This is a genomic window from Agrobacterium sp. 22-223-1 (assembly GCF_053522385.1).
This window is the reverse complement of sequence record NZ_JBNWCN010000004.1, coordinates 171,138-228,255: the sequence shown is the minus strand read 5'-3', so window position 1 is coordinate 228,255 and position 57,118 is coordinate 171,138. Positions and strand designations below refer to the sequence as shown.

The following is a 57,118-nucleotide window of genomic DNA, read 5'->3' as shown; positions in this document are numbered from 1 at the left end:
TGCTCGGGATGGTCCTTGGAAAAATTAGCCGCCGTGCGGGCATAGGAGGTGGTGACGATGTTCCACGCCGCGCGGCCGTGGCTCAGATGATCGATGGAAGCGAAGGCGCGGGCGGTGTGGTAGGGCTCGCCATAGGTGGTGGAGGCGGTGGCGGCCAGCCCGATCTTGTCGGTGACCATGGCAAGGGCTGCCAGCAGGGTCAGCGGCTCGAAACGCGCGATCATCGAGGGGTGGGCGTCGACGCCGCTGGTCAGGCCGTCGGCGAGGAATACCATGTCGAACTTCGCTGCTTCGGCCATTTTCGTCACACGGGTGAGCAGATCGAAATTTTCGCTGCCGGCTTCGGCATCGGGGTGACGCCAGCCGGAAACGTGGTGCCCGGCGCCCTGCAGGAAAAGGCCGAGATGCATCTGTCTTTTGCGTGTCGTGGTGGTCATGGGGATCATGCCTTCATGTCGGTCGAGTTATATTTGCGATACCAGAAGCGTTTCGAGCTTCCTGAGGTCGGCTGCGGTTTTCATGGACCGCACCAGTGCCGGAATGCCGGCGAATTTCTCATTGCCGCCGGTCGCATCGGCAAATTTTTCGGTCGGGTCATCGATGCCAGGAAGGCCGTCGACACGGCGCGACAGCACCGTGCCGTCCTTCTTCGTCACGTCGATGACCACGAACCGGGTGGTCGGATCGGGAGAGAGGCGGCGGGCGGTCTCGTCATGCCGGCGCGAGACTTTGGCGGAAAGGGCAAGCAGATCGGCGCGCGTCTGGCGCTCATCGAAATGGCCGATACCGAGCGCTCCATCCGTCAGCGCTGCGGCAAAGACATATTCGGCGCTGAAGCGCGCGTCGATGCCGGTCGTGGGCGTGGCCGGTCCGACGAGGGCGGCATCGCCGCCCGGCGGGAAGGTGATGGTGACCGTTTCGATCTCGTCCGGCGTCAGATTATTGCTGTTGCGCAGCGCCAGCGCGCCGACGGCAACGGGATGGCTGGCGGTGCAGCAGGGAAAGGCCTTGAGGGTGAGGCCGGGCGAGACGATCTGCCAGGGTGCGCCCCAGCCGGAGAGAACACGTTTCGGTTGCTCGGCGCCGAAGGCGTAGGCGGAATAAAAACCGATGGGGTTTTCCAGAAAATCCGGAGCGCCCTGAAAACCTGATCGCGCCAGCCGCGCGGCGGTGAGGCCGGCGCGCGTGGCGAGCCCGGCATGCAGCGGTTTGGCATCAAACCCGAATTGCAGGCGAAGCCCGGCCGATTGCGTGGCGGCAAGGCCGAGCGCAACGGCTGTTGTCTGCGGATCGAATTTCAGGAGATGGGCAATCGCCGCCGCAGCCCCGATGGGGCCGAGCGTGGCGGTGGCGTGGAAGCCGTTTTCGTAATGCTTCGTTCCGAGCGACAGGCCAAGCCGCGCCATCGTTTCCAGCCCGACGATATAGGCGGCGATGAAGGCATCGGCCGTGGAGCCTTCTTCGACCGCGATAGCCAGCAAAGCGGGAATGATGGCAACGGTCGGGTGGCCGCGCACGCTGCCATGGACATCGTCATAGTCAAGCACATGCCCGGCGTGACCGTTGATGAGGGCGGCGGTAAAGGCATCCGTGCGCAGATCGTGGCCGATAATGCCCGCCGTGCCTGTCGCGCCCGGTGTAAAGCTGTCGATCAGGATTTTCGTGCTTCTGTCGGCAGCGCCCCCCAGCACGCAGGCGAAAAAATCGATGAGCGCCGTGCGGGCGATGGCCACAGCATCCTCGTCACGCAGGGGATCGGAGGCGGCAATCGCTTCGGCGAGATGAAGGGTGAGTTTTTCGTCGGCGGTCATGGCATCAGATCCCTTCGCCGTCATTGACCCGCGCCACCTGCCCACCGAGACCCTTGACGAAGGCGTTGATGCGCGGATTGGTCGACTTGTAGAAGATGTGCTCCGGCGTGCCCTGATCGACGATCAGGCCGTTTTCGGTGAAGACGATATTGTCGCTGATTTCTTCGGCAAAACGCATTTCATGCGTGACGAGAATGCTGGTCATGCCGTCATTGACGAGATCGCGAATGACGGCGAGCACTTCGCCCACGGTTTCGGGGTCGAGCGCGGAGGTGACCTCATCGAACAGCACCAGTTCCGGCCGCATGGCAAGCGCGCGCGCAATCGCCACGCGCTGCTGCTGGCCGCCGGAAAGCTGGCCGGGATAGGCATCGACCTTCTGGGAAAGACGGACCTTTTCCAGCAATTCGCGGGCATGGCGCTCGGCTTCAGCCTTCGGCGTGCCGAGAATCTTGATCGGTGCGATGGTGATGTTTTCCATCACCGTCAGATGCGGGAAGAGGTTGAACTGCTGGAAAACGATGCCGATGCGCTTGCGCAGCGCAATGCGCTCAGCCTCGGTCTTCAGCTGGTCCACTCGCGTGCCACCAACGGTGATCTTGCCCGATTGCGGAATGAGCAGGCCGTTGATGCAGCGCAGGATGGTGGACTTGCCGGAGCCGGAAGGGCCGATGATGGAGACGGCGTCGCCCTTGTTCACCGTGAGGTCGATGCCCTTCAGGACCTGATTGTCACCGAAGGACAGGTGTATGCCTTCCAGTTCGACCAGAGCTTTTGCGGCGGTTTGTGGTGCGGGTGCGGACATGGCTTGTTCCAATCAGCGGGAAGCGAAGCGCCGCTCGAGGCGCTGCGTGAAACGGGAGACGGGATAGCAGAACAGGAAGAACGCCATCAGAACGGTGAGGTAGACCACGACGGTGAAATCGTTGCGCTGCACGGCGGTGCTGGCGTCCGTCGCGGCGTGCAGAAGTTCATGCACGCCGACCAGCGAGGCGAGCGCCGTACCCATGGTGATCGACGCATAAAGGTTCATCCATGGCGGCAGCGAACGCTTCACGCATTGCGGCAGGATGATCCAGCGCAGTGTCTGGTTGCGCGAAAAGCCCAGCCCCTGCGCCGCTTCCCATTGCGCCGTCGGAATCGACTGGATGGCGCCGCGGGTGATTTCGGCGATATGGGCACTGGCCGGAATGGCGAGACCGACGACGGCCTTGATCCAGTCCGGGAATGGAATGTAGTTGCCGAAGGCGACGATCTCGAAGGGGAAGATGTAGGTCGCGGCAAAGATCAGCACCAGATGCGGGGCGTTGCGGAATATCTGCACATAGGTCAGCGCCGGCGCCCGCACGAGGCGGTAGGGCGCAAGCTCCATGATGCCGAGCAGGACGCCGATGAAGGTGCCGATGGCAATCGCAAGGATGCTGATCAGCACGTTCATGGCAAAACCCTTGGCCAGATAGGGCAGCCATTGCAGCAGCACCTGGCCGAGCGAGGGATCGAGGATCAGCCACAGAATGACTGATATCAGCACGCCGAGCAGCAGAATGGTGCCGAAGGGCGGCTTCTTCACCGCCTGTGTTGGAGAGACCACCGCACTCATTGACCGAACCCCGGGACTGCAAGACGCCGTTCAAGCCACAGACCGGCCCTTGCGACGATGAAATTGATGACACTGAAGAAGATCAGGATGACGATCATCAGCTCGACCACATTGTCGCGCTGCGTCCAGATCAGGATCGAGGCATAGGTGATTTCACCCACCGCAATTGCAGAGCCGACCGTGGTGAGCTTCACCAGATTGACGAGGTTGTTGATGATGGAGGGCAGCGCCGTGCGGATGGCCAGCGGAAACTCCACATAGCGTAAAATCTCGAAGGAGCTGAAACCGATCGCGCGCGCCGCCTCGATGGTGGTGGCCGGCACCGCCTCGATACCGCCGCGCAACGCTTCCGCGTGGAAAGCGGCAATGTGCAGGCCGGTAATGGCGACGACCCAGAAGAAGGGTGTCAGCGGATTGTTCTGCGCGCCGCCCAGCGCATTGGAAATCAGCATGTTGAGCACGAGGAAACCGCACATCAGCTGCACCAGCGTCGGCGTGTTGCGCGTCAGTTCCACATAGGCGCGCACGGGGCCGGCAAGCCAGACCTTGCCCGATGTCAGCATGGCCGCGAAAATGAAGCCGAAGACGAGGCTGAGCGGCAAAGTGACGGCGACGAGGATCAACGTCATCTTCATGCCGTCGAGCCAGATCTGAACCTCGTAACCGCTGTTCAGAAAGTCATAGTTGAGGCCGAGATGCGCGGCCAGTTCTATGAAGCGCGCTATAAATCCATCCTGCATCGGAAATCCATGCTGTTGTCGCGGGTGCGCCGCCCTGCAGGCGGCGCCAGAATGACCTGTCTTGCTTTAAAGCAGAAAAGAACGGCGGGCGAAACCGGCCGTTCCTGATGGTCATAGGAAATCACTCCGCCTGTTCGGCATCATCCTCACCCTGCGGTGAGGACAGGCAAGGAACGGAGAGACCCTGCGCCTGTCTTATTGCGCCGAAAGCTTCTTCTGCTGCTCTTCCATATAGCCGATGCTCGGCAGACGGTTGGCCTTGGCGAATTCGAGCATCTTGCCGGAGGCGTGCAATTCCTTGACGATCTTGTCGAGAGCGGCCTGCGTGTCGCTTTCGCCCTTGCGCAGCCAGATCACGGAATCAGACGGGATCAAGTCGGTGGGGATGAGGATGCCGTAATCCTTCCACTCATCGGCGCGGTCCTGAAGCATCAGGCTGAGCGTACCGTTGACGTGAACGGAGACGTCGCAATTGCCGCCCTTGAGCGCCAGCAGCGATTCCGGCTGGCTCGGCAGCGCCTTTACCTGCGCGCCATATTGCTCGATCAGCGGCTGGGTGTAGTTCGAGCCTTGCGAAACGCAGGCGATCTTGCCCTTCAGGTCCGGCCAGTCCTTGATGCCACTGTCCTTGCGGCCGATGGCGGCGCCACCCTGGCGGTCATAGGGGGTCGGTACGTAATCGAGCGTTTTGGCGCGCTCTTCCGTGTACTGCATGTTGGCGATCAGAATATCGACCTTGCCCTGCTGCAGGAACTGCACGCGGTTCGGCGGGGTCACGGTTTCGGTGACCAGCTCGACACCGAGGCCGGCGGCCAGCGCCTTCGCGACATCGATGTTGAGACCCTTCTGCTCCTGCGTCTTCGGATCGATAAAGCCGAAAGGCGCGCCGGAGAGGATGACACCGACGGTGAGCTTGCCGCGACCCTTGATCCGGTCGAGCGTTGCATCCGCGTGAGCGGCGGTGGCCATCGAAGCGATGACAACGGTTCCGGCAATGAGTTTTGCGGCAAATTTGGAGAAAGAGAGGGCCATGGGTATTTCCTTTTGATTGTAGGTGGAAACTACATGAGGCACCCGCCAAGAGCGAGAATTGGCATTGCGTGAAAAATAGTATGAATAAAATCCGGTTCCAATAAATCTTTTGGAGGGAAAAATTATCCTAATAATTTGAGATCGTAGAATCTTGTTCTTTGCTTCCGCTATTTTATGTCTGGCCGTGAGGGCGGGAGGATAATCAAGACGCCGTGTGTGGGCCAAATGGCCACAGGGAGAGCGAGCGAATGCCGCTTGTTTCTTCTCCCCGCCGGGGAGAAGTCCGCGGCAGCGGGATGAGGGGGCAAGCTCTCGGTTTATCGCTAACGTCGCCCCCTCATCCGACCCTTCGGGCCACCTTCTCCCCGGCGGGGAGAAGAAACGTGCCGCAAACGTTCCGCCCCTGCCGTCACCGTCCGGCGTTATAGGCCGCGATTGCCGCCATATTGACGATGTCGCTGTCCTTCGCCCCCATCGAGGTGATCTGTACCGATTTGTCGAGGCCGACGAGAAGCGGGCCGATGACGGTTGCGCCGCCCAGTTCCTGCAGCATCTTGGTGGAGATGGAAGCGGAATGGATGGCGGGCATGACCAGCACATTGGCCGGGCCGGAAAGCCGGGCGAAAGGATACTGGCTCTGCATGCGGTGATGGTTCAGCGCCACATCGGCCGACATTTCGCCGTCGACCTCGAAATTGACGTTGCGCCTGTCGAGGATTTTCACCGCCTCGCGCACCTTGTCGGAGCGTTCGCCGGTCGGCTGGCCGAAGGTGGAATAGGCGAGCATGGCAACGCGCGGCTCGTAACCGAAACGGCGGGCGAGGTGGGCTGCTTCTTCGGCGATATCGGCCAGGTCTTCCGCATTCGGCATGTCATGCACGGCGGTATCGGCAACGAAGACGGTGCGGTTGCGTGAGACCACCAGCGATACGCCGATGACGCGATGGCCGGGCTTGGTGTTGATGCAGCGGCGGATATCCTCCAGCGCCGTGGAGTAGTTGCGGGTAACGCCGGTGACCACGGCATCCGCATCGCCCATCGCCACCATGCAGGCGGCGAAATGGTTGCGGTCGTTGTGGACCAGACGCTGCACGTCGCGCAGCAGGAAACCGCCGCGCTGCAGACGCGCATAGAGATAATCGACATAGGCATCGACGCGGCTGGAAAGGCGGGCGTTGGTGATCTCGATGTTGGCGCGGTCGAGATCGATGCCCGCGCGTTCCGCATTGGCCTTGATGATATCGTCACGGCCGAGCAGGATGGCGGTGCCGAGGCCCTGCGCGGTGAAGGAAATCGCCGCACGCATGACCTGTTCTTCTTCGGCTTCTGCAAAAACGACCCGCTTCGGCGAGCGGCGCACCCGCTCGTAAAGGCGCTGCGTGGTTGAGGCCATCGGGTCGCGGCGGGCGGAAAGCTCGCGGGCATAGGCGTCGAGGTCGGGCAGTTCGCGGCGGGCGACGCCGGTTTCGATGGCGGCTTTCGCCACGGCCACCGGAATGGCCGAGATCAGGCGCGGATCAAAGGGAACCGGAATGATATATTGCGATCCGAAGCGCGGGCGGTTGCCCTGATAGGCGGCGGCCACATCGTCAGGCACATCCTCGCGGGCAAGATCGGCGAGCGCCTGTGCCGCCGCGATCTTCATCGCATCGTTGATCTGGCTGGCACGGACATCGAGCGCGCCGCGGAAGATGTAGGGGAAGCCGAGGACATTGTTGACCTGGTTCGGGTAGTCCGAACGCCCGGTCGCCATGATGGCGTCGTCGCGAATGCGCGACACTTCTTCCGGCGTAATTTCCGGGTCCGGATTGGCCATGGCGAAGATAATCGGCTTCGGCGCCATGGAGCGGATCATCTCTTCGCTGAAGGCGCCCTTCTGGGAGAGGCCGAACACCACATCCGCGCCCTTCATGGCTTCCGCCAGCGTGCGGTTGTTGGTTTTCACCGCGTGCGCGGATTTCCACTGGTTCATGCCTTCGGTACGGCCCTGATAGATCACGCCCTTGGTATCGCAGAGCGTGATGTTTTCTGGGTTGAAACCCATGGCCTTGATGAGATCCATGCAGGCGATTGCCGCCGCACCCGCGCCATTGCAGACCAGCTTGGTGGTCTTGAAGTCGCGGCCCGTCAGTTCGATGGCGTTGATGAGGCCGGCGGCGGCGATGATGGCGGTGCCATGCTGATCGTCATGGAATACGGGAATGTCCATCAGCTCGCGCAGGCGGCTTTCGATGATGAAACATTCCGGCGCCTTGATGTCTTCCAGATTGATGCCGCCGAAGGAGGGGCCAAGGTAACGCACGCAATTGATGAACTCATCGGCGTCTTCGGTGTCGACCTCGAGATCGATGGAATCGACATCGGCGAACCGCTTGAAGAGAACGGATTTGCCTTCCATGACCGGCTTGGAGGCGAGCGCGCCGAGATTGCCGAGACCGAGGATGGCGGTGCCGTTGGAGATGACCGCAACCATGTTGCCGCGCGTGGTATAGTCGTAAGCGGTCGCCGGATTTTCGGCGATGGCTTTCACCGGCACGGCCACGCCCGGCGAATAGGCGAGCGACAGGTCCCGCTGCGTCGCCATCGGTTTGGTCGGGGTAATTTCCAGTTTCCCCGGTCGGCCTTCCGCGTGGAAATCCAGGGCTTCCTGATCCGTAACCGATGTTCTGGTGCTGGCGGGTTTCGTCGTGTCGGACATGGGCTGAGCGTGCTTTCGTGTCGATAACAGTGTAAAAATATCCGCCGTTGTTATTGTATTTTTCGCGCGCCTGCCAAGCCTTGAATGTTGTTCAGTGCAGCAAATTTAAGCGTGATGAAATTTGCGGCCGATTCAATCGATTAATTCCCCTGGTTCGCATCAGAGGCTTGGCCGATAGGCCTGTCGGGCCATGTTCACGAAGGCTTCGACATGCAGGGCGAGGGCGCCGCGCCTGACGACCAGCACACAATCGGACCATGCATCGGCGCTCTCCAGCGGCACGCCGACAATGCCTCTTGCGGAGCGCACCGTGGTTTCCGGCAGGATGGAAATGCCCGCGCCGGCCTCCACGAGCGCGAGGATCGTATTGACGTTGGCGATGCGCATGCCGATTTCCGGTGCGCAGCCGGCATCCTCGAAAAGCGAAAGCGCGCTGCTGCTGAGGCCAAGGCCGATCTCGTCAACCGGCAGCAGCAGTTTTTCCCGCACGATATCGTTGACCGAAATCCGGGAGCGACCGGCGAGTGCGTGACGTTCCGGCAGGGCGACGCAAAGCCTCGAGCGATCGAAGGGCATGGCCCGCAGGGTCTGCGGTAGCGAGGGGAGAGGAGCGCGGATGAAGGCGACGTCGGTCTTGCGCGTCGCCACCTGCTCGATCAGCTGTTCCATCGTCATGCCGGGCAACAGTTCCAGCGTCACATCCCTGTGCTCATCGCCGTAACGGGTGATCAGCGCCGGAAGTTTGCGCTCCGCCATGACACTGGTGCCGTAACCGATGCGCAGCGTGCCGAGCTGGCCGCGCCTGATCTGCTGCGCCTTTTCCAGCGCGCCTTTGGTGCGGGCGAGGATTTCTTCCGCCTCGATCAGCATGGACTGACCGGCCGGGGTGAGTTCGACACCGCGATTGATGCGGTGAAAGAGTTTGAAGCCCAGATTTTCCTCCAGCTGCCGGATACGCTGGGTCACGGCGGGCTGAGCGATGCCGAGCTGCAGGGCGGCGGCGCGAAAGTTCCTGGCCCTTGCGGCTTCCACGAATATTGTGAGCTGGCGAATATCCATCGGCGGACAGGTCTTTGTGTTGAGGGGCTTGATGTGGTATAAGTACAGCTTATCAAAATTGCCCATCTTGCGCATTGTCATCTTGTCGCAGGCGACGTTATACCGCAGCCAGTGTTCCGGTCGTCTTTGCCGCTTATGCGGGATTTGGCGATGCGAACCGGGGAGGATTTGTTCAAGCACCTTGTCCGCCGTCCATAGGGCCGGCGGTTACCTGCAGTGAATGGGTCAAAATGACAGTCACGACGGAAATCTTCCCCACCATTGTTCCCCGTTCAGCCGCGCCGCCACTGGCGCAACTTCGTCTGGCCGCAGTGGCGGCGGACTGTCCGGGTTTTGCCGGACACTGAACGATCATCGGGCGTCAGCCTTATGGGCGGCTCTTCCAAACGGACATTGTTTCATGGGTAATCCAGCAACTTCATTATCGCTCCCAGCCAGATTATGGCTGTTGGTGCTCGGCGCGGTCATCATCGCCGCAGGCCTGTTCTTTGCCATTGGCGGCGGCCAGCTCGTGGCCCTCGGCGGCAGCGTTTATTTCATCGCGGCGGGTATCGCGCTGATCGTCTCCGGCCTGCTCATCCTGTTGCGCAAGCCTGCCGGCGCGCTTCTCTTCGGCCTTGTCTTCGTTCTCACCGGCGTCTGGGCGGTGTGGGAAGCCGGGCTGCACTTCTGGCCGCTCATTTCCCGTCTTCTGGCGATGGGTGTCGGGGCCACGGTCGTTGCGCTCTCCTATCCGCTCTTGCGCCGCGCGGCAGGCAAGGCCCCGGCATATGGCTCTTCTTTCGCCATCGCCGCCATTCTCGCCATCGCTTCCGGTGCCGGTTTTGTCGGCATGTTCGTGCCGCATCCGACCGTCGCCTTCAATGGCGAGGCGGCCGCGCTGACACCTGTAACCCCGGAAACGGAGCAGAAGAACTGGGAGCATTACGGCAATACATCCGGCGGCAGCCGCTTTGTCGCGCTTGACGAGATCACGCGGGACAATGTCAGGAACCTTGAAGTCGCCTGGACCTATCATACCGGCGATACCCCGATCAGCCCCGGCGCGAATGGTGCGGAAGATCAGGAAACGCCGCTGCAGGTTGGCGACACCGTGTTCCTTTGCACGCCGCACAATAATGTCATCGCCCTCGATGCCGATACCGGCGCCGAGAAGTGGAAGACGGAAATCAACGCGAAATCCTCCGTCTGGATGCGTTGCCGCGGCCTTGCCTATTTCGATGCCAAGGCGCCGCTGAAGCAGCCGACTGCGCCGGGCACAACACCTGTCACGCCGGCGGTGGTGGCTGAAGGCGCGCTTTGCCAGCGCCGCATTCTGATGAACACCATCAATGCCGAATTGATCGCGCTCGATGCAGATACCGGCGCATTCTGCCCGGATTTTGGCACCAATGGCCGCGTCGATCTGAAGATCGGCCTCGGAAACGCGCCGGACCCGCAATATGTTCTGACCTCCGCACCAACGCTGGCGGGAACGACCGTCGTTGTCGGCGGCCGTATCGCCGACAACGTGCAGGTGGACATGCCCGGCGGCGTGATGCGCGGTTTCGATGTGGTGACCGGCGCGCTCCGTTGGGCCTTCGACCCCGGCAACCCGGAGATCACCGGACTGCCGCCCGAAGGGCAGACCTACACGCGCTCCACACCCAACGTTTGGGCATCCATGTCCTACGATCCGGAGCTGAACACCGTCTTCATGCCGGTCGGCAGCCCTTCGGTGGATTTGTACGGCGCGACGCGCACGCCGCTCGACCATAAATATGGTGCTTCGATGCTGGCGCTCGATGCCACCACCGGTCGGGAAAAGTGGGTCTACCAGACGGTTCATAACGACCTCTGGGATTTCGACGTGCCGATGCAGCCAAGCTTCATCGATTTCCCGAAAGCGGATGGAACGACTGTTCCGGCACTGGTTTTCGGCACCAAGGCGGCGCAGATCTATGTCCTCGACCGGGCGACCGGCCAGCCGCTGACCAAGGTGGAAGAGGTTCCCGTCAAGCCTGCCAATATTCCGAACGAGCCCTATGCGCCCACACAGCCGCGCTCGGTCGGCATGCCCGAGATCGGCGCGCAGACACTGACGGAAGCGGACATGTGGGGTGCTACCCCATTTGACCAGCTTCTTTGCCGTATCGCCTTCAAGGGCATGCGCTACGAAGGGCTTTATACGGCGCCGGGTACGGACCTCTCCCTGTCGTTTCCGGGCTCGCTCGGCGGCATGAACTGGGGCGGTCTTTCGACGGACCCGACGACGAACACCATTTTCGTCAATGACATGCGCCTCGGCCTCTGGATTCAGATGAAGGAAGCCGCGCCCAGCAAGGCGACGGCAAGCGGCGGCGAAAGCGTCAATACCGGCATGGGCCTCGTGCCGATGAAGGGCACGCCCTATGCCGTCGACAAGAACCGTTTCCTTTCGGCTCTCGGCATTCCCTGCCAGGCTCCGCCCTATGGCACGATGACGGCCATCGACATGAATACCCAGAAAATCAAGTGGCAGGTGCCTGTTGGCACCGTTGAAGATACGGGTCCGCTCGGCATCAAGATGGGTCTGCCCATCCCGATCGGTATGCCGACGCTCGGCGGCACGCTTGCCACACAGGGCGGTCTCGTCTTCATTGCCGGCACGCAGGATTATTATCTGCGCGCCTTCGATACGGCGACCGGCAAGGAAGTCTGGAAGGCCCGCCTTCCGGTCGGCAGCCAGGGCGGCCCGATGAGCTACAAGTCTCCGAAGACCGGCAAGCAATATGTGGTCATCTCGGCTGGCGGCGCACGCCAGTCGCCTGATCGCGGCGATTATGTGATCGCCTATGCGCTGCCGGATTGATCTGGACGGTTCATCGTTTTGAAAAGGAGCCCCGGGGCATGATCCCCCGGGGCTTTTTCTTTGCCCTTGACCGGCGGAGCGGCCATTCCGTGCGGAACCTCGCACTCCCCCTTGCGTTAGGAAAACGGGCCTGCCGGCAAATACTCCCCGCCGTTCACCAAGCTTTCACAAGGCGAATTTATGAGCTTGCGCTTATCCGCCCGTGAACCGATGATGGCGGTATTTCGAAATATGTATATTGTCCGGCGCGCCGGGAAATTTTTAGAGTTGGAAAGGTTTTGTTGTGAAGGAACACTCTCGAAAGATCACGCCGGTTCTTCTGGCCGGCGGTGCTGGTTCGCGGCTTTGGCCGGTATCGCGCGATCAGTTGCCCAAGCAGTTTCAGCCGCTGGTCGGCAATCTTTCGACCTATCAGCAGACGCTGCAGCGAGTGGGCGACAAGGGGCTTTATGCCGAGCCGCTCGTCATCACCAATGAGGATTTCCGTTTCTTCGCCCGCCGTCAGGCCGAAGAGATCGATCTGCCGGCAACCGTGGTGCTGGAGCCCGCCCGCCGCGACAGCGCCGCCGCCATGGCCGCCGCCGCCGTGCTGGCCGAGCGCCGCGAGCCCGGATGCCTGGTGCTGGCGCTTGCCGCCGACCATGTGGTGCTCGATGCCGACAAGTTCTCCGACGCCGTGAAACTCGGTGCAAAAGCCGCCGATCAGGGCAATATCGTCGTCTTCGGCCTGGTGCCGACCGAACCGCGCACCTCCTACGGTTATATCAAGCCGGGTGATGCGATCGATGGCGAAAAAGACCTCAGCATCGTCGACGCCTTCGTGGAAAAGCCGGATATGAAGACGGCGATCTCCTATCTGGAAAAAGGTTATCTCTGGAATTCCGGCAACTTCCTGTTCCGCTCCGATGTGATGATCGCCGAACTGAAGGCCTTCGCCCCGGAGATTCTTGCGGCGGTGACGCAGGCGGTCGAGCAATATGAAAGCGACCTCGGTTTCGTGCGCCTGCATCAGGCAAGCTTCGAGGCTTCCCCGAAAAACTCCATCGACTATGCGGTGATCGAGAAGACCAAACGCATGGCGGTGGTGCACGGCCATTTCCGCTGGTCGGATATCGGCAGCTGGGATGCGATCTGGGAAATTGCCGACAAGCGCGGCAACGACAATGCGCTGGAAGGCAACGGCGTCTTCATCGATTCCGAAGGCTGCCTCATCCATTCGACGCAATTGCTGACGACGGTGGTGGGTGCCAAAGACATGGTGGTGGTCGCCACCAAGGATGCTGTTCTGGTGGTGCCGAAAAACCGGGTGCAGGATGTGAAGGGTCTGGTGGAGACGCTGAAGGACGGCGAACACGCACCGCAGACGCAAAGCCACAAGCGCGTCTATCGCCCCTGGGGTTATATCGAGCACATGTATGTGGACGAGCGTTACCGGGTGGGCCATATCACGGTCGATCCCGGCCACCGCATCTCGTTCCAGAAACATTATCACCGCTCGGAACACTGGATCGTCGTCAAGGGCACGGCGACGGTGACGATCGGCGAGGAGACGAAGTTGCTGACGGAGAACCAGTCGGTCTATATCCCGATCGGCCAGCCGCACCGTCTGGCCAATGAGGGGCAGATTCCGCTCGAACTGGTCGAAATCCAGACCGGAGCCTATATCGGCGAGGACGATGTCATCCGCATCGAGGACGATTATAAAAGGCAATAGAATTGCCGCCAGCGCTTAAGGTTTGGAGAAGGTGAGGCGGATAGTTGTTCGGCTCGCCTTTTCGGCTCAGGCGATCAGCGCGTTCACGCAATGGGCAAGGGCATGGGAAAGCATCGCCGCCTCCAGCCCACGACGCCAGAACAGCCATCCGAACAGCAGGCCGGGAATGAAATTGGTGAGCAGGACCGCAAGGATCAGCGCCGCTTGCGGCAGAGCGACAATCGCAAACAGAAACGGCAGATGACCAGCGGCGAAGAGTGCCGCCGCCATAATAATGGCAGCCCACAAAATCACCGGTCGAATCTGTCCTTTTCCTGTCATGCGCCAGAGCGCCCAGGCGAAAAACGACATCAGGCCCCATCGGGTCAATAGCTCTTCCGTAATCCCGCCATAGAGAATCCGGGTCGCCAGCGGGACATTAAAAGCGGTCATTTTTGCCACGGCGGCCGCATCCGCGACCGCTGGCAGGATCGCCGATGAATAGGCGATCATCAGCAGGCCGACGGCAATGCCCACCGCCAGCGCGGGCGGCACGTGTGTTCGGAGAACCGCTCGCGGGTTGCCGCCCGTCAGCAAGCTGTCGACCAAGGGCGCGCCAAGTCCGAGTTTTGCGGCCAGAGCCTGACCGGTTGCAACCGCCGCAATGGTCAGCATTGCCGGCTGGATGAGGATCAGCAGGCGCATTCCGAATGAAAGTTGCTGTCCCGGTACAAGCTGCTCAAATGTCGCCAATAAAAGCGATGCGACGCCGGCCAGTCCGATGACCAAAAGAATATGCCAGCGCTTCATGGTCTCTTCACCTGTTTTCCTCGCTGCGAAGTTTTATAAGCGACTGGCATTGCGTGTGGATTACGCAGTGCAATCCCCTGTGTCGCAAGCTTATCCGGCGCATTTTCCAATCGTTCGAAATGCCTCCTGAGGGCGCTGTGAGATTCGTATTTTAGGCGGTTGCCTAATCAAAAATCTTCGCATACGTTCCAACTGCAACGTTTCAGTGAGGGAGGAGACTCATGCGAATGCGTGTTATTTCTGCGGCCTTTTTGGCCAGCGTCATGATTCCGGCGGGTATCGCCGGGGCCACCGATCTTGAGGTGACCCATTGGTGGACATCGGGCGGCGAAGCCGCCGCGGTCGCCGAATTGGCCAAGGCTTTCGACGCCACCGGCAACAAGTGGGTGGATGGCGCGATTGCCGGTTCGGGTGGCACGGCCCGTCCGATCATGATCAGCCGCATCACCGGAGGCGACCCTATGGGCGCGACCCAGTTCAACCACGGCCGGCAGGCGGAAGAGCTTGTCCAGGCAGGCCTGATGCGCGACCTGTCCGATGTTGCCGCAAAGGGCAACTGGAAAGGCGTCATCAAGCCGGCAAGCCTGCTCGACAGCTGCACCATCGACGGCAAGATTTACTGCGCGCCGGTCAATATCCATTCCTGGCAATGGCTGTGGCTTTCCAATGAAGCCTTCAAGAAGGCGGGCGTCGAAGTTCCGAAGAACTGGACGGAATTCGTTGCCGCCGCGCCGGCGCTGAAAAAGGCCGGCATCCAGCCGCTCGCGCTGGGCGGACAGGCATGGCAGGCCAACGGCCTGTTCGACACGCTGACGCTTTCGATCGGGGGCAAGGACCTTTATCAGAAAGTCTATGGCGACAAGGATGCCGAGGCGGCAGCCGGGCCTGAGATGGCGAAGATTTTCGCGGCTGCCGTCGAGGCGCGCGACATGGCCAAGGGCACCAATGTTCAGGACTGGAACCAGGCCACCAATATGGTCATCACCGGCAAGGCCGGCGGCCAGATCATGGGTGACTGGGCGCAGGGTGAATTCCAGCTTGCAAACCAGAAGGCCGGCACGGATTACACCTGCCTGCCGGGTCTCGGCCTCAACGATTATATCACCACCGGCGGCGACGCTTTCTATTTTCCGCTCCTGAAGGATGAGGCGAAATCCAAGGCGCAGGATGTGCTGGCGCAAACCATCGTCGATCCGAAAACCCAGGTTGCTTTCAACCTCAAGAAGGGTTCGTTGCCGATCCGTGGCGACGTCGATCTCAACGCCGCCAATGACTGCATGAAGAAGGGGCTGGAAATTCTGGCCAAGGGCAATGCGCTGACCAGCACCGACCAGCTGATTTCTGCCGATACGCAGAAACAGAAGGAAGACCTGATGGCCGAATTCTTCGCGGGCTCGATGTCGGCGGAAGACGGGCAGAAGCGCTTCGCGGACATTATCGGTTCGGCGGACTGAGTTTTATCTCTCCGGGTGGGAAAGCGGTTCGCCGCTTTCCTTTCCAGCGTCCTGCCTGTGCAACAATCATCAGCACGGGCAGGGGTTTCATGCGGTGAGGCTTTTGCCTGACTGTTGACTGTAACGTTACAGGAGGAGGTAACATGGCAGGTCAAGCGCGCTCGGGGCGCCCCAACCAGCTTTTCCGCAATCTCAATTCCAAGATTGCCTCCATTCCCATGATACTGACCGCCATGGTGATCTTCCTCGGCGGAACGATCTGGACGGTGGTTTATTCCTTCACCAATTCAAAGCTTTTGCCGCGCGCGAGCTTCATCGGTTTCGATCAATATGAGCGTTTGTGGGCAGCACCACGCTGGATCGTGTCCATCCAGAATCTGGCGATCTACGGCGTGCTGTCGCTGATCTTCAGCCTCGTCATCGGCTTCGTGCTGGCGGCGCTGATGGATCAGAAAATCCGTTTCGAAAACACCTTCCGCACCATTTTCCTCTATCCTTTCGCCCTGTCCTTCATTGTCACAGGCCTCGTCTGGCAATGGCTGCTGAACCCGGAATTCGGCATCCAGTCCGTGGTTCGCTCGATGGGCTGGGAAAGTTTCACCTTCGATCCGCTCTATAATTCCCAGATCGTCATTTATGGCATCCTGATCGCGGCGCTCTGGCAGGGCACGGGGCTCGTCATGTGCCTGATGCTGGCCGGTCTTCGCGGCATTGACGAGGACATCTGGAAGGCGACGCGTGTTGACGGCATTCCGATGTGGAAGACCTATATCCTCATCATCATTCCCATGATGCGGCCGGTCTTCATCACCACGCTGGTCATCATCGCCAGCGGCATCGTTAAGGTTTACGATCTGGTGGTGGCGCAGACCAGCGGCGGGCCGGGCATCGCGTCCGAAGTGCCGGCGAAATATGTCTATGACTACATGTTCCAGGCGCAGAACCTGGGACAGGGCTTCGCCGCCTCGACCATGATGCTTCTGACGGTCGCGATCATCGTCATTCCATGGGCCTACCTCGAATTCGGAGGCAAGAAGCGTGGCTAATATCAGCACATTGAACACGGTTGTCGCCGCCAGCGATGCGGTTGCCCAGGACCTTTCCGGCCCGCGCGGCAGGAAGCCGAGGAAAACCTTTTCCCGCCGCAACATCATTCTTTACGGCACGCTGTTTGTGGCCGCCGCCTATTACCTGCTGCCGCTTTACGTGATGGTCGTCACCTCGCTGAAGGGCATGCCGGAAATCCGGCTTGGCAATATCTTCGCGCCGCCGGTGGAAATCACCTTCGAGCCGTGGGTGAAGGCCTGGGCCAATGCCTGCACGGGCCTGAACTGTGATGGGCTTTCACGCGGCTTCTGGAATTCGGTGCGCATCCTCGTGCCTTCGGTGGTGATCTCGATCGTCGTCGCTTCCGTCAGCGGCTACGCCATGGCCAACTGGAAGTTCAAGGGATCGGAACTGTTCTTCTCGATCCTCATCATCGGCGCCTTCATTCCCTATCAGGTGATGATCTATCCGATCGTCATCGTGCTGCGCGAAATGGGCGTTTATGGCACGCTGACCGGCCTCGTCATCGTGCACACCATCTTCGGCATGCCGATCCTGACGCTGCTGTTCCGTAATTACTTCGCCTCGCTGCCGGAGGAACTGTTCAAGGCGGCGCGCATCGATGGCGCTAATTTCTGGCAGATCTATTTCCGCATCATGCTGCCCATGTCGCTGCCGATCTTCGTTGTCGCGATGATCCTGCAGGTGACTGGCATCTGGAACGACTTCCTGTTCGGCGTGGTGTTCACGCGGCCGGAATATTACCCGATGACCGTGCAGCTCAATAACATCGTCAACTCCGTGCAGGGCGTGAAGGAATACAACGTCAACATGGCCGCCACGCTTCTGACCGGGGCCGTGCCGCTGATCGTCTATTTCGTCTCCGGCAGGCTTTTCGTCCGCGGCATTGCTGCCGGCGCAGTAAAAGGTTGAGCTATATGAACAAAAGCGTTTCCATTCGCGATCTTTCCCTGTCCTTCGGTGCCGTTACCGTGCTGAAAGACCTCAATCTCGATATTTACGACGGCGAATTCCTCGTGCTGCTCGGCTCTTCCGGCTGCGGCAAGTCGACCCTTCTCAATTGCATTGCCGGCCTTCTGGAGCCGACCGACGGACAAATCTTCATCAAGGACCGCAACGTCACCTGGGAGGAGCCGAAAGACCGAGGCATTGGCATGGTGTTCCAGTCCTATGCGCTTTATCCGCAGATGACGGTGGAGAAGAACCTGTCCTTCGGCCTACAGGTCGCCAAGGTACCGAAAGAGGAAATCGAGCGGCGCGTCAAAAGGGCGGCCGGTATCCTGCAGATCGAGCCGCTGCTGAAACGCAAGCCCGCCGAGCTTTCCGGCGGCCAGCGCCAGCGCGTCGCAATCGGCCGGGCGCTGGTGCGGGATGTGGATGTGTTCCTGTTCGACGAGCCGCTCTCCAACCTCGACGCTAAGCTGCGCTCGGAACTGCGCGTCGAAATCAAGCGGCTGCACCAGTCGCTGAAGAATACCATGATCTATGTGACGCATGACCAGATCGAGGCGCTGACGCTGGCGGACCGCATCGCCATCATGAAAAGCGGCGTCATCCAGCAGTTGGCCGATCCCGTCACCATCTACAACAAGCCGCGAAACCTCTTCGTTGCCGGTTTCATCGGCTCGCCGTCGATGAATTTCCTGCGCGGCGAGTTGATCGAAAAGGACGGCAAGGTGGTCTTCACCACCAATGGCGTTACTTTTGCGCTGGATGGCTATTATGCGGAAACGCCGCTCGCCGCGGGCCGTGCGGTGGTTCTGGGCGTTCGCCCCGAACATGTGCGCGTCGATGCCGATATCGTTGGCGGCGAAGTGCATGAGGCGATTGTCGATATCGAGGAGCCGATGGGTGCCGACAATCTGATCTGGCTGAAACATGCCGGGCATACCATGTCCGTGCGCGTCGGTGGGCACAGGCGGTTTTCGCCGGGCACCAAGGTACGCCTCGGCCTCGACATGACGATGGCCTCACTGTTCGACGCGCAAAGCGAGGACCGGCTCTAGAACAGCTTCGATTTACCCCCCACACAATCCCAAGACCCAGATCTCTATGGAGGAGACAATGACAGAACTCGGTTTCCAGCTTTACAGCGCCCGTAATTTCCAGCCTTTTTCCAATATTCTGAAGAAGCTTTCGGCGGCGGGTTATAAACATGTCGAAGGTTATGGCGCGATGTACGCTTCGCTGGATGACGCCGGTTTGAAAGGCCTGCGCGCCGAACTCGACGCCAATGGCCTTGCCATGCCGACCGGTCATTTCGGCCTCGACCTTCTGGAAGGCGATCCGAAAAAGGCCCTGAACATCGCGAAAGTTCTGGGTGTTGAGGCGATCTATTGCCCTTATCTGATGCCTGATCAGCGCCCGACAGATGCCGCAGGCTGGTTCGCTTTCGGCAAGCGCCTGCAGGAGGCTGGCAAGCCTTTCGTCGATGCTGGGCTGGTCTTCGGCTGGCATAACCACGATTTCGAGTTCAAGACGCTTGGCGATGGCTCGACGCCGCAGGAGCAGATTTTTGCCGGTGGCCCGGATTTGAAATGGGAGGCGGATATCGCCTGGATCATTCGCGGCAATGCCGATCCGCTCGCCTGGATCGAAAGCTACGGCAAGCGCATTACTGCGGTACATGTGAAGGATATCGCACCAGCAGGCGAGAATGCGGATGAGGATGGCTGGGCCGATGTTGGCCATGGGACCGTGGACTGGAAGGGCCTCGTCGCGGCGCTGAAGGCGAAATCCGCCACGAAACATTTCGTGGTCGAGCACGACAATCCCAAGGATATCGACCGGCTGATCACCCGCTCGATCGCATCTTTCAAAACCTACTAAGTTTCAATTTTCGGAGTTTGCATCATGGCCAGGGATCTTGGCGTCGGCATCATCGGATGCGGCAATATCTCGTCTGCATATTTTTCGCTGGCACCGCTCTTCAAGGGCATCAAGGTGCTTGCCTGCGCTGACCTCAACCGCAATGCGGCGGAGCTGAGGGCGGAAGAATTCGGTGTTGTCGCGCAGTCCATCGAGGATCTGCTCGCCAACAAGGATATCGATGTGGTGGTGAACCTCACCATTCCCGCCGCACATTTTCCGGTGTCGAAAGCCGCCCTCGAGGCGGGCAAGCACGTCTATTCGGAAAAGCCGCTGGTGCTTTCGCTGGAGGAAGGCGAGGAGCTGCGGCGCATCGCCCGGGAGAAGAACCTCTCCGTCGGCTGCGCGCCGGATACCTTCCTCGGCGGCGCGCATCAGCTTGCCCGGCAATATATCGATGACGGCAAGGTCGGGCGCATCACCTCCGGCACCTGCCATGTGATGAGCCCCGGCATGGAGATGTGGCACCCCAATCCGGGCTTCTTCTTCCTGAAGGGCGGCGGGCCGATTCTCGATCTTGGTCCCTATTACGTCGCCAATCTCATCAACCTCATCGGTCCGGTGAAGCGCGTCGGCGCACTGACCTCGATGGCAAATCCGACCCGTACGGTGACCAGCCAGCCGCTGAACGGCGAAATCATCCCGGTCGAAACGCCGACCAATATCCATGCCCTGCTGGAATTCGTGAACGGTGCGACGATCACGCTTTCGGCGAGCTGGGATGTCTGGTCGCATCGCCACGCCAATATGGAGCTTTACGGCACGGAAGGCTCGATCTATGTGCCGGACCCGAACTTCTTCGGCGGCGTGGTGGAAGCGAGCGGTCGCGACAAGAATATCCAGCCGCTGGAAGACTGGGCGCATCCTTTCGGCATTGCCAATCAGGAAAGCCCCAATGGCCCGCGCGCCAATTACCGCACGGCGGGCCTTGCCGATATGGCGATTGCGATTCTGGAGGGGCGTGATGCCCGTTGCTCGCTGGATCGCTCCCTGCACGGTATCGATGTGATGACCTCGATCCTCAAATCCGGGGAAGAGGGCCGTTTCATCGAAATGACGACGACCTGCACCCAGCCGGCTGCACTCGGGATCGAGGAGGCGCAGGCGCTATTGCGCTGAGCCTGTCGAGTTTAAAAAAGGCCCGGCGCACTGCCAGTTCGCCGGGCCTTTTCCGCTCAGCCATGTAGTGGCGAGCGTCGCGTGTTCATCAGATTTTCATAGGCCGACAAAAAGACCCAGCCAGCGCGCAACGGTCCTGACCATCCAGATCAGGAACACGAACGAAGCTATGCCGGTGGCGGTGACGAGCGCTGCAGAAGCGACGAGGAGGCCGGTTGTGAGATTGCGCCTGAACCGGTGACGTTTCGGCTCGAGTGCTCTATCCATGGCGCAGAGCGGCAATCAGCCCGCGAATGGTGAGCGTGACATAAAGCATGCCCGCCATCGCCATCAGCAGGCCGGTGCCGAGAGAGCTGAGGTTGCTCAGCGAAAACATAAATGTATCAGCCGCCACCATTGGCAAGACCCTTCAAGAACAGCAGATTTCGCATCGTTCTAGATCGTGCCGGTTTCCCGCATATGTCCCGTTTGTTTCGTCTTGTTGCTGCCGCGGGGCATTTTCGTGATGGCGCGGCTTTGCGCGATTTCCGCAAGGCCCTTCACAAGCCCGTCGGTTTGGTTTAAAGCCGCTCCCCGTAATCCGGTCGCAGCCCACCCGGTCAAAACAAGGGATCCCAAATTATGAAAACCATCGTCATCTGCTCCGGCGGACTGGACTCCGTTTCGCTTGCGCATAAAATCGCGGCGGAACACGAACTTCTCGCTCTCGTCTCCTTCGATTATGGCCAGCGCCACAGGAAGGAACTGGAATACGCGGCCGATTGCGCGCGGCGTCTCGGCGTGCCGCATCATGTCATCGATATCAGAACCATCGGTGCCCATCTCACCGGTTCGGCGCTGACCGATGACGTGGAGGTGCCGGATGGGCACTATGCGGAAGAGACCATGCGCTCCACCGTGGTGCCGAACCGCAACGCCATCATGCTCACCATCGCTTTCGGGTTGGCCGCCGCGCAGCAGGCGGATGCCGTGGCGATTGCCGTGCATGGCGGCGATCACTTCATCTACCCCGATTGCCGGGCGGGCTTCATCGACAGCTTCAACGCGATGCAGGCGCATGCGCTTGAAGGTTATGCGAACGTCAAGCTCTTTGCTCCCTATGTCACCGTTTCCAAGGCGGCGATCGTGACCGACGGTGTGAAATACGGCACGCCGTTTGGCGAAACATGGTCCTGTTACAAGGGCGGCTTGCGCCACTGCGGCCGCTGCGGCACCTGCGTGGAACGGCGTGAGGCCTTTCATCTGGCTGGTGTCACCGATCCGACCGACTATGAGGACCCGGATTTCTGGGTGGCGGCCACCCATGCCTATGCGGCGCAGGAGGTGAGCTGATGTTCCGCATCACCAAGGAATTTCACTTCTCCGCCTCGCACCAGCTGAAAAGCCTGCCGTCGGATCATCAGTGCAATCGCCTCCACGGGCATAATTACATTGTTGAGATCGAGCTGGCAGGCGAAGCGCTGAACGAGCACGGTTTCGTGCGCGACTATCACGAACTTGCACCGCTGAAGCGCTATATCGACGATCATTTCGACCACCGCCACCTGAACGACGTTCTCGGCCATGACCGGGTGACGGCGGAATGCCTGGCGAAGCATTTTTATGACTGGTGCAAGGATCGCCTGCCGGAAACGAGCGCCGTGCGCGTCAGCGAAACCGCCAAGACCTGGGCGGAATACCGGCCATGACGGCGGCTGCACACAAGATTGCAGCGAAGGAAACCACGATCCGCATCAGCGAAATCTTCGGTCCGACCATTCAGGGCGAAGGCGTGCTGATCGGTCTGCCGACCGTTTTCGTGCGCACTGGCGGCTGCGATTACCGCTGCTCCTGGTGCGATACGCTGCATGCCGTTGACAGCGAGTACCGCGACACGTGGAAGCCGATGCCGGTCGAGGCGATCTGGCAGGAGGTGCGGCGGCTTTCCGGCGGCGTGCCGCTGACGGTCTCGCTTTCAGGCGGCAACCCGGCCATCCAGCCGCTCGGGGCCTTGATCGCGAAGGGGCAGGGCGAGGGGTATCGCTTCGCGCTGGAAACGCAGGGCAGCATCGCCAAAGACTGGTTTGCTGCTCTCGACCATCTGGTGCTGAGCCCCAAGCCGCCATCGAGCGGCATGGAAACGGACTGGCGGGCCTTCGAAGATTGTCTTGCCGCCGCCGGCGACGGACCGCAGGTGGCGCTGAAGATCGTGGTGTTCGACGATGCGGATTATGCCTATGCCAAGGCGGCATCCGCGCGTTTCCCGCATCTGCCGGTCTATCTCCAGACCGGCAACCATACCCCGCCGCCGCCCGATGACGACGATGCACGTGTGGATATCGATGGGGTGATGGACCGGATGTTGTGGCTGGTGGAGAAGGTGAGCGAAGATCGCTGGTTTTCCGCCCGGGTGCTGCCGCAGCTGCATGTGCTGTTGTGGGGGAATAAGCGGGGGGTGTAGATTGTGCGGAAGGATTAAAATTCCACGTCGTAGTCCACGTCTTTGAGAAAGCGCATAGCGGATTGAGCGAGCGGGTGCCACTTGCTTCTTCTCCCCGCCGGGGAGAAGGTCGCGGCAGCGGGATGAGGGGGCAACGTCAGCGATATTCGGAGAGCTTGCCCCCTCATCCGACCCTTCGGGCCACCTTCTCCCCCTCGGGGAGAAGAATACGCGGCAACGTCGTGCCGCATATTGTCTTTCACATCAGGCCGAAACGGCCAGCTCGCGCCGTTCCCGATCCGCAATGATCGATAGATCGAGCACCTTCTGCAGATTGGCCGCATGACGGAAATCCGGATCGGCGGGGCCGCCTTCCATGACGGATCTGGCGAATTTTTCGTAATTCGTCGGCACCGGGTCGACATCGATGGTCTTCCAGATCGCCTTTTCCACATCCTCGCCGATGCAGGCGCGCAGGCTGGAATAATCCGGCGTGTGGATCACTTCCAATGCGCCCTTGTCGCCATGGATGCGCAGGCGAAGTTCGTTCAGATGCCCCGTCGCCCAGCGGCTGGCATGGATGACGCCCATGGCGCCGTTTTCAAGCTCGGCGGTCATGGTGAAGCTGTCATTGGCATCGAGGTCGTAGACGCCAATTTTATTGCCTTCATATTTGTCGAAGGTCTTCAGCCGCGTGAAGATGCGCTCCACATCGCTGCCCGCGCCATAGGAGGCGAAATCGAGAATGTGGATGCCGACATCGCCCAGCACACCGTTCGAACCATGCTTGGTGGAGAGCCGCCACAGCCACTTGCTCTCCGTCATCCAGTCGCCCCAGGCCTTGGAAACGAGCCAGCTCTGGAGATAGGAGGCTTCGAGATGCCGCACCTTGCCGATCTCGCCTGCCAGCACCATCTCGCGCGCCGCCTGCAAGGGTGCGACATTGCGATAGGTGAGGTTGACCATGGCGACGAGGCCGGCCTTTTCGGCGGCATCGGCCATTTCGGCGGCTTTGGCGTAGTTTTCCGCCAGCGGCTTTTCGCAGAAGACGTGCTTGCCGGCCGCAAGCAGCTTCAGGCTGGTGGGATGGTGGATCGCATCCGGCGTGACATTGGCCGCCGCATCGAATTCACCCCAGGCAATCGCGTCATCCAGCGAGGTGAAGGAGAGCGGAATGTTGTGGCGCAGCGCAAAGCCCCGCACCACCACATCGTCCACATCCACCGCCGCGACGAGTTCGACGCCGGGGATTTCAGAGAAATATGTGGCATGGTTGTTGGCCATGCCGCCGGTTCCGAGAATGAGAAGTCTCATGGCTATTTACCTGTAACCTGCTTCGCCAGCTTTGTGCAGCTTGGGGCCGCGTTCTTCGATAGGCTCCAGAGCCTTGTCGACGGGAACATTGGGGGCGTCGTGAATGCTTTTCAGTGCGCCAACGGGATTATAGGCCCATTTCACCGAGTTGCTGATGACCTTCTGGACATTGGCGTCGTGATAGGTCGGATAGGTCTCGTGGCCGGGGCGGAAATAGAAGATATTGCCTGCACCACGGCGCCAGGTGAGACCGGAACGGAAGACCTCGCCGCCCTGGAACCAGGAGATGAAGACGGTTTCCAGCGGCTCCGGCACGGAAAACTGCTCACCATACATTTCCTCGTTTTCCAGCTCGAAATGTTCCGGCAGGCCGGCGGCGATCGGGTGGCGCGGATTGATGGTCCACAGGCGCTCGCGTTCGCCCGCCTCACGCCATTTCAGCGCGCAGGGCGTGCCCATCAGGCGCTTGAACGGCTTGGAGAAGTGGCCGGAATGCAGGACGATAAGGCCCATGCCTTCCCAGACGCGCTTGGCGACACGCTCGACGATTTCATCCTGAACCGCACCATGGTCCTTGTGGCCCCACCAGACGAGAACGTCGGTCTTGTCGAGGCGCTCCTGCGAAAGCCCGTGTTCCGGCTCCTGCAGCGTGGCGGTGGTGGCGTTGATCTCAGGATTCTGGTTCAGCGCGTCGGCAATGGTGTTGTGCATGCCGTTCGGATAGATCGAACGCACCGTCTCATTGATGTGTTCGTGGATATTTTCGCCCCATACAACGGTGTTGATGGTCATTGTCATGCTCCTCGGTGAAAGCCGGGACCTTGGGTGAGCCCGGCGAAAGTTGAATGTTCAGGCGGCACCCCGGGCAGGGTTGCGGGCAAGCGCCCGGCCCTCGGCGTCGAAACGATGTATCTGCGTTGCATCCGGCGCGATGGCGATGCGTTCACCGGCCGTGCGGCCGGTCACGCCCTCTTCACGAACGACGACGGGTTCACCCGCGCCGATCTCGACATAGATATAGCTGTCCGATCCCAGCATTTCCGAATGCACGATCTCGCCGCTCCAGCCGCTGCCATCGGTGGCGATGGCGATGTGTTCGGGGCGGATGCCGATGGTTTTCGCCCCTTCGGCCTCCGCATATTTACCGGTGAGGAAGTTCATCTTCGGCGAGCCGATGAAGCCGGCGACGAAGGTGTTGACCGGGCTTTCGTAAAGCTCCAGCGGCGTGCCGATCTGCTCGACACGGCCGTCACGCAAGACGCAGATACGGTCGGCGAGTGTCATCGCCTCCACCTGGTCGTGGGTGACGTAGATCATCGTCGTGTCATGCATCGAGCGATGCAGCTTGGCGATTTCGAGACGCGTGGCGACGCGCAATGCCGCATCGAGGTTGGAGAGCGGCTCGTCGAAGAGGAAGACCTTCGGATCGCGCACGATGGCGCGGCCGATGGCGACACGCTGGCGCTGGCCGCCGGAAAGCTGCTTCGGCAAGCGCTCCAGATAGGGCGTGAGCTGCAGCATCTCGGCCGCCGCTTCCACGCGCTTCCTGCGCTGTTCCTTGTCCGCGCCTGACAGTTTCATGCCGAAGGCCATGTTCTCGAACACGGTCATATGCGGATAAAGCGCATAGGACTGGAAGACCATGGCGACGCCACGCTTGGCGGGCGGCAGGCGGTTCACCGTCTCGCTGTCGAAGGAGAGCGTGCCACTGGTAATTTCCTCCAGCCCGCAGATGAGGCGCAAAAGCGTGGACTTGCCGCAGCCCGAGGGGCCGACGAAGACCATGAATTCGCCGGAGCGGATGTCCATGTCGATGCCCTTGATGACATCGAAGGCGCCGAAGGATTTGCGAAGATCGCGCAGTTGAATGGTGGTCATTTGGTTTCTCCTAGCCTTTGACGCCGCCGGCGGTGAGGCCGGAGATGATGCGTCGCTGGAAGATCAGAACGAGGACGACGAGCGGGGCGGTGACGATGACGGACGCGGCCATGATCGTTCCCCAGGGGATTTCGAACTGCGAGCCGCCCGACAGGAGCGCGATGGCGACAGGCACCGTGCGCTGTTCGTTCGATGAGGTGAAGGTGAGCGCGAAGAGGAACTCGTTCCAGGCCGCGATGAAGGCGAGAAGCCCTGTGGTGACGAGCGCCGGCCACATCAACGGCATGAACACCTGGGTGATGATGACCCACGGCGTTGCACCATCGACGATAGCCGCTTCCTCGATCTCTATCGGCAGGTCGCGCATGAAGGTTGTCAGCACCCAGACCGTGAAGGGCAGGGTGAAGATCATGTAGGAAAAGATCAGCGCGAGCGGCGTGTTGAAGATGCCCGCCCAGCGGATCAGTTCGAACAGGCCGGCGAGAACGGCGATCTGCGGGAACATCGAAACCGACAGGATGGTGAGCAGAAGCAGCGCACGACCCCGGAAGCGGACGCGGGCGAGAGCATAGGACGCCGTGACCGCAAGGAACAGCGACAATATGACGACGGAAGATGCAACGAACAGCGAATTGCCGAGATTGCGCAGGAAAGTGCCGTTGCCGATGACGAAGCTGTAATTGGTCAGCGAGAAGTCACGCGGCCAATAATTGACCTGGAACAGCGCCGAGCCGGATTTCAGGCTCGTCAGGATCGCATAATAGAACGGGAATACCGAAATCACCATGATGACGGCGACCAGCGCATAAAAAGCGGTGGTTTTCAGGATGCTTGGCAGGGTCATCGCGCGGCTCCATCGGTGTTGACGCGCCCGAGCCACATGTAGATGACGGTGATCGAGGCGATGATGAGGAACAGCATGGTGGAGGCTGCAGCACCGTAGGAGAACTTGTCGAAATCGAACAGGTTCTCGCGCGCCAGCACCGACATGGTGCGGGTCTGGGCGTTGTTGGGCGTCAGGATATAGATGAGGTCGAAGACGCGCATCGCATCCAGCATGCGAAAGATGACGGCGACCATGAGGGCCGGGCGGATCATCGGCAACGTGACGCGGAAGAACACCTTGACGGGATGAATGCCATCCACCTTTGCCGCCTCATACATGTCCTTCGGCACCATTTGCAGGCCGGCGAGAATGAGCAGCGCCATGAAAGGCGTGGTCTTCCAGATATCGACGATCAGCACGGCGATCATCGCGGTCTCGGGATTGGCCGTCCAGGCGATCTTGCTGGAGATCAGCCCGAGATTGAGGAACAGGTCGTTCAATATGCCGAACTGGTCGTTCAGCATCCACGCCCACATCTGCGCCGAGACGATGGTGGGAATGGCCCAGGGCACGAGGATTGCGGCACGCACGAGGCCACGTCCCTTGAATTCGGCATTCAGCACCAGCGCGACGATGAGGCCGAGCACGGTTTCGAAGCTGACGGAAAGGATGGTGAATTTGAGCGTGTTGAGAACCGCGCCCCACCATGCGGGATCGGCAAGCAGGCCGCGATAGATGGTGCGGCCGCTGCTGAGCGTGATCCAGGTGAGGTAGTTCTTGAGGCCGACGAACTGCGCCCCGTCGAGATTGGTGAGCGAGGCGTCGGTGAGGCTGAACCACACGGTGCGCACCAGTGGCCAGCCCGCCACCAGCGCCAGCACCAGAAATGTGGGGGCAAGAAACAGCCAGGCGGATTTCAGTCGTTCCGACTGCAGGTCGGAGCCGGTGCCGGCGTCGGATGCCGCGACCGGTCTTTGAAGGGCAATGTCGTTCATGGGGATATCTCGCGGTTGGGGCGCGGGAGACGATCAGGCGAGACCGCCTCCCGCGCGGGCCGGATTACCAGCCGTTGCCTTTGAGATCGGTCAGTTCAACCTCGAGAAGTTCGAGATTTTCAGCCGCTGTGCCGTTGCCGGAGAGCGTGTTGTGCACGGCGCCCCAGAATTTGGCGGAAACCTCGTTATATTTCACCTTCGCCGAGGCGGAAGGACGCGGAACGGCGGTCTGGAAGATCGGCTTCCATGTCGGCATGAAGGGCTGCGCGGCAGCGACATCCTTGTCGTCGTAAAGGGATGCGATCGTCGGCATGTTGGAGAGCTGGATCGCGCGCATCTTCTGGGTGTCTTTCGACGCCAGGAATTTCACGAGCTGAATAGCCGCTTCCTGATCGTCGGAATATTTCGAAACGGCGAGGTTCCAGCCGCCGAGTGTCGAAGCAGGGGCCTCGCCTTCAGTGCCCGCCGGCAGCGGGGTAACGCCGAACTTTCCTTTGATGGCGCTGTCGTCGCCATTACCCAGTGCATAGGCATAGGGCCAGTTGCGCATGAAGACGGAATTGCCGGTTTGCCAGACGCCGCGCGCTTCCTCTTCCTTATAAGCGAGTACGCCCTGCGGCGCGATGGTGCCGACCCAGCCCTTGGCGGTTTCGATGGCGGCTGCGGCCTTCTCATTGTTGACGGAGATATCGCCGTTGGTCTCGACAATATGGCCGCCGCCGGCGGAAGCGATCCATTCCAGCGCGTTGCAGGTCAGGCCCTCATAGGCGCTACCCTGGAAAACGAAGCCCCAGAGGTCCTTCTGTCCGCCTTCGCGCTCCTTGTCCTGGATTTCCTTGGCGGTCTCGCTCAGTTCCTTCCAGGTCTTCGGCGGCTGCTTGCCGTATTTTTCCAAAAGGTCCTTGCGGTAGAAGAGCGCCGGCGCGTCGGTGAACATCGGCATGGCGACGAGCTTGCCGTCAACCGTCTGCGAGGCGACGATGGAAGGGAAATGATCGCCGATGACATCCTTTGTCGCTGCGGTCAGATCCACGAACTGGTCGGCCAGCTGCGGTGCCCAGATCACGTCCGTCTGGTAGACGTCGACATCCTTGTTGCCGGCGGCAAGCCACAGCCGGTACTGGCTGAACTGTTCGCTGGACGATGACGGCATGGTGACGAGATTGACCTTGTGACCGGTCTCTTTCTCGAAGGCGGCGATCCGTTCGCGGAAGAACGCGACGTTCTTGCCGGTCGAATTGGCGGCGATGGAAAGTTCAGCTGCCTCAGCCGAAACGGCGGCGGAAAACGCCGCTCCGCACAGGAACAAAGTCTTCATGGAAATATTCATTGTCAAACTCCTCCGTTGACGCTTCCGATTGTCCTCAAAATTGAAAGCGCTTTTGACTGACGCGAGGCTCTCAAAAGCCGAGCAATCTGTCAATACTCTTTCTAATCCCCCGGAAATCGGCTGTTTTCGCCTGCAATTTTTCGGCGTTTGCCTTTGGGGATGATCAACTGTAAGGTTTCAGGTGGAGGAAAATTGAAATCGTTTTCAATTTTGTCGGCTTGAAAAATCCGCGGCGGCGACGCATGCAGGGGCAAATTGGCAAAAAATTATGAAGCTCAAGGAATTCGCAGAGAAAGTCGGGCTCTCGCCCACCACCGTCAGCCGGGCGCTGGGCGGCTACCCCGAGGTGCGCGAGGAAACGCGCCAGCGGGTGATGGAGGCTGCGCTGAAATACGGCTACCGGCCGAATGCCAATGCTGTCAGGCTGGCGACGGGCAGGGCAGGCGCCATCGGTGTCGTCATGGGCCGTTCGGGCGGCGGGCACTTCTTTTCCGAATTCATGGGCGGCATGGCGACGCGTCTGGAACGGGAGGAGACCGATATTCTCGTCAGCGTTACTGTCGACAATAATCTCGATGAGGAACTGGCGATTTTCAGCCGGCTGGCGTCGAGCGGCCGGGTGGATGGCATCATCGTGCATTCACCCCGCCCGGAAGATGAGCGCATCGCACTGCTCAACCGGCTGGGTGTGCCCTTCATCGTGCATGGCCGCTCAAAGACGCCTTTCGAACATGCCTGGCTCGATATCGACAATCACGACGTCACCTATCGCCCGACGATCCATTTTCTGGAGCGCGGACACAGGCGCATCGCCCTTATCAATGGTCCGGTCGGCCGCACCTTCGTGCAGGACCGCGAGCAGGGTTTTCGCGAGGCGCTGGCGACGCACGGCATTACGCCGGACCCGCGCTTCATGATGAATGAGCACTTCAGCGAAGAGACGGCCTTTCGCTTCGCCCGCTCGCTGCTGGAACAGACGCCGCGCCCAACGGCCTTTGTGGCGGGTGCGATGATGACGGCGCAGGGTGTCTATCGCGCCGCGACGCAGATGGGGTTGACGATTGGCAGGGATGTCTCCGTCATCGCCCATGACGACGTGTTTCCTTACCTTACGCCGGAAAGCATGATGCCGCCGCTTTCCACCACCCGCTCGCCCATGCGCATGGCGGGCATGCGGGTGACGGACCTGCTTTTGCAGATCATCGGCGGCCGTCCCGTCCGCGAGGTTCAGGAATTGTGGCCGGTCGAACTGATCTTGCGGGAATCGGTCGGCCCTGCCTGAACTTGTTGCCATAGCTCACTGATTCCACTCCATTTTGTGAACGTCAGTTGATAACGTTCGCCTTTCGTCATCTATACGTCCGCGCCGTCTCATGTATAATCGGAACAGTTACGGGCGTTATGGAACAGGACCCGGGCCGGCGCGTTGAGGGGACGTGTCGAAGGAGGTGGACGGATGTTTGAATTTTTAAAACCGCAACAGCAGACTGTGATCGATGATGTCGAGGCGACCGGCACCTATGCCGATGCGCTGCTCAACGTTCCGAGCCCGGAATTGAACCGTTCGACCGCTCGCGAGCATGGTCATGAAGCCCATTCCCGCGACTATTGCGAAAATCGCGACATTTCCCGCAGCGCGCTCGGTTTCGCCTGAGCCATCGCAAAAACCTTCCTTAAAAACGGAACGGACAGGTCGTGCCTGCGTTTTCCCTGTACGACCCGCAGGGCGGCGCAACCGGACCGAAGGGACCTGACCGGCATTTGACCGATGGGCGAATTGGATGTTGCGCCGCCTGATTGGCGACAGCGCAAAGGCGCTGTCCCACGAGATAAAAACGCAGCTTGTGCCCATTGTGGCAAAGCGTGTTTATCAGGAGGCCGCGATGCCAGCCGTTCCCGTCGAACCCTATCCCGAACCGCCGATGCCCGTGCCGCCGCAGCCGGATATTCCGCCGGTGGAAGAACCGGAACCTGACCGGTTGCCGGACGAGGCGCCGACACCCAACCCCGACGAAAATGACGGGCCGCCAAAGGTTCTCTCGTCTTTCACGCCTCTCCGTTCTCGAATTTCTTGCTGACGAAAGCCGAGCCCTTGAGCCCGAAGCGCCACGGATATTCCGTCGCGCGGCTGATGCCGATTCGTCTGCCGCTGGTGACGGCGGCGGCTTCTTTCGGCAACCGCAGAAAAAACGGCGCTGCGTTCAACGGCGCGCCGTCCATCTCCCCCGTAATCGCCAGCGCCTGACAGAGCCTGCCCGGACCTGAGCAGAGAAGTTTCGGCTTGTCAGTTCCCCGTCGCAGTTTCATCATGTCTATGCCGGTCAGGGGTTCGATGGCGCGCAGAAGCACGGCGGAACCCGGGGCGCAGACAAAGTTGGCGCACCAGTGAATGCCATAGGACCGGTAGACATAAAGACGGCCGGCCGGGCCGAACATTGCCCTGTTGCGCGGGGTCTGCCCGTTAAAACTGTGGGATGCCGGGTCGTCCGGATGATAGGCTTCGGTCTCCACGATGATGCCGCCGGTATTGCCGATGCGGAACTCCGCGCCGATGAGGGCGCGGGCCACATCCAGCGCATCGCGCAGGAAGAAACTCTCCTGCATTTCCGGGCCAAAGGCCTGATCCATCTGGAACCCTTCCGCTCTGCCGTCGTTGTGAATTCAGGTTCTAACCGTTTTCCAGCATCGGATTCGTACCGGTGCTTTCCAAGCCGGAGGGCATGTCATGCAACTTTCGACGACCTATGTAAAACGCAATAACGGGGTTATCTCCGTCGAGTTCGTCGGCAACGACGGCGATCAGGTCTCGGTTCGCCTCGCCGACGGTCTTGAAGGGATCGACGATGCCGAGGCCATCAAGCGGGCGAGCGCGGTAATGGTGCAACTGACCGCGTTCGGAACGCGTCATGGTGCGGATGCGCCTTCGCAATTTTCCGCTCTGGGTACGGCGCAGGATGAAGCTCCGCACGGACAGGCGAGCGCCCGCACATCGAAGGATCGCGACATTCTGGAGGAGGAGTTGGAAGAGGGGCTGGAGGACAGCTTTCCGGCGAGTGATCCCGTTTCGGCGACGGTCACGTCCATTGCTTCCCGAAAAGGGGGGCGGTGACATTGGTTGTTCGCAAAGTCGCTCTGGTAACCGGCGCTGGCTCCGGCATTGGGCGCGCCGCCGCCCTTCATCTGTCGGCGCAGGGTTTCTCGGTGGGTCTGTTGGGCCGCACCAAATCCGAATTGAACGATGTCGCCCGGGAAATCGGCGCAGCATCCGGTTGTTCGAAGGTGCTTTTGGCCGATGTGGCGGATGAAGCGGCCATGCGTCACGCGGTCGCAGCGCTGGTTGAAGATTTCGGCCGGCTTGATGTCGTGGTGGCCAATGCCGGCGTCAACGGCGTCTGGGCGCCCATCGATGAGCTGAAACCGTCCGAATGGGACGATACGATCCGCATCAACCTGCGCGGCACCTATCTCACCGTCCATGCCAGCGTGCCGCATCTGAAAGCGGCCGGCGGCGGGTCCATCGTCATCATTTCGTCGATCAATGGCACCCGCACCTTCACATCGCCCGGTGCTACGGCCTATTCCGTGACGAAGGCCGGCCAATTCGCCATGGCGCAGCAACTGGCGCTGGAACTGGGGCGTCATCGTATTCGCGTCAATGCGGTGTGTCCGGGCGAAATCGAAACGGCAATCGATGAAAATACCGATATACGCGGGCGGGAAAAAACGGAGGTTCCAGTTCGTTTTCCGGCTGGGGATATTCCGGTAACCGGCGGCATGGCCGGAACGAGCGAGGATGTCGCCGCGCTGATCGGTTTCCTGGCGTCGGATGCGTCCCGCCACATTACCGGCACGCCGGTATGGATCGATGGCGGTCAGGGCCTGCTTCGATAATCGCGGCCGGTACTGTCACTGCCCACACCATCACGGGCTTGTGTCCTTATGATTAACGAATGGGTAACGTCTGTTCACGAGACTTTGTCCATGGGCGAGGTTGCCGTGTTGTGGCCACCTTCGATAGTTAAGCGTCTGCCGGAAAGGCGGGCAAATCAGGCGGGCAGAACAATCCATGGGCATGCAGGCATTGCTGGATTTCGCGGTTGCGGGGTTGCGGCAAAAGGTAAGGGCAGGGGCAAGAATGGCTGCGATCGTTGCGATCGGTGGCGGCCTTGCCGCGTGCACTTCCATGGGGCTCGATAGCGTCAAGAAAGACCCGCCGAAACTGTCGTCCAAGATGATGGCGCAGATGTCGGCCAAGAGCATGCGCCCGGAAAGCCCTGTCCTCGTTCGCATTTTCAAGCAGGAAAGCGAGCTTGAGGTCTGGAAGGTCGACAAGACCGGAAATTACGCCTTGCTCAAGGCCTATCCCATGTGCCGCTGGTCCGGAAAGCTCGGCCCCAAGATGAAAACGGGCGACCGGCAGGCGCCGGAAGGTTTTTATCATGTCTCCGCCGGCATGCTGAACCCGAACTCACAATATTACGTCTCCTTCAATCTCGGTTATCCCAACCGGCTGGAATCGGCGCTCGGTTACACCGGTGAGGCGCTGATGGTGCATGGCGCGTGCTCCTCTTCCGGCTGCTACGCCATGACGGATGCCCAGGTGGGCGAGATTTACGCCATCGTTGCGCGTGCGCTTCAGGGCGGGCAGGACCGCTTTCAGGTACAGGCCTATCCCTTCCGCATGAGCGCAAGGAACATGGTGGCGCATCGGGACGACCCCAACATGCCGTTCTGGAAGACGTTGAAGGAAGGCTACGACTATTTCGAGGTGACGCGCCGGCAGCCCAAGGTTTCCGTCTGCGGCCGTCGTTATGTCTTCAACAGTGAATTTGCCGAAGGCGAACCTGCCGATCCGCTGGCGGCCTGCCCACCGGCCATCAACCAGCAGGATCCGCTGGTGGCTTCGAAACTGGCCGAAGAGCAACAAAAATTTGCCGCCGCCATGAGTGAGGGAACTTCCAGCCCGCTCAGCGCGTATGTAGATGGCGGCATGCATCCGAGCTTCCGGGCCATTTTGAAATCGAACGGCGCCAAGGCCATGGCATCGCAGGTTTCCGGCACGAAGTACCCTATCAGCCGCCCAGAGGCGGCGCTGGCAGATCCCTTTGCCGGCGTGAGATGACGTAAATGAGGTTTTTCAATTGAACGAGACGACGACGACCCGGCGGGGTTTCCTGCTTGGAGCAGGTGGACTGGCGCTTGCCGGCCTTGCGGGCTGCAACACAACCGCGCGTGAGGCCGCCCGGCCTGCAGCGCCCGCTGACGATCCGATGTATGCCCTGATGTACGGCCCCAAGCCGGACGAGCAGTTCCCGCTGCCGGAAATCCCCTACAAGCGGATTCCGCGTCAGTTCCTGCGGCAGATGGTGGCGAACCCGACGGGTGAGCGCCCCGGCGTTATCGTCGTCGATACCGCCAATCATTTCCTCTATCTCACCTATGAGAACAATCAGGCCATGCGTTATGGCGTCGGCCTCGGCCGCGCGGGCTTTGAATGGGCCGGTCGCGGCGTCATTCAGTACAAGCGGCAATGGCCGCGCTGGACGCCGCCCGATGAGATGATTGCGCGCCAGCCGGAACTGGAACCCTATAGCAGCCGCAATGGCGGCATGGAGCCGGGCCTCAAGAACCCGCTCGGCGCACGCGCGCTCTATATCTTCAAGGATGGCAAGGACACGATCTACCGCCTGCACGGCTCGCCGGAATGGTGGACCATCGGCAAGTCGGTATCCTCCGGCTGCGTGCGCCTGCTGAACCAGGATATCATCGACCTTTATAATCGCGTGCCCGATGGCACGCCGATCGTGGTGACGGCGCTCGGCCCCGCACAGCAGGGCGTGCCGATCGGCCAGGAAGGTGTGCCCGTGGCGCAATATGGTAACGGCGTGATCGGCGACGGCCTGTCGCAACCGATGCAGACTTACTGAAAAGGCACAAAAAGGCCGCGCTTTCAGGCGCGGCCTTTTTGTTTGCATGGTTTTTACTGCGCGCGCTTCAGCGCATCGCCGAGGATCGAGACGATATCGTCGAAATGGGATTTTTCGGCGATCAGCGGCGGCGAAAGGGCGATGATGTCGCCGGTGACGCGAATGAGCAGGCCGCGCTCGAAGCAATCCACGAAGACATCATAGGCGCGTGCGCCAGCGGCACCGTCGCGCGATTGCAGCTCGATGCCGGCGATGAAGCCGATGGTGCGGATGTCGATGACATTCGGCAGGCCCTTCAGGGAATGGATGGCGTCGTGCCAGACATCCTGCAATTCGGCCGCGCGGGTGAAAAGGCCCTCATCGCGATAGATATCAAGCGTCGCGATGCCGGCGGCGCAGGCGACGGGGTGGCCGGAATAGGTATAGCCGTGGAACAGCTCGATCTGGTTTTCCGGCCCATGCATCAGCGCATCGTGCACCTTGCGGCTGGTGAAGACCGCACCCATCGGGATCGCGCCGTTAGTCAGTCCCTTGGCGGTGGTGACGATATCGGGCGTAACGCCGAAATAATTGGTGGCGAAGGTGGAGCCCATGCGGCCGAAACCGGTGATGACCTCATCGAAGATCAAGAGGATGCCGTGCTTGTCGCAGATGGCGCGCAGGCGCTCCAGATAACCCTTCGGCGGCACCAGCACGCCGGTGGAGCCGGCGACCGGTTCGACGATGCAGGCTGCGATGGTTTCCGCGCCATGCAGGGCGACCAGACGTTCCAGATCGTCCGCAAGTTCGGCGCCGTGCTCGGGCTGGCCCTTCACGAAGCTGTTCTTCGCCGGATCATGGGTATGACGCAGGTGGTCTGCGGGAATTTGCGGGAAAACGCGACGGTTGTTGACGAGGCCGCCCACGGAGATGCCGCCGAAACCGACGCCATGATAACCGCGCTCACGACCGATCAAGCGGCTGCGGGTGCCCTGGCCGATGGCGCGCTGATAGGCGATGGCGATCTTCAGCGCCGTATCGACCGATTCCGACCCGGAGCCGGTATAGAAGACACGGTCCAGTTTCGCGCCTTCCGGGCCGGGCGCAATTTCCACCAGCCGCTCGGCGAATTCAAAGGCAACCGGGTGGCCCATCTGGAAGGAGGGCGCGTAATCCATTGTCGAAAGCTGGTGCTTGACGGCAGATGCGATCTGCTGGCGGCCGTGGCCGGCATTGACGCACCAAAGGCCAGCCGTGCCGTCGAGAACTTGGCGACCGTCATTGCTGGTGTAATACATGCCCTCGGCGCTCGTCAGCAGGCGGGGATTGGCCTTGAACTGCCGGTTGGCGGTAAACGGCATCCAGTAGCTATCAAGCGAGGTGGAATTGGATCGGCTCGGGTTGTCCATTGTGGTCTCCTGTTCGTTGCCGGTGATTGAATGCTATTTTCGCGACTGAACAAGCCCTTTTCTCTCTGTGGCCAAGCCATTGAAAATGCTATAGGCCTGAACTCGGGTTTTCGATATTTCGAACAAGGGCAACGGGGGCTCAGGCATGTCGGTGGATATAGGCGGGCGTTTGCGCCATTTGCGGCTGCGCCACAACATTTCCCAGCGGGAACTGGCAAGGCGTGCCGGTGTCACCAATTCGACGATTTCTCTGATCGAATCCAACACCTCGAACCCTTCCGTCGGCGCGCTGAAGCGCATTCTTGATGGCATACCGATCGGCCTTGCCGAGTTTTTCGCTTTCGAGCCGGAGACGAGCCGCAAGGCTTTTTACCGGGCGGATGAGTTGGTTGAAATCGGCAAGGGGCCGATATCCTTCCGACAGGTGGGTGAGAATGTCTTCGGCCGAAGCCTGCAAATCCTCAAGGAATGTTATCAGCCGGGTGCCGATACCGGCAAGGTGCCGCTGGTTCACGATGGCGAGGAAGGAGGAATCATCCTCTCCGGACGGCTGGAAGTGACGGTCGACGAAGAGAGGCGGGTGCTCGGGCCGGGGGATGCCTATTATTTCGAAAGCCGCAGGCCGCATCGTTTCCGTTGCGTCGGTCCCGTGCCCTGTGAGGTCATCAGCGCCTGCACACCGCCAACCTTCTGATTCCAGCGGTTTTTGCGCCTCGTAACGCTCTTGGAACGGTCAAGTCGGGGCAATTCGGTAAAAAATGGCCGGCAGCTACGGCAATTTTGCGTGGCTGCCATGACTAGAATGCAGTTTCTTGCCACTCTTTTGCCGTGTTTGCGCCCTTTTAGCAATTTTTCCATCGCTTTTTCTTGGCGGCCTGGCAATGTCAGGCAAAAAAATCCCTACGGATATGTCAAATTTTATATGCATTGCCACAATCTTGCTGCGATGCAAAAAATTTTTATATTCTGTTACAGACGTGGCTGTTCTTAACGTTCCTGTCTCATCTCGCCAAGTCATAAGAAACACATAAGAAAAGACTGTCGCTGGCACAAAACCCAATACATGCCGGGGCGGTACCCATGCTCTCAACACATGGCCCTCGGCACATTTGTTGCTTTTTTATGCAACCGTTAATATTGCCCGGACGTTGATCGGCCGCTCGCGCAAGAAATCGCATAGACGGTTATGGCCAATGTGCCTTACAAAAAATCCATTAGCATCAAATTCCGAACACAGACTTGTTATCTCTTTTAGACGGAAAGACGCGCCTCCGGGCACCGACCAATCGCAAAACATAAATGGAGTTCTCTCTATGAAGTCCGCGACCCAATCGGCTGAACAGACACTCAGCAGCTCCGAAGACTTCGATGTCAGTTTCCCTATCGGGGGCATCGCAAAACGCAGCTTCGATATGACATCGGCTGCGCTTGCGCTGCTCATCTTCAGCCCGATATTCCTGTTGATCGCCGCGCTGGTGAAATTGTCCGATCCAGGCCCGATCTTTTATGGCCACCGGCGTGTGGGACATAATGGCCGCTATTTCCATTGCCTGAAGTTCAGGACGATGGCGATGAACGGCGATGAGATTCTGCGGCAATATCTTGCCGCCAATCCGGAAGCCGCCGAAGAATGGCGCGCCACCCGCAAGCTCAAGAACGATCCGCGTGTTACGGCTGTCGGCGCCGTGCTGCGCAAGCTCTCGCTCGACGAACTGCCGCAGCTCCTCAACATCATCCGCGGCGAAATGAGCGTGGTTGGCCCACGCCCGGTCGTCGATGAGGAACTGAGCTACTATGAAAGCGCTGCCGCTTATTATCTCAGCACCCGCCCTGGCCTGACTGGCCTGTGGCAGATCAGCGGCCGTAACGACGTATCCTACAAGACCCGCGTCGCTTTCGACACGCACTATGTGCAGAACTGGTCGATGCGGCAGGATGTCTTCATCATCGTCAAGACCATTCCCGCCGTGTGCCTTTCACGCGGAAGCTACTGAAAACCGATATTGAGTTCGGCTTTATCGATCTTCGTTTCGACACGCACCCCGACCGGGATCCCAAGTCCGGTCTTTGGGTGCGTCATTGGTGCTAATCATACCGGCCGCTTTTCGCGGCGCTGTGCAGCCGGCCTTGCCCAGTTGCGCGACGGCCGGATCGCCCGTGTGGCGATCCGCTAACAGGGAGTTTCCCGATGAACGGCTTGTCTGCCGCCCGCCGCCCGTTTGTGGCCTTCGTATTTGCCGCTTCCGTCGCCCTTTCCGCGCCGCTCTCCGCCATGGCTGCGGATGGTGCTCAATATAAGCTCGGTACCGCTGACAAGCTGCGTATCCGCGTTGCCGAGTGGCAGCCGGCGGATGGCAGCATCCGCAACTGGGATGTGATCAACGGCGATTATTCCGTCGGCCCGTCGGGGGCGCTGTCCCTGCCTTTCATCGGTCAGCTGGATGTTGCGGGCAAGACCCCATCGGAGGTCAGCGAAGAGATTGGAGCCCAGCTTCAGAGCAAGTTCGCCCTTCGCAATCTGCCTTCGGCCTCCGTCGAGATCGCGCAGTTCCGGCCGATCTTCTTGAGCGGCGACGTGCAGACGCCGGGTGAATATCCCTATGCCGCCAATCTCACAGTGCTGAAGGCGGTCAGCCTTGCCGGCGGCCTGCGGCGCTCGGATGCCGGGCAGCGTTTTGCCCGCGACTTCATCAATGCCCGCGGTGACGCCGCCGTCTATGACAACCAGCGTGCAAGACTGCTCGCCCGTCAGGCGCGGCTGGTCGCAGAGGTCAAGGGTGACGCGACCATCGCCAAGACGCCTGAAATGGAAAAGATCGGCGAGATTGATGTGCTGCTGGCCAGCGAAAGCGCGCTGATGAAATCGCGCACCGAACGTTACACCCTGCAGCTCAAGGCGCTGACCGACCTGCATGCTCTTCTGCAGAGCGAAGTCGAATCCCTGAAGAAGAAATCGGAAACGCAGAATCGTCAGCTCCAGCTTGCCAACGAGGACCGCGACCGCGTCAACCGGCTGAACGAACAGGGGCTCGCGCTGTCGCAGCGGCGTATTTCCGCGGAAGAACGCGCGGCGGAAGTGGAATCCAACCTGCTCGATATCGATACGCAGTCGCTGCGCGCCAAACAGGATATCAACAAGGCGACGCAGGACGAGATCAACCTGCGTAACGACTGGGTGGCGCAGCGCTCCAAGGAATTGCAGGACACGGAAGCGGAACTGGACAAGCTCAATCTGCAACTGACCACCAGCCGCGAATTGATGTCGGAAGCGTTGGCGCAATCGGCCGAAGCGATCCGTTTCGACCCGTCGGGCAAGTCCGCGACGATCGGCTATGTCGTGGTGCGTGAGGAAAACGGCAAGCCGAAGGAGCTGAAGGTGGATGAAAACGCCATGCTCCAGCCCGGCGATGTCATCAAGGTCTCGTCTGAAATCCTGATGCAGTGAGGTTTCAATGCGGATCGCCAAATCGGCGCTGATCGATCCCGAACGCAATGAGATTTACGGAATGGCGGCGGTTGCGCTGTCATTCTTCGTCTTCGCTTACTCGTCGCGTTTCGGGCAAATCTCGGTTCTGGCCTATTATGGCATGTGGCTGCCGCTGGTGGTGGTCGATTACCGGCGCGTGCTTGGCAATTATCCGCGCTATCTCTGGATATTCGCCTTCGGCATCTTGACGGTTCTGTCCAGTTTCTGGTCGGAAGCGGCGTCGGTGACCATGCGCGCCTCCATCCAGTATATGACGCATATCGTCTGCGCGCTGATCGCCATGCGGGTGATCTCCATCCGGACGTTGACGCGCGGGGCGCTGATCGGCATCGCCGTCGTTCTGCTCTATTCGCTGCTATTCGGCATTTATCTCTTCGATGCGCTGGATGGCACCTATAGTTTCGTCGGCGCTTTTTCTTCCAAGAACCAGCTCGGCTTTTATGCCTCGCTCGGCGTCATTTTCGCCGCCGCATCGGCGCTGGTGCTCAAGCAAAGGGGCATCTGGTTGCCGATTGCCGGCGTCACCGGGCTTCTGTCGGCCTATAGCCTCCTTGCGTCCCAATCGGCCACATCTACTATTACCACGGCGGCGGTGGTCGCGCTCATCATCGGCTTCATTCCCATCGGCATGCTTTCGCCGGCGAACCGAAAGATGACGTTTTTTGTGCTGGGCGGTCTCGGCGCATTGCTGGCTGTCGCATCCCTGCAATTCGGCCTGCTGGACGCAATTCTCGGCATTTTCGGCAAGGATTCGACGCTGACCGGCCGAACTTACCTCTGGCAGCAGGGCATCGAGGCGGCGAAACAGACGCCGATCCTCGGCGTCGGTTATCAGGGGTTCTGGGTTGCGGGTTTTCCCGATGCCGAACGGTTGTGGAACGATTTCTTCATTACCGGCCGCAGCGGCTTCCATTTCCATAATACCTATATCGAAACCGTGGTGGAAAACGGCTTCGTTGGCATGCTGCTGCTTGGCATGGTGCTTTACGGAACGCTGCTCGGGCATCTGCGCTCGGTGCTGATGCGCAAGAGCGATCCGCAGGGCGTCATCCTGTTTTCGATCTGCGCCCTGTTTGTCGTGCGTTCCTTCGTGGAGATCGACATCATCTTCCCCTACCAGATCGGCTCGTTCCTACTTTATTTCGCAGCCGGTAAACTGTGCCTTCCGGCAAGGGCTGCGGAGGGCAGCGTTCACCTGACTGGAGTTCGTGGCGGTTTCTCTCTCCGTCATTCCGGCCATGGGCCGGAATCCAGCCAGCCCAAGTCCTTGGGCTGAAAGAACCCGTCTTCGCCGCGCGAGAGCCGCGTCGGCTGAATTCCGGCTCAAGGCCGGAATGACGTAGGCGAGGTGGTTCTAAAGATAATCCGCAGAGACATGCGGACTGGCGTGGATGAAACTCCACATGTCCTTGCTGACCTCGACGATGTCGGCGATCGATTTTTCGAGCTGTCCGATTTCCTTCTCGTCCATGCGCTCCACCTTGCCGTAGCGCACCTGGCTGTCATCCTCCACCAGCCGCATGAGTTGCGTGCTGGCGATTTCGCCTTTTTCGTCGAAGGAATAGATGCAGTGATTATATTTGTTGCGCGTCTTCGCTTCCTTCTTCAGCCGCGCCATGATGGAGAGGATGGTCTTGCGGTCCTTCGCATCGGTGGAGGGAAGCTTCGCCAGGCGCTCGATCAGATCCATGCGCGCCCGCGTGGTGTTGAGCGTCAGGAACACGACGATGGCCGCTTCCTTTTCCACTTTCAGGAGATGGACGATCAGATAGATCATCAGGCTTTCCGTGTTGGTCCACACGTAATTCAGCCTGCCGACCAGCAGCAATACATCCGACATCGCCGCCATGCTGCTTCTCCCGCCCCGACGAAACATATTTGGATATTATATGCCGACCGCTGCGGAAAAGACAGTGTAGGTTACTGATATTTCTTCATCTTTCCTTGAAAGCACGGGACATGCTGTCGGAGATCGGCTTGGTCAGATATTCGAAGAAGGTACGCTCCGAAGTCTGGATCAGCACATCGGCCGGCATGCCGGGCACGGGATGAAAATTGTGAACCTTGGCGATTTCCTCGTCGGGTATCTGCACCCGCACGATATAGACGTCCTTGACCTGAAGGCCGGCATTTTCCTCGATGCTGTCGGCGGAAACGTAAAAGACCTTGCCGTTCAGAACCGGTGTGGTGCGGCGGTTGAGCGCCGACAGGCGGATCGCGGCGGTCTGGCCCTCATGCAGCTGATCGATGGAGGTCCTGAGCACCTGCGCCTCCAGAATAAGGGGCACATGAGCGGGCAGGATTTCCATGATCGGCTTGCCGGTGGTGATGACACCGCCCGGCGTGTGGTAATAGGCGCGCACCACGGTTCCGTTGACGGGGGAGCGGATGACGGTGCGTTCCAGCACTTCGGCGGCGCCACGAACCTGTTCGCGCACGCTGTCGAGATCGGATTCGGCGGTTTCCAGCGCATCGAGCGCCGCCTGCTTGTTGGCGTTGACGGCAATGACCGCTTCCTGCCGGAACTTGGCGATTTCCGCCTCGCTCTGGTTCATTTCGCCGCTCAGCCGGGCGATGTCGCCCATGGCGTCGGCGATGGCGCGCTCCAGCGCCAGCATGTCGGTCTTGCGGATGACGCCGTCCTTGGCGAGCCGCTCCTTGGAGTCGCGCTCTTGCGTCAAAAGCGCCAATTGCCGGTCGAAGGACTGTTTTTGGCCGTCATAGCCCGCATAGCGGAACTCCAGCGACCGGATATTTTTGTCGATCAGGTTCATCTGTTCCTCAAGCTTGATGAGCTTGCTGTGGAACACGATGTTCTGGCTCTGGATGATGGAATTGATATCCGGATCGCCGGCTTCCTTCATGACGATATCCGGCACCTTGAAGCTTTTTGCGCCCTGGGCCTCGGCGCGCAGGCGCACCACGATGGTTTCGAGGCGAAGCCGCCGCAGTTGCAGCATGCGTTCGTTGGCAAGCGCCGTCGTTTTGTCCAGCGTCAGAAGAACGTCGCCTTCCTTGACCGTGTCGCCTTCGCTGACCATCATTTCCTTGATGATGCCGCCTTCCAGATGCTGGACCACCTTGTTGTTGCCGGTGGCGACGAAACTGCCCTGGGCGATGATGGCGGAGGAGAGCGGCGCAGTGCCGGCCCAGAATCCGAAACCGCCGAAGGAGGCGAGCAGCACGGCAAGACCGATCGAGCTGTGCAGGCGGATCGAGCGCGGCACCTCGCTGTACCATTCGAGCTGGCCCTGGGGTTTGACTTCGGCAATGGCGTTTTTCTTTTTGAACATGACGGTTCTCAACCCTCGATCTGCGGGGACTGGTTGGCCTGGCGGCCATTGCCGGAAAGCGCCTTCAGCACGTCCATCCTTTCGCCGAACATGGCGACCGATCCGTCCTTCAGCACCATGATCTTGTCGACGCATTGAAGCAGCGCCGGCCGCTGGGTGATGGTGACGGTGGTGATGCCCTGTCTTTTGGCATGCAGCAGCGCCTTGGCCAGCGCCTGTTCGCCCTGCGTATCCAGATTGGAGTTGGGCTCATCCAGCACCACGAATTTGGGATCGCCGAAAAAGGCGCGGGCAAGCGCGATGCGCTGTTTCTGGCCGCCGGAAAGCGGTGCGCCATCGGCGGCGACCACGGTTTCATAACCCTGCGGGAAACCGGCAATCAGCTCGTGCACATCGGCCAGCACCGCCGCCTCATAAATCTGCCGGTCCTCGATATCGTCGCGCATGCGGCAGATATTGGCCTTGATGGTGCCGGGGAAAAGCTGCACGTCCTGCGGCAGATAACCGATGCTTTCACCGAATTGTCGCTGGTCCCAGTTGCGCAGATCCATGAGATCGAGACGTACATTGCCTGACGTGGGCAGGATGGAGCCGACCAGCATCTTGCCGAGCGTCGTCTTGCCGGAACCGGAATTGCCGATGATGGCGAGCGACTCTCCCTTTTTCAGCGAAAAGGAAATGCCGTTCAAAATCACCTTCTTCTGCGGCGGCGGCACGAAGAGGATGCGCTCGACGTCGAGACGCCCTTCCGGATTGGGCAGGCGCAGGCGCGGGAAATTGAGCGGCGAATTGATGAGAAGCTGCTTGATGCGGCCATAGGAGGCGGCAGATTTATTGAACTGGTGCCAGCCTTCTATGGCGCCTTCGATGGGCGCCAGCGCCCGGCCGGAAATGATGGAGGCTGCAATCACCATGCCGCCGGTCAGTTCGCCGGATAGCGACAGATGCGCGCCCCAGCCGAGCAGCGCCACCTGGGTAATCATACGCGCCGCCTTGGAAACGCCGGAGAACATAATGTTGCGATCCTGCGCCGCCACATGCGATTTCAGCGAACCGGCGGTTTCGCGGCCCCACATCTTCACCGCTTCGGGGATCATGGCGAGCGCATTGATGATCTGCGAATTGCGCGACATGGAATCGAGGTGGAAATTGGCGCGGCTGAGATAACCGGAAGCCTCGGAGAACTGTCTTGCGGTGAAGCGCTGGTTCAGCCAGGCGATGCCGAACAGCACGACGCAGCAGACCATGATGATGATGCCGAGATGCGGATGGACGAGATAGACCACCACGATGAAGAGTGGCATCAGCGGCGCATCGAGAAAGGCGATGAGCGTGCCGGAGGTGAGGAAGGAGCGCAATTGCTGTAGATCCTGCAAGGTCTGGTAGTCCTTGCCACTGCCATGCAGGGAGGCGCGGGCGGCGGCGGACAGGATCGGCGCGCCAAGCTGCACCTCGAGTTCGACGGCGGTGCGCATCAGGATGAAGCGGCGGATGGCGTCCATGAAGGCCTGCAGCAGAACCGCGCCAAGGACGGCGACCGTCAGCATCACCAGCGTATCCATCGAGCGGCTGGTCAGAACCCGGTCGGAAATCTGGAACAGATAAAGCGGGATGGCGAGCAGCAGGACGTTGATGGCGACCGTGAACAGCATCACCACCACCATGTTGCGCCGCACGGCGGCGATGCCCTTGGCAAGGCTTGCGGCGAAGTTGATCGGCTCGCTGCGTTTGTGAAAACCGCTCTGGCTTCCACCGCCGCCGCCACCGCCGCCGCCACCGCCATTGTCCGTCGGCTCCTTGCCGCCGCCGCCCGTCACCGGCCGGCGTTCGTTTTCACGGATCGGTCCGTCATTATTGTCGATGGTCTTGACGAAAGGCAGGTCGGCATTGTCGATCTTGGCCTGCGGTTCCGGCGGGGAGGCAGGTTGCCGGTCCCGTTGAGGTGCCGGCCTTTCCGGGGGAACATCCCGCAACTGTTCCGCCTGCTCCGTTTTTGCATGCGGTTGGGAGAGAACTTGTGGGGAGGCGGTCTGTGCAGGGGAGGAAACTTCTTTCGCCGTCTGTTCCGCGCCGGATAATTGGCGCAGGTTTTCGACGGCTTCATTGATTGCTGAAATACAAGCGTCTGTCAGTTTGCTGTCTTCCGCGTCCTGATCCAGCGGCAAGTCCAGCGAGCGTCCGTCGGCAATGGTTTTTCTAGAAATATGATCCATTTTATATCGGTCCCCTCGGTGATCTAGCGGTGTTTGCGGTTCCGGCTGCGGCGGGGTGCGTTTGCAGCCCCGCCTGCCAGAGGTTACGCAACGACCGTCTGCATGACGTCGGCCGGATGGGCATTCGACCATGACAGGTCGTGACCGGCATTGATGACGCCATTGGATTCGTTTTCGATGGTGGCGGGATCGTCGTGAAGAAAGGCGATGACCTCGTTTGCCAGTTGGCCTTGCTGGGGTTGCGACGTGTCGTTTTCGATGATGCCGCCCTGTATCAGTATGGCATCGGAATAAACGCCGCCGGCGACATAGGTGGTGGAGCCGAAGCTGTCGTAGTCGACGATCTGCGCCAGATTGACCACGGCGTTGCTGCCGGTATCGATATGGACTGTGGCGTCCTCGTTATTTTCGAGAACCTTGGCGGCGGCCTGCGTCACATCGTCGGAATCGCCCAGGACGCTCACCTGTTTTATGATGCTGACATCGTAGAGATTGCCGGTGATATAGAGGACGTTCAGACCCTCATAGCCGGCGAAATTGACGTCATGGGCAAGCGCATCCGGCATGTTGGGATCGCGCTCGTTGATGGCGTTGACCGTCTGGTTCATATAGTCCGGCATGGTTTCGAAACGATCGTTGCTGCCGACATTGTGAATGGCGGCGTCGTTCCACAGCAGGTTGTTGCCGGACTGGATGGTGGCGCCGTCCGGCGCATCGGGATTGGCGCGCGCCCAGTCATTGTCGTAGAGCACGGCGATCTGGCTGATGATGTTCATGTCCAGCACATTGCCGCCGACGATGATCAGGTCGTATTGCATGCCGATGCCGAGGAAATTCGCAATGTTGAGCGCGGCGTTGCCGCCAGTCAGCAGGCTGACGGTTGCGCCCGAGGTCGTTATCGTCATCGTGTCGTTGTCGCTGACGAACTGGTATTGCTCGATCCAGTGCACGAAGGAAACGTCGCCTTCCAGCACGCTGACGCGCCAGGCGGTCGGAAATATCGGCGGTTCGCCGTTTTCCTGGCTGCTGTTCTCCGTGTTTTCCGCGCCCGGATAGACGCTGCGCTCGAAGCTGGCGATATTGAAGGCTGCCGTCGCCGCCTGATCTTCCGACCGTGTGAAAACGGAGTCGATCTCGTCCCGGTCGCTATAGATATAGGCCTGGGTGATCGCGTCGATCTGGTGATAGTCACCCATGACGGCGGTTACCGACGTCATGACGCCGGTATTGACCAGCGTGGCGATGTTGGCGACGACATTGGCGCCTGCGGCGACGTCGAGGCTGTTGCCGGCAGGGCTGTCCTCATGCAGCGAAACATCGCTCTTTTCCGGCTCTTCCGCCGGTTTGGCGATGCCGCGATCGGGCATGTAGTCGTCGAGCATCGGCTTTTCGCTGGCTATCGAGCCATTGATGTAAAGCCCATGGATGTCATTGCCGGCCAGAACGAAATCCTGATCCGCGCCGGTGCCGAGCGACGTCACGTCGTTTTCGCGGGCGTGGTCGATATAGTCGTGCGCGGATTTGGCGAGCGCCTGCAGGGCGTCGTAACTGTCGGTGCGCTGGAAACCGGCGAAAGGCGTGAAGACGGACGCTTCATTGTAGAACTCGACGGTGCGCTCTGTCACGAAGCTGGTGTCGCGCCACACATAGGGGCCGTCCGTCATGTTCAGATAGTCGTCGTCCTGAAGAATATTGACCTGCGCCACATGCGCGATGACCGAACCGGGACCGGTGTGAACCACCAGTTCATATTCCTCCTCAAAGGAAAGCCGGCCGGGAAAACGGAAATTGACGCCGGAAATATCGACAGGGATGGCATCTGCGAGCCGCTGCATGTCGTGTTCGACCATGCGTGCGAAATGCGGCTGCAGATAATCGAAATCATAATAGCCGGCGCGGTAGTTGACGCCGGGATCGTAGTCCTTGAGCGGAACGTCATAGTTCTTGTCGAGCAGCTTTGCTGCTTCATCGTCCGGCAAACGGTCCGGATCGGAATGCGCCGGGCCTTCGCTGTAGTTGGTTCTCAGACGCGCTTCCTCGATCACCGTGTCGAACAGGCCGATGAAATGCGCAATCATGTCCGAAATCTTGTCGATATGCATTGGAGGTCCCTCCCTGATCATCGCGGCAGAGCCTTAAGGCTGCGGAGGGCACACGTCCTGGAGGCGGTGCTTCGTTTTACGCAACCCCGGTCCTTCAACCGCGAACTGCACCGGCGGGTGCCGGTGCAGCTCTTTTCGTCAAGAGGTGGTTATCAGGAGTGATCCTCACCGACATCAGACACATGCGAGTTACCGCCTGTGATCGTGACATCAACTGCGTTGGAGAGCATGTTGGCGCCCTGCACCAGTTCCAGATGGAAGCCGGAATTTGCAAGGATTGCCGATGCGTCCGCAGTGCTGGTACCTGCTGCGTCGTCGCCGGCCTTGAGGTCCCATCCCTTGCCGTCGATGCCTTCGGCGCCGAAGGCGTCACCGGCATTGGCGCTCAGGTGGTTTTCCGCACCGCCATTCTGCATCTTGATGTCGTAGGCCTCATCCTGATCCGCCAGGTGGTTGGCCTGCACCATGCTGAAGCCGGTGTCGTTGCCATCGCCGTTGAGCGAGCCGTTGAGGATATTGTCGACATCGAGAGTGAAGGAGAAGTCGTCACCCAGGTTGAAGGTGAGGTCTCCGCCGGCGATGCCGAGATTGCCGACATCCTTGACGCCCGTGATGTTGCCGAAGTCGTCATCCGACTTGTAGAAACTGTCTGCGGAGTTGAAGCTGTCGGAGGTCGTCGTGGTCTTGGTGGAGGTGTCGTTGTCGGAATAGTTGGACGTCTTTGTGTCCGTATCCGTGATCGTTTTCACATTGGTGTCGTTGTCGCTGTACGACTTGCTTTCATAGCTCCAGTCGTAGTCGACCTTGATGTCGGTGTTGGTTTCGGTGCTGGTCTTGGTGGTCGTGTCGTTGTCGCTATAGGACTTGCTGTCATAGCTCCAGTCATAGTCGTTGTCGCGATTGTCACCGTTATTGGCTTCAACATCGATCTTGGCGTCAACATCCACATTGGTGCTGTTGTCGCTGTTGTCGTTGTTGCGGTTTTCACCGTTTGCGGTGCCGACGTTGCTGTCTTCCACCTTGGCGTCATTGGTCGACGTATTCGCGAAACCATCGGAAAGCGCGCCGATCTTGGTGATATCGTCGTCGCTGCCGGATGCCTTGTGATCATAACCCATTTCGATTTCCTCCGAAAAAGCTCGGAGCAGCTTTCGAAATCCCTCTCATCTCAAACGGGATTTTTTCGCGCTTGCTCCAGGTAGCATGAAGATTGATGTTTTGCAGATGCACTCGGTACGCATCATCTGCGGTTCGGTAGTGGCCCGTGAGCGGGCTCTTTTCGTTCAGCCCTTGTGCGCTACTCGGTAAAACGGCGCACAAATCCGTTCCTCGCTCCATAAGGGGAGCGCGGTGGCTTCGTCTTTTCGCTTGCATGTTTTCTTGAAAAGGGACCGGCGTTTTTCAAACACACGTCAAGGCCGGAGGTGTCTTTCCATCGGCCGCCGTTCAGCGACGGTCAGACTGTGCCGCAGAAAAATCGCGCTTCCTAGATATCAATTCGGGCTAAACATATCGGCGCTTTACCCGAATATATATGTCTCAGGCGGTTGTCCGGCGGGTCGTTTGGCCGGTTTGGTCTTAAAAAAACGGCGCTTCGTCCGGGCAGGGCGGCTTTTTCGAGAAACATGGTTTATTTCGGTGGAAAAGGGCCTTTATCCCGAAAAGGAACAGGCTCCAGCGTGCTTCGCCGGCGAGCTATGTAAAGGGATATCAACTAAAAGTTATATTTTCCCGGAAGGCAAAACCACAGCGAAAGCTTTTCCGATGTGATTGTTTTTGCAGCGGTTACAGAATGAACGATTCTATCTCGGCGTAACCTATTTTGTATGTCAATTGTAAAAAATAACCCGTTTGGGCCATTTATTTACACAGCTTTTCGTATTAGCGTGTGTTAATTAACGGGTAATTAATGATAGTTGACATGGCCTAAAGCGGAGAATCGCCCCCAAGTATTCAGGGGAAAGATAGCCGGCGGACAACAGACTGCACAACCAAAAGAAAGTAATGCGTAAGCGCTTGAGGGAGGCGTCAATGTTCATGGGAACGTCAGATTATGCGGCAAAACAAAAAAACGCCGTTGCTCCTATAAATGGAACTTTATTGGTCATAGCGGATCCGGACCTGTTTTCCGAGTGCCTCATGGAGGCGCTGGGCAAAAAGTTCCCCACATTCGCGGTGGTGAGCGTAAGGTCGTCGGCGGGCATCGAGGACGACTACGGTAACAATGTACGGCTGGTTTTGCCTTACCGGATGTCGGGGGATCGTCTTCATGCCGTTCTTTCGGAGGTTCGGGAAAAACATCCCGATGCGCCGATCGCGCTCGTCGTCGAAACCATCGATAAATTCGAGGAGCCGCTGAAAAGGCTGGTGGGAATGCGCGTCATCGATGGCGTGCTGCCGCTCAACCTCAGGCTCGATGTCTTCATGGCGGCTGTGGATCTGCTCATGAAGGGCGGGGAACATTTTCCTGCTGCTCTTCTCGGCAAGCTCACGCCCTATTCGCCTTCGGTCAACAGCAAGAGCGTTCAAAGCAATGCCGTGATCGCCAACCGCGCCGATGCCCTTGCCGCAAGCAGGAGCGACGTGGCGGCGCTGACGACACGCGAGGTGCAAATCCTCGACCTGCTTTGCAAGGGAACGCAAAACAAGATCATCGCTGATCGGCTGCATCTGTCCGAGAACACCGTCAAGGTTCACGTTCGCAATATCTATAAGAAAATGAACGTGCGCAACCGCACGGAGGCGGCGTCGCGCTTCTTCAACAAAGATGAAGACACGACGTTCTCCGGCGGCTGGAAGAACTGAGCGTCAGGGCGGCTAGAGCCGTCCGGACGCCAGTTCCCTCCGGTATTTCTCCAGGAGGCTCAGGGCCTCAGGAAGCAGCGGGATTTCTGCCCGAATCCGCTCGGTGAGCAGATATAGGGAGAGGAGCCCGAGTAGGACTGCCGCGATACCGCGGGTGTGCCCGAGGCATCGGCAACAAGCGTAACGGCCGCGTTGCCGGTTTTTTGATAACCGTAGGACGCCTTTGCCGGAACGACCCTGCTCTTGGTCGTGGCGGTATTGGCCGACGCGGTCTTGATGAGAACGGCGTCTTCGACCACGGAGCATGAAGCCGTCGCGAAGGTGAAAGTTACAAGTGCTGCGGCAACAAGCGCGAAGCGACAATGGCGGGCTGCTTTGCCGCTATGGGAATAAGGCATTTCATTCGTCATGTGTGTCCCCTGAAATCGACTGTCTGTCGCATCTCGCCGGGCGGTTTTGTTCCCGGTGGACCGAGCCTTACAAAACCAGGATAGCCCCGACTGGTTGAGCGAAGCTTGCGCTAATGCTCAATAAGAAAGGCATAATAGAGGCATAGTTAAAAAGTATTAAATCAAGGGGCTATTTTGAGTAATTTTGGGTAATCAATTGTAATATTTTGATAAAATGAAGTTGACCTGTTTTCTGCTGCGCCTATCATGAAAGTTGAAATTTATCCGATCGAAATATTAAACCTCCAGAAGAAGTAAAAACCGGAGGATGATATTCAAGATATCGTACAATCGGGAGTTTGATCCAGTTTAGGTGAATCAGCTGCGCTGATTCCTCATGGGGAGGATTGTGTAATGCGTAATTTCGTTCCCAACGACCACGACAACGGCGTCACCATCTACTCCGAATGGAGACCTGGCCAACGCGTTCTCGTTAATGGCGGCGCCGGTTTTCTCGGTTCCCATCTTTGCGAGCGCCTGTTGAGCTGCGGTCACGAGGTGATCTGTCTCGACGATCTTTCGACCGGACGCACCGCGAATGTGGCGCATTTGCGGGACAATAAGCGGTTTTTGCTGGTTGAGCACGATGTGCGCAAACCCTATGACATCGATGTCTCGCTGATCTTCAACTTCGCCTCGCCGGCTTCGCCGCCAGACTATCAGCGCGACCCGGTCGGTACGCTGCTCACCAATGTACTGGGTGCGGTCAATGTACTGGAAGTGGCACGCAGATGCGGTGCAACCGTCGTGCAGTCATCGACATCGGAAGTCTATGGCGATCCGCACGTCAATCCGCAGCCGGAAACCTATTTCGGCAATGTAAATACAATCGGGCCGCGAGCTTGTTACGATGAAGGGAAACGCAGCGCCGAAACGCTGTTTTTCGATTATCACCGTAGCTTCGGTGTCGATATCAAGGTGGGACGCATCTTCAACACCTATGGGCCGCGCATGCGACCCGATGACGGACGTGTGGTTTCGAACTTCATCGTCCAGGCTCTGAAGGGCGCCGACATCACCATTTACGGCGATGGCAGCCAGACCCGTTCCTTCTGCTATGTCGATGACCTGATCGACGGTTTCCTGCGCTTCTCGGCCAAGCCGAAGGATTGCACCGGGCCTATCAATCTCGGCAACCCGAGCGAAATTCCGGTGCGGCAGCTCGCCGATATCGTGATCCGCATGACGGGTTCCCGTTCGCGCATCGTGCATCTGCCCGCCGCGATCGACGATCCGCAGCAGCGCCGCCCCGATATTTCGCGGGCAAAGGAACTGTTGAGATGGCAGCCGCGCGTGCCGCTCGAAATCGGCCTGGAAAAAACCATCGTCTATTTCGATGCGTTGCTGGCCGGCAAGACTGTGGCGGAGGCCGTATGAGATGCCCCGCACAATCCTCGTCACGGGCGGGGCCGGATTCATAGGCAGCCACATCTGCAAGGCGCTGGCCCAATCCGGCTTCAAGCCCATCGCTTACGACAATCTCTCGACGGGTCACGCGGATTCGGTTCGCTGGGGTCCCTTCATCGAGGGCGACATTTTGGATCGTGGCCTTTTGAAAGCCACGCTGAAGGAGTTCTCGCCGGCCTTCGTCATCCACTGCGCCGCCAACGCCTATGTCGGTGAGTCCGTCGAGGATCCGCGCAAATATTACCGCAACAATGTCGGCGGCAGTCTCGCGCTGCTGGATGCCTGTCTCGACCAGAATATCGGCGGGCTGGTGTTTTCTTCCAGCTGCGCCACCTATGGCGTGCCGCCGCAATTGCCCATCCGTGAGGAAACGGCGCAAATGCCGGTCAATCCTTACGGGCGCACGAAGCTGATATTCGAAATGGCGCTCGATGATTATGCCGCCGCCTACGGTCTGCGTTTCGTGGCGCTGCGTTATTTCAATGCCGCCGGGGCCGACCCGGACGGTGAGCTTTACGAGCGCCATGAGCCTGAAACCCATCTGATCCCGAGGGCACTGATGGCGGCTGCCGCAAGGCTGCCGCAACTGGATGTCTTCGGGGCGGATTACGACACCAGCGACGGCACTTGCATTCGCGATTACATCCATGTCAGCGATCTGGCCGATGCCCATGTGGCTGCCGTCAATTATCTTGCCGAGGGCGGAGAGACGCTGCGCGTCAATCTCGGTTCCGGTCACGGTACGTCGGTCGGCGATATCATCCGGGCGATCCACCGCGTAACGGGGCAGGAAGTTCCGGTCCATTTCGGCGCAAGGCGCGCCGGCGATCCGCCAGCCCTGTTTGCGGATATCAAACGTGCGGAAGAGACGCTCGGTTTTATCCCGAAGCGTTCGGATATCGACACCATCATCCGGACGGCAGGTCCCGGTTTCGGACTGGAGGTGCGGTCATGAAAGCCCATTCCACCCCTTCCGTTCCATCGGCCCGTGCGGTCGCAGTCGCCAGCGATTTGCGGATGCTACCGGTCTTTGCCGGCTGGAACCGCACGGCCTATCTTCTCGGCATTGGCGGCTGGCTGGTGACGCTCGCTTATTTCTGGATCTGGTGGCTCGATCGCGATCGTGTCATCGACTGGCCCTATTATACCGTCGTTACGATGACGCTCGCGTGGATCACGCTTCTGCCATCCTATTTCATCTTCATCTTTCTGAACGCGAAGGTTGTCGACCGGCGCTCCCCTCTGCCACGGGGCAGGGTGGCGATGGTCGTCACCAAGGCGCCGTCGGAACCTTTCGCGGTGGTGCAGAAGACGCTGCTGGCCATGCTCGAACAGAAGGGCCTGGAATTCGACGTCTGGCTTGCCGACGAGGCTCCGGATGCGGAAACGCTGAAATGGTGTGGCGCGCACGGCGTTTTCGTTTCCACCCGACAGGGTGTTGCGGAGTATCATCGCAAGACCTGGCCGCGGCGCACACGCTGCAAGGAAGGCAATCTCGCTTATTTCTACGATCACCACGGTTACGAGCGTTATGATTTCGTCGCCCAGTTCGATGCGGATCATGTGCCGGAACCGGATTATCTGCGCGAGATCGTCCGTCCCTTTGCCGATCCGAAGGTTGGATATGTTTCGGCCCCGAGCATCTGCGACGCCAATGCCGGTGAGAGCTGGGCCGCGCGCGGCAGGCTTTATGCCGAGGCGAGCCTGCATGGCGCGCTGCAACTGGGTTACAATAATGGCTGGGCGCCTCTATGCATCGGTTCTCATTATGCCGTGCGCACGAAAGCCCTGCGGGAGGTCGGCGGCCTTGGGCCGGAGCTTGCCGAGGATCATTCCACCACGCTTCTGATGAACGCCGGCGGCTGGCGCGGCGTTCACGCCGTCAACGCCATCGCCCATGGCGACGGGCCGGTGACCTTTGCCGATCTCATCGTGCAGGAGTTCCAGTGGTCGCGCAGCCTGATGACCATTCTGCTGCAATATTCAAGGCACTACGTGCCGAAGCTGCCGCCGCGGCTGAAGTTCCAGTTCCTGTTTTCGCAGCTCTGGTATCCGCTGTTTTCAGGCTTCATGGCGCTGATGTTCGTGCTTCCCGCCGTTGCGCTGATGCGCGGCGATGTGCTGGTCAACGCATCCTATCCGGCGTTTCTGGCGCATTTCCTGCCGGTTTCGCTGATCATGATCGTATTTGCCTTCTTCTGGCGGGCCACGGGCGCATTCCGTCCGCATGATGCGAAGCTCTTCAGCTGGGAGGCCATGGTATTTCTGTTCCTGCGCTGGCCCTGGTCGCTGATGGGCGTGCTGGCGGCGATACGCGACACGATCCGTGGCGATTTCGTCGATTTCCGCATCACCCCCAAGGGCACGCAGGCAAAACCGCCGCTGCCGCTGAGGGTCGTCGCGCCTTACATTCTTCTGGCGGCGCTCAGCCTCGTGGCCATGGTTCTGGCGCCGCGGGAAAACGGGGCGGAGGGCTTCTTCGTCTTCGCCGCCATCAATGTGGCGATCTATGCGGGTCTTTCGGTGTTTCTGCTCATCCGCCATGCGATGGAAAACGGCTTGCCAAAGCTGCCGGCATTGCGCGGGGGAGCGACCGTGGCCGCCTGTTCGTTGCTGCTGGTGGCGGGCAGTGCCCTACAGCTCAGCTCCCATGCGATCGGCGGGCTGGAGGCCCTGTCGCACGGGCAGCCCTATGTCAGTTTTACCGAAACGCGGTTCACGGTCGCCGGGGCGGGCGTGGAAGGTGCGAGATCGGTGCGTCTGAAACTGCGCATTACCGTACCGGGACTGCGCGGACCGCAGGAAATGCAGGCGGAACCCATCGTGGCGCCGCCGCCGGCGGTGGCGACCGGAGAGATCATGCTGGCCGACAATAGGGTCGGACAATGAAGGAGGAGGCTGTGATGAAAACAACAATAAGCAAATGCGGATTCTCCGCTTTCGTACTCTGTCTTGCGGTGGTCGTGCCAAGCGCGGTCCACGCTGCAGGCGGCACGAAGACGCCGAAACCGCTCAGAACCAGCGAAGTCGTGGACATGTACTTCGACAAGACCTGGAAATGGGAAACGGGCGGTGGACGCTTCATCGCCCAAGACCGCAAATTCATCGCCGCAACGGAAGAAAAGGGCAAGAAGTCCATCGGTGAAGGCCGCTGGACCGTCGATGCCAACGGCACCCTGTGCATGCGCGCCACCTGGAAAAGCGCGGCAGGAAACGGCAAGGCCGATACCTGCTTCGATCATGGCCGCATTGGCAAGGTGCTCTACCAGCGCAAGCAGGGCGGGCCATGGTACGTGTTCCGGCACAACCCGCCACGTCCTGGCGATGAATTCCTCAAGCTCGTCCGCAAGGACGATGTCACGCCGCAGATCGCCGCTTACGACAAGGCGATGACGGCAACAAGGTAGGGAGTAAGGTGTCATGCAGATAACAAGAAGAAAACTTCTGTTCGCAGGTGGTGCCGCCGCAGCCTTTACCGCCGGCATGTATCCGGTGCTCAAGCTCGACGCACAGGGTGTCGCCCCCATGACGTCGACGGGCATGAAGACACTTGCCGACAAAAGACCGACATTGCATGCGGACGGCATCCGTTTCGGTGCCTACGATCCGCACGGCGATTTCACGGCCCAGACCGGGGTGGCGTCGGAACATCTGTTCCTGCCCTGGGAAGACGTGGATCTCGACAGTCTCGCACTTGCGGATGCCTACGCTCTGGAGCGCAAGCGCAACGTGCTGATCACGGTCGAACCCTGGTCCTGGGACGTTAACTGGCGGCTCACCTCCGACGAGTTGCGCCGCAAGGTGATGAGAGGCGACTACGACCAGAACATGCAGGCGATCGCCGCACGCATGTCGGCGATGAAAAGTCCGCTGATCCTGCGCTGGGGACAGGAAATGGAAGACACGTCCGGCCGCTTCTCGTGGTCGGGCTGGAACCCGCGTGATTACATCACGGCGTATAAACGCATGGTGGACATGACCCGCAAGGCGGTTCCCAGCGTCAAGGTGATGTGGTCACCGAAAGGTCTGGACGGTCTGCAGGCCTACTACCCAGGCGACAGCTACGCCGATCTGGTCGGCCTCTCGGTCTTCGGTCTTGAGGAATACGACAAGATCGAATATGGCGGACCGAAGACCTTCACCGATCTGCTGCGCAAGGGCTATGGACTTGTCGAAACCTTCAACAAGCCGGTCTGGGTTGCCGAACTGGGTTATGAAGGCGGCGATTCCTATGTTCGTCCGTGGATGAATGACGTGACGCTGAAACAGGCGGATTTTCCGAAGCTGGAAGAGGTCGTCTATTTCAACGACAAGGATGTTCATGCCTGGCCGCACAATCTCGGCAGACCGGACTGGCGCGTCGTGCGCCCGGCCAAGGCCTGATCGACGCCGAAAACCGGCGAGCGGCGATGCCGCTCGCCGGCGGTCCAATATTAGCTGGCCGCCGCCAGCATAGCCTCTGCCTCATATATGGCGCAGACGATGTGATAAAATGTGCTTGCC

At 59.8% G+C, this 57,118-nt stretch carries 53 protein-coding genes (2 of these 53 only partly in view); 28 read left to right on the top strand and 25 right to left on the bottom strand.

Annotated features, from left to right (window positions below):
• The 8 genes from ACQZ60_RS18560 to ACQZ60_RS18525 form a co-directional block, all read right to left on the bottom strand.
• A protein-coding gene (locus ACQZ60_RS18560) for an LLM class flavin-dependent oxidoreductase (protein ID WP_020813290.1) crosses the window boundary here: on the bottom strand, positions 1–446 show its beginning. 871 nt of this gene lie to the left of the window's left edge; the window shows 446 of its 1,317 coding nt (coding positions 1–446); its start codon is at positions 444–446; the stop codon falls past the left edge of the window.
• Positions 447–464: 18 nt separating this feature from the next.
• On the bottom strand, positions 465–1,811 hold the full coding sequence (locus ACQZ60_RS18555) for an MmgE/PrpD family protein (protein WP_448735843.1): 1,347 nt from the start codon (positions 1,809–1,811) through the stop codon (positions 465–467).
• Positions 1,812–1,815: 4 nt separating this feature from the next.
• Positions 1,816–2,616 carry an amino acid ABC transporter ATP-binding protein gene (locus ACQZ60_RS18550; protein ID WP_020813292.1) on the bottom strand — a complete coding sequence of 267 codons (801 nt, stop codon included), beginning with the start codon at positions 2,614–2,616 and terminating at the stop codon, positions 1,816–1,818.
• Between the two features lie 12 nt (positions 2,617–2,628).
• Positions 2,629–3,411: an amino acid ABC transporter permease gene (locus ACQZ60_RS18545; protein ID WP_059753232.1), complete on the bottom strand. Its 783-nt coding sequence runs from the start codon at positions 3,409–3,411 to the stop codon at positions 2,629–2,631.
• Positions 3,408–4,151 carry an amino acid ABC transporter permease gene (locus tag ACQZ60_RS18540; protein WP_448735842.1) on the bottom strand — a complete coding sequence of 248 codons (744 nt, stop codon included), beginning with the start codon at positions 4,149–4,151 and terminating at the stop codon, positions 3,408–3,410. The genes ACQZ60_RS18545 and ACQZ60_RS18540 overlap by 4 nt, the downstream gene beginning before the upstream one ends.
• 195 nt (positions 4,152–4,346) lie before the next feature.
• Positions 4,347–5,183, bottom strand: a complete 837-nt coding sequence (locus ACQZ60_RS18535) for a transporter substrate-binding domain-containing protein (protein ID WP_003524556.1) — start codon at positions 5,181–5,183, stop codon at positions 4,347–4,349.
• Between the two features lie 409 nt (positions 5,184–5,592).
• A complete protein-coding gene (locus ACQZ60_RS18530; protein ID WP_020813293.1) occupies positions 5,593–7,881 on the bottom strand; it encodes an NADP-dependent malic enzyme in 2,289 nt (762 codons plus the stop codon).
• A 159-nt stretch (positions 7,882–8,040) separates the two neighbouring features.
• Positions 8,041–9,015 carry a LysR family transcriptional regulator gene (locus ACQZ60_RS18525; RefSeq protein ID WP_031234529.1) on the bottom strand — a complete coding sequence of 325 codons (975 nt, stop codon included), beginning with the start codon at positions 9,013–9,015 and terminating at the stop codon, positions 8,041–8,043.
• Between the two features lie 325 nt (positions 9,016–9,340).
• Between ACQZ60_RS18525 and ACQZ60_RS18520 the strand changes: the two genes are divergently transcribed.
• The gene (locus tag ACQZ60_RS18520) at positions 9,341–11,770 is read left to right on the top strand and encodes a glucose/quinate/shikimate family membrane-bound PQQ-dependent dehydrogenase (RefSeq protein WP_020813294.1); all 2,430 of its coding nucleotides are present in this window, start codon (positions 9,341–9,343) and stop codon (positions 11,768–11,770) included.
• A 283-nt stretch (positions 11,771–12,053) separates the two neighbouring features.
• Positions 12,054–13,484, top strand: coding sequence for a mannose-1-phosphate guanylyltransferase/mannose-6-phosphate isomerase (locus tag ACQZ60_RS18515; protein ID WP_035261862.1), 1,431 nt, complete (start codon positions 12,054–12,056; stop codon positions 13,482–13,484).
• Between the two features lie 66 nt (positions 13,485–13,550).
• Here ACQZ60_RS18515 and ACQZ60_RS18510 read toward each other — a convergent pair whose 3' ends face one another.
• A complete protein-coding gene (locus tag ACQZ60_RS18510) occupies positions 13,551–14,273 on the bottom strand; it encodes a CPBP family intramembrane glutamic endopeptidase (protein WP_448735841.1) in 723 nt (240 codons plus the stop codon).
• 221 nt (positions 14,274–14,494) lie between these two features.
• On the opposite strand from ACQZ60_RS18510, the gene ACQZ60_RS18505 reads away from it, so the two are divergent.
• The 6 genes from ACQZ60_RS18505 (at position 14,495) to ACQZ60_RS18480 (ending at position 20,782) form a co-directional block, all read left to right on the top strand.
• Complete coding sequence (locus tag ACQZ60_RS18505) at positions 14,495–15,727, top strand: ABC transporter substrate-binding protein (protein WP_448735840.1); 1,233 nt, start codon at positions 14,495–14,497, stop codon at positions 15,725–15,727.
• Between the two features lie 143 nt (positions 15,728–15,870).
• Positions 15,871–16,773: a carbohydrate ABC transporter permease gene (locus ACQZ60_RS18500; protein WP_020811468.1), complete on the top strand. Its 903-nt coding sequence runs from the start codon at positions 15,871–15,873 to the stop codon at positions 16,771–16,773.
• Positions 16,766–17,707 carry a carbohydrate ABC transporter permease gene (locus ACQZ60_RS18495; RefSeq protein WP_078052523.1) on the top strand — a complete coding sequence of 314 codons (942 nt, stop codon included), beginning with the start codon at positions 16,766–16,768 and terminating at the stop codon, positions 17,705–17,707. Before ACQZ60_RS18500 ends, ACQZ60_RS18495 begins: the two co-directional genes overlap by 8 nt.
• 5 nt (positions 17,708–17,712) lie before the next feature.
• Entirely contained in the window at positions 17,713–18,801 is a 1,089-nt protein-coding gene (locus ACQZ60_RS18490) for an ABC transporter ATP-binding protein (RefSeq protein WP_448735839.1), read from the top strand.
• A gap of 58 nt (positions 18,802–18,859) precedes the next feature.
• Positions 18,860–19,624 (top strand): sugar phosphate isomerase/epimerase family protein, encoded by a 765-nt coding sequence (locus ACQZ60_RS18485; protein WP_065656302.1) that lies wholly within the window; start codon positions 18,860–18,862, stop codon positions 19,622–19,624.
• 24 nt (positions 19,625–19,648) lie between these two features.
• Positions 19,649–20,782, top strand: coding sequence for a Gfo/Idh/MocA family protein (locus ACQZ60_RS18480; protein ID WP_448735838.1), 1,134 nt, complete (start codon positions 19,649–19,651; stop codon positions 20,780–20,782).
• A gap of 96 nt (positions 20,783–20,878) precedes the next feature.
• On the opposite strand, the gene ACQZ60_RS18475 is transcribed toward ACQZ60_RS18480, so the two are convergent.
• On the bottom strand, positions 20,879–21,049 hold the full coding sequence (locus tag ACQZ60_RS18475) for a hypothetical protein (protein ID WP_020811473.1): 171 nt from the start codon (positions 21,047–21,049) through the stop codon (positions 20,879–20,881).
• Between the two features lie 354 nt (positions 21,050–21,403).
• Here ACQZ60_RS18475 and queC point away from each other — a divergent pair, with 354 nt between their 5' ends.
• From queC to queE, 3 genes are read left to right on the top strand one after another with little or no spacing between them, the layout of a single operon-like run.
• Entirely contained in the window at positions 21,404–22,114 is a 711-nt protein-coding gene (queC, locus tag ACQZ60_RS18470) for a 7-cyano-7-deazaguanine synthase QueC (RefSeq protein ID WP_448735837.1), read from the top strand.
• Positions 22,114–22,470 carry a 6-carboxytetrahydropterin synthase QueD gene (gene queD, locus ACQZ60_RS18465; RefSeq protein WP_020811477.1) on the top strand — a complete coding sequence of 119 codons (357 nt, stop codon included), beginning with the start codon at positions 22,114–22,116 and terminating at the stop codon, positions 22,468–22,470. Before queC ends, queD begins: the two co-directional genes overlap by 1 nt.
• Positions 22,467–23,222: a 7-carboxy-7-deazaguanine synthase QueE gene (gene queE / locus ACQZ60_RS18460; protein WP_020811478.1), complete on the top strand. Its 756-nt coding sequence runs from the start codon at positions 22,467–22,469 to the stop codon at positions 23,220–23,222. The genes queD and queE overlap by 4 nt, the downstream gene beginning before the upstream one ends.
• 243 nt (positions 23,223–23,465) lie before the next feature.
• On the opposite strand, the gene ACQZ60_RS18455 is transcribed toward queE, so the two are convergent.
• The 6 genes from ACQZ60_RS18455 to ACQZ60_RS18430 all read right to left on the bottom strand — a co-directional run bounded on the left by ACQZ60_RS18455 (position 23,466) and on the right by ACQZ60_RS18430 (position 29,544).
• Complete coding sequence (locus tag ACQZ60_RS18455) at positions 23,466–24,515, bottom strand: Gfo/Idh/MocA family protein (protein WP_059758561.1); 1,050 nt, start codon at positions 24,513–24,515, stop codon at positions 23,466–23,468.
• A gap of 6 nt (positions 24,516–24,521) precedes the next feature.
• Positions 24,522–25,307: a ThuA domain-containing protein gene (locus ACQZ60_RS18450; RefSeq protein ID WP_046801358.1), complete on the bottom strand. Its 786-nt coding sequence runs from the start codon at positions 25,305–25,307 to the stop codon at positions 24,522–24,524.
• A gap of 57 nt (positions 25,308–25,364) precedes the next feature.
• Positions 25,365–26,393: an ABC transporter ATP-binding protein gene (locus ACQZ60_RS18445; protein WP_269829547.1), complete on the bottom strand. Its 1,029-nt coding sequence runs from the start codon at positions 26,391–26,393 to the stop codon at positions 25,365–25,367.
• A 10-nt stretch (positions 26,394–26,403) separates the two neighbouring features.
• Entirely contained in the window at positions 26,404–27,237 is an 834-nt protein-coding gene (locus ACQZ60_RS18440) for a carbohydrate ABC transporter permease (protein WP_020811483.1), read from the bottom strand.
• Positions 27,234–28,214, bottom strand: coding sequence for a carbohydrate ABC transporter permease (locus tag ACQZ60_RS18435; RefSeq protein WP_448735836.1), 981 nt, complete (start codon positions 28,212–28,214; stop codon positions 27,234–27,236). Before ACQZ60_RS18435 ends, ACQZ60_RS18440 begins: the two co-directional genes overlap by 4 nt.
• Before the next feature lie 64 nt (positions 28,215–28,278).
• Entirely contained in the window at positions 28,279–29,544 is a 1,266-nt protein-coding gene (locus ACQZ60_RS18430; protein WP_196379029.1) for an ABC transporter substrate-binding protein, read from the bottom strand.
• A gap of 268 nt (positions 29,545–29,812) precedes the next feature.
• Between ACQZ60_RS18430 and ACQZ60_RS18425 the strand changes: the two genes are divergently transcribed.
• From ACQZ60_RS18425 to ACQZ60_RS18415, 3 genes are all read left to right on the top strand, one after another.
• Positions 29,813–30,826, top strand: a complete 1,014-nt coding sequence (locus ACQZ60_RS18425) for a substrate-binding domain-containing protein (RefSeq protein ID WP_020811486.1) — start codon at positions 29,813–29,815, stop codon at positions 30,824–30,826.
• A gap of 174 nt (positions 30,827–31,000) precedes the next feature.
• Complete coding sequence (locus tag ACQZ60_RS18420) at positions 31,001–31,198, top strand: hypothetical protein (protein WP_003523793.1); 198 nt, start codon at positions 31,001–31,003, stop codon at positions 31,196–31,198.
• 229 nt (positions 31,199–31,427) lie between these two features.
• Positions 31,428–31,622: a hypothetical protein gene (locus tag ACQZ60_RS18415; protein WP_031234121.1), complete on the top strand. Its 195-nt coding sequence runs from the start codon at positions 31,428–31,430 to the stop codon at positions 31,620–31,622.
• Here the strand turns inward: ACQZ60_RS18415 and ACQZ60_RS18410 are convergent.
• Positions 31,591–32,172, bottom strand: coding sequence for a DNA-3-methyladenine glycosylase (locus ACQZ60_RS18410; RefSeq protein ID WP_020811488.1), 582 nt, complete (start codon positions 32,170–32,172; stop codon positions 31,591–31,593). The genes ACQZ60_RS18415 and ACQZ60_RS18410 overlap by 32 nt on opposite strands.
• A 97-nt stretch (positions 32,173–32,269) precedes the next feature.
• Here ACQZ60_RS18410 and ACQZ60_RS18405 point away from each other — a divergent pair, with 97 nt between their 5' ends.
• The 4 genes from ACQZ60_RS18405 to ACQZ60_RS18390 all read left to right on the top strand — a co-directional run bounded on the left by ACQZ60_RS18405 (position 32,270) and on the right by ACQZ60_RS18390 (position 35,471).
• Complete coding sequence (locus tag ACQZ60_RS18405) at positions 32,270–32,653, top strand: hypothetical protein (RefSeq protein WP_020811489.1); 384 nt, start codon at positions 32,270–32,272, stop codon at positions 32,651–32,653.
• Positions 32,650–33,435, top strand: coding sequence for an SDR family oxidoreductase (locus ACQZ60_RS18400; protein WP_020811490.1), 786 nt, complete (start codon positions 32,650–32,652; stop codon positions 33,433–33,435). Before ACQZ60_RS18405 ends, ACQZ60_RS18400 begins: the two co-directional genes overlap by 4 nt.
• A 175-nt stretch (positions 33,436–33,610) precedes the next feature.
• A complete protein-coding gene (locus tag ACQZ60_RS18395) occupies positions 33,611–34,666 on the top strand; it encodes a L,D-transpeptidase family protein (RefSeq protein WP_020811491.1) in 1,056 nt (351 codons plus the stop codon).
• A gap of 19 nt (positions 34,667–34,685) precedes the next feature.
• Positions 34,686–35,471, top strand: coding sequence for a L,D-transpeptidase (locus ACQZ60_RS18390; protein WP_020811492.1), 786 nt, complete (start codon positions 34,686–34,688; stop codon positions 35,469–35,471).
• Between the two features lie 53 nt (positions 35,472–35,524).
• Here ACQZ60_RS18390 and aptA read toward each other — a convergent pair whose 3' ends face one another.
• Entirely contained in the window at positions 35,525–36,859 is a 1,335-nt protein-coding gene (gene aptA, locus ACQZ60_RS18385; protein ID WP_020811493.1) for an omega-aminotransferase AptA, read from the bottom strand.
• Positions 36,860–37,004: 145 nt separating this feature from the next.
• On the opposite strand from aptA, the gene ACQZ60_RS18380 reads away from it, so the two are divergent.
• The 4 genes from ACQZ60_RS18380 (at position 37,005) to ACQZ60_RS18365 (ending at position 41,622) form a co-directional block, all read left to right on the top strand.
• The gene (locus ACQZ60_RS18380; protein WP_003523802.1) at positions 37,005–37,553 is read left to right on the top strand and encodes a cupin domain-containing protein; all 549 of its coding nucleotides are present in this window, start codon (positions 37,005–37,007) and stop codon (positions 37,551–37,553) included.
• Positions 37,554–38,172: 619 nt separating this feature from the next.
• The gene (locus ACQZ60_RS18375; RefSeq protein WP_003523803.1) at positions 38,173–38,853 is read left to right on the top strand and encodes a sugar transferase; all 681 of its coding nucleotides are present in this window, start codon (positions 38,173–38,175) and stop codon (positions 38,851–38,853) included.
• Between the two features lie 194 nt (positions 38,854–39,047).
• Complete coding sequence (locus tag ACQZ60_RS18370) at positions 39,048–40,304, top strand: polysaccharide biosynthesis/export family protein (RefSeq protein ID WP_059762631.1); 1,257 nt, start codon at positions 39,048–39,050, stop codon at positions 40,302–40,304.
• Positions 40,305–40,311: 7 nt separating this feature from the next.
• Positions 40,312–41,622 (top strand): O-antigen ligase family protein, encoded by a 1,311-nt coding sequence (locus ACQZ60_RS18365; RefSeq protein WP_448735835.1) that lies wholly within the window; start codon positions 40,312–40,314, stop codon positions 41,620–41,622.
• A gap of 78 nt (positions 41,623–41,700) precedes the next feature.
• Here the strand turns inward: ACQZ60_RS18365 and ACQZ60_RS18360 are convergent, their stop codons facing one another.
• The 5 genes from ACQZ60_RS18360 to ACQZ60_RS18340 all read right to left on the bottom strand — a co-directional run bounded on the left by ACQZ60_RS18360 (position 41,701) and on the right by ACQZ60_RS18340 (position 49,072).
• Positions 41,701–42,195, bottom strand: a complete 495-nt coding sequence (locus ACQZ60_RS18360) for a hypothetical protein (RefSeq protein WP_035262271.1) — start codon at positions 42,193–42,195, stop codon at positions 41,701–41,703.
• Positions 42,196–42,280: 85 nt separating this feature from the next.
• Positions 42,281–43,639 (bottom strand): HlyD family type I secretion periplasmic adaptor subunit, encoded by a 1,359-nt coding sequence (locus ACQZ60_RS18355; protein WP_035262274.1) that lies wholly within the window; start codon positions 43,637–43,639, stop codon positions 42,281–42,283.
• 8 nt (positions 43,640–43,647) lie between these two features.
• On the bottom strand, positions 43,648–45,852 hold the full coding sequence (locus ACQZ60_RS18350; RefSeq protein WP_080854558.1) for a type I secretion system permease/ATPase: 2,205 nt from the start codon (positions 45,850–45,852) through the stop codon (positions 43,648–43,650).
• Between the two features lie 83 nt (positions 45,853–45,935).
• A complete protein-coding gene (locus ACQZ60_RS18345) occupies positions 45,936–47,954 on the bottom strand; it encodes a hypothetical protein (RefSeq protein ID WP_196379037.1) in 2,019 nt (672 codons plus the stop codon).
• Between the two features lie 152 nt (positions 47,955–48,106).
• Positions 48,107–49,072: a hypothetical protein gene (locus tag ACQZ60_RS18340; protein ID WP_035262284.1), complete on the bottom strand. Its 966-nt coding sequence runs from the start codon at positions 49,070–49,072 to the stop codon at positions 48,107–48,109.
• 913 nt (positions 49,073–49,985) lie between these two features.
• Here ACQZ60_RS18340 and ACQZ60_RS18335 point away from each other — a divergent pair.
• A complete protein-coding gene (locus ACQZ60_RS18335) occupies positions 49,986–50,759 on the top strand; it encodes a helix-turn-helix domain-containing protein (RefSeq protein WP_035262289.1) in 774 nt (257 codons plus the stop codon).
• A gap of 59 nt (positions 50,760–50,818) precedes the next feature.
• Here the strand turns inward: ACQZ60_RS18335 and ACQZ60_RS18330 are convergent, their stop codons facing one another.
• On the bottom strand, positions 50,819–51,169 hold the full coding sequence (locus ACQZ60_RS18330; protein ID WP_035262291.1) for a hypothetical protein: 351 nt from the start codon (positions 51,167–51,169) through the stop codon (positions 50,819–50,821).
• Between the two features lie 393 nt (positions 51,170–51,562).
• Between ACQZ60_RS18330 and ACQZ60_RS18325 the strand changes: the two genes are divergently transcribed.
• From ACQZ60_RS18325 to ACQZ60_RS18305, 5 genes are read left to right on the top strand one after another with little or no spacing between them, the layout of a single operon-like run.
• The gene (locus tag ACQZ60_RS18325; protein WP_035262294.1) at positions 51,563–52,585 is read left to right on the top strand and encodes a UDP-glucuronic acid decarboxylase family protein; all 1,023 of its coding nucleotides are present in this window, start codon (positions 51,563–51,565) and stop codon (positions 52,583–52,585) included.
• A 1-nt stretch (position 52,586) separates the two neighbouring features.
• Entirely contained in the window at positions 52,587–53,570 is a 984-nt protein-coding gene (gene galE / locus ACQZ60_RS18320; protein ID WP_020811999.1) for a UDP-glucose 4-epimerase GalE, read from the top strand.
• Complete coding sequence (locus ACQZ60_RS18315; RefSeq protein ID WP_448735834.1) at positions 53,567–55,504, top strand: glycosyltransferase family 2 protein; 1,938 nt, start codon at positions 53,567–53,569, stop codon at positions 55,502–55,504. Before galE ends, ACQZ60_RS18315 begins: the two co-directional genes overlap by 4 nt.
• A gap of 14 nt (positions 55,505–55,518) precedes the next feature.
• Positions 55,519–56,022 (top strand): DUF995 domain-containing protein, encoded by a 504-nt coding sequence (locus ACQZ60_RS18310; protein ID WP_003523821.1) that lies wholly within the window; start codon positions 55,519–55,521, stop codon positions 56,020–56,022.
• A gap of 13 nt (positions 56,023–56,035) precedes the next feature.
• Positions 56,036–56,998, top strand: a complete 963-nt coding sequence (locus ACQZ60_RS18305; RefSeq protein WP_003523822.1) for a glycoside hydrolase family 26 protein — start codon at positions 56,036–56,038, stop codon at positions 56,996–56,998.
• A gap of 50 nt (positions 56,999–57,048) precedes the next feature.
• Here ACQZ60_RS18305 and ACQZ60_RS18300 read toward each other — a convergent pair whose 3' ends face one another.
• Positions 57,049–57,118, bottom strand: the end of a protein-coding gene (locus tag ACQZ60_RS18300; RefSeq protein ID WP_448735833.1) for an AGE family epimerase/isomerase. It continues 1,115 nt past the right edge of the window; 70 of the gene's 1,185 nt are visible here — the last part of the coding sequence; its start codon lies off the right edge, out of view; it ends in the stop codon at positions 57,049–57,051.

Coding starts and splice junctions, on each gene's coding strand:
- ACQZ60_RS18375 (WP_003523803.1), top strand. CDS start 38,173: ATGAAGTCCGCGACCCAATCGGCTGAACAGACACTCAGCAGCTCCGAA.
- ACQZ60_RS18305 (WP_003523822.1), top strand. CDS start 56,036: ATGCAGATAACAAGAAGAAAACTTCTGTTCGCAGGTGGTGCCGCCGCA.
- ACQZ60_RS18440 (WP_020811483.1), bottom strand. CDS start 27,237: ATGACCCTGCCAAGCATCCTGAAAACCACCGCTTTTTATGCGCTGGTC.
- ACQZ60_RS18480 (WP_448735838.1), top strand. CDS start 19,649: ATGGCCAGGGATCTTGGCGTCGGCATCATCGGATGCGGCAATATCTCG.
- ACQZ60_RS18510 (WP_448735841.1), bottom strand. CDS start 14,273: ATGAAGCGCTGGCATATTCTTTTGGTCATCGGACTGGCCGGCGTCGCA.
- ACQZ60_RS18490 (WP_448735839.1), top strand. CDS start 17,713: ATGAACAAAAGCGTTTCCATTCGCGATCTTTCCCTGTCCTTCGGTGCC.
- ACQZ60_RS18315 (WP_448735834.1), top strand. CDS start 53,567: ATGAAAGCCCATTCCACCCCTTCCGTTCCATCGGCCCGTGCGGTCGCA.
- ACQZ60_RS18530 (WP_020813293.1), bottom strand. CDS start 7,881: ATGTCCGACACGACGAAACCCGCCAGCACCAGAACATCGGTTACGGAT.
- ACQZ60_RS18420 (WP_003523793.1), top strand. CDS start 31,001: ATGTTTGAATTTTTAAAACCGCAACAGCAGACTGTGATCGATGATGTC.
- galE (WP_020811999.1), top strand. CDS start 52,587: ATGCCCCGCACAATCCTCGTCACGGGCGGGGCCGGATTCATAGGCAGC.
- ACQZ60_RS18445 (WP_269829547.1), bottom strand. CDS start 26,393: ATGACCACCATTCAACTGCGCGATCTTCGCAAATCCTTCGGCGCCTTC.
- ACQZ60_RS18310 (WP_003523821.1), top strand. CDS start 55,519: ATGAAAACAACAATAAGCAAATGCGGATTCTCCGCTTTCGTACTCTGT.
- queD (WP_020811477.1), top strand. CDS start 22,114: ATGTTCCGCATCACCAAGGAATTTCACTTCTCCGCCTCGCACCAGCTG.
- ACQZ60_RS18370 (WP_059762631.1), top strand. CDS start 39,048: ATGAACGGCTTGTCTGCCGCCCGCCGCCCGTTTGTGGCCTTCGTATTT.
- ACQZ60_RS18425 (WP_020811486.1), top strand. CDS start 29,813: ATGAAGCTCAAGGAATTCGCAGAGAAAGTCGGGCTCTCGCCCACCACC.
- ACQZ60_RS18415 (WP_031234121.1), top strand. CDS start 31,428: ATGCCAGCCGTTCCCGTCGAACCCTATCCCGAACCGCCGATGCCCGTG.
- ACQZ60_RS18520 (WP_020813294.1), top strand. CDS start 9,341: ATGGGTAATCCAGCAACTTCATTATCGCTCCCAGCCAGATTATGGCTG.
- queC (WP_448735837.1), top strand. CDS start 21,404: ATGAAAACCATCGTCATCTGCTCCGGCGGACTGGACTCCGTTTCGCTT.
- ACQZ60_RS18540 (WP_448735842.1), bottom strand. CDS start 4,151: ATGCAGGATGGATTTATAGCGCGCTTCATAGAACTGGCCGCGCATCTC.
- ACQZ60_RS18395 (WP_020811491.1), top strand. CDS start 33,611: ATGGGCATGCAGGCATTGCTGGATTTCGCGGTTGCGGGGTTGCGGCAA.
- queE (WP_020811478.1), top strand. CDS start 22,467: ATGACGGCGGCTGCACACAAGATTGCAGCGAAGGAAACCACGATCCGC.
- ACQZ60_RS18455 (WP_059758561.1), bottom strand. CDS start 24,515: ATGAGACTTCTCATTCTCGGAACCGGCGGCATGGCCAACAACCATGCC.
- ACQZ60_RS18335 (WP_035262289.1), top strand. CDS start 49,986: ATGTTCATGGGAACGTCAGATTATGCGGCAAAACAAAAAAACGCCGTT.
- aptA (WP_020811493.1), bottom strand. CDS start 36,859: ATGGACAACCCGAGCCGATCCAATTCCACCTCGCTTGATAGCTACTGG.
- ACQZ60_RS18555 (WP_448735843.1), bottom strand. CDS start 1,811: ATGACCGCCGACGAAAAACTCACCCTTCATCTCGCCGAAGCGATTGCC.
- ACQZ60_RS18525 (WP_031234529.1), bottom strand. CDS start 9,015: ATGCGCAAGATGGGCAATTTTGATAAGCTGTACTTATACCACATCAAG.
- ACQZ60_RS18500 (WP_020811468.1), top strand. CDS start 15,871: ATGGCAGGTCAAGCGCGCTCGGGGCGCCCCAACCAGCTTTTCCGCAAT.
- ACQZ60_RS18325 (WP_035262294.1), top strand. CDS start 51,563: ATGCGTAATTTCGTTCCCAACGACCACGACAACGGCGTCACCATCTAC.
- ACQZ60_RS18545 (WP_059753232.1), bottom strand. CDS start 3,411: ATGAGTGCGGTGGTCTCTCCAACACAGGCGGTGAAGAAGCCGCCCTTC.
- ACQZ60_RS18365 (WP_448735835.1), top strand. CDS start 40,312: ATGCGGATCGCCAAATCGGCGCTGATCGATCCCGAACGCAATGAGATT.
- ACQZ60_RS18340 (WP_035262284.1), bottom strand. CDS start 49,072: ATGGGTTATGATCACAAGGCATCCGGCAGCGACGACGATATCACCAAG.
- ACQZ60_RS18485 (WP_065656302.1), top strand. CDS start 18,860: ATGACAGAACTCGGTTTCCAGCTTTACAGCGCCCGTAATTTCCAGCCT.
- ACQZ60_RS18550 (WP_020813292.1), bottom strand. CDS start 2,616: ATGTCCGCACCCGCACCACAAACCGCCGCAAAAGCTCTGGTCGAACTG.
- ACQZ60_RS18330 (WP_035262291.1), bottom strand. CDS start 51,169: ATGACGAATGAAATGCCTTATTCCCATAGCGGCAAAGCAGCCCGCCAT.
- ACQZ60_RS18380 (WP_003523802.1), top strand. CDS start 37,005: ATGTCGGTGGATATAGGCGGGCGTTTGCGCCATTTGCGGCTGCGCCAC.
- ACQZ60_RS18505 (WP_448735840.1), top strand. CDS start 14,495: ATGCGAATGCGTGTTATTTCTGCGGCCTTTTTGGCCAGCGTCATGATT.
- ACQZ60_RS18435 (WP_448735836.1), bottom strand. CDS start 28,214: ATGAACGACATTGCCCTTCAAAGACCGGTCGCGGCATCCGACGCCGGC.
- ACQZ60_RS18350 (WP_080854558.1), bottom strand. CDS start 45,852: ATGGATCATATTTCTAGAAAAACCATTGCCGACGGACGCTCGCTGGAC.
- ACQZ60_RS18450 (WP_046801358.1), bottom strand. CDS start 25,307: ATGACCATCAACACCGTTGTATGGGGCGAAAATATCCACGAACACATC.
- ACQZ60_RS18475 (WP_020811473.1), bottom strand. CDS start 21,049: ATGGATAGAGCACTCGAGCCGAAACGTCACCGGTTCAGGCGCAATCTC.
- ACQZ60_RS18405 (WP_020811489.1), top strand. CDS start 32,270: ATGCAACTTTCGACGACCTATGTAAAACGCAATAACGGGGTTATCTCC.
- ACQZ60_RS18360 (WP_035262271.1), bottom strand. CDS start 42,195: ATGGCGGCGATGTCGGATGTATTGCTGCTGGTCGGCAGGCTGAATTAC.
- ACQZ60_RS18430 (WP_196379029.1), bottom strand. CDS start 29,544: ATGAATATTTCCATGAAGACTTTGTTCCTGTGCGGAGCGGCGTTTTCC.
- ACQZ60_RS18355 (WP_035262274.1), bottom strand. CDS start 43,639: ATGTTCAAAAAGAAAAACGCCATTGCCGAAGTCAAACCCCAGGGCCAG.
- ACQZ60_RS18535 (WP_003524556.1), bottom strand. CDS start 5,183: ATGGCCCTCTCTTTCTCCAAATTTGCCGCAAAACTCATTGCCGGAACC.
- ACQZ60_RS18410 (WP_020811488.1), bottom strand. CDS start 32,172: ATGGATCAGGCCTTTGGCCCGGAAATGCAGGAGAGTTTCTTCCTGCGC.
- ACQZ60_RS18345 (WP_196379037.1), bottom strand. CDS start 47,954: ATGCATATCGACAAGATTTCGGACATGATTGCGCATTTCATCGGCCTG.